Consider the following 57,671-nt stretch of genomic DNA (forward strand, 5'->3'; position numbering starts at 1 on the left):
AGCGGGTTACCCACAAACTCCACAGGTTCGGCGGCGACTGTTTTGCTATGCTATGCTACAAAAATAAGAGGATGAATTTCGTTCCTTAAGCAGATTGTTGGGCTTTGATGTATTCTTGGGACATTTTAATGAGTGTAACCCACCTGGCAGGCATATTAGGCCGGTCTTTGAGCTCTTCTAAGACCACCGGCACCCTGCCTTCCAGAGAGGAATGAGGCCTTAGGAAGTTGAAGTAGGCTACAAACAGTGTAAGGAAGGATACTGAACCTGCATAGTTGTTAAAACCGTTGGTGGGTCTGTAGTTTCCCTTGAAGGTGCGGTTTAACCTTTCGATGATCTGCTTTAAAGGCCTGTATTCTTCGGAGATAGGGTCGTCGTTGGTAAGACCGATTACCTGCTTTATGTCAAAGTGGATGCCGTACTGGGCGAAATAGTGTTGAGCAAGCATGTAAATAGGGTTCCCGTCAAAGATCAGGGTAAGATCCTCAGGAAGCTTATCGAACTTGGACAATGCTTCGTCAAGAGCATAAATTGCAGCTTTAACATCACGGTTGGCAGAGACGGGGTATGAGAGGATAATCTTCTTTACTGCGTCGAATATAAAGAATACGTAATGCCATTTGCCCAGAACCTTTATGTACGTCTCATCCCCGCAGATGGAATCTGAGAGATCATACTTGTAGTTGTCAATGAAGGGTTTAATGTTTGTGGCAACAGCATCGGCATAATTTGATACCGACTGATGAGAAACACTTACACCATGTACTTCACGCATAAGGGCAGCTGTCATCCGGGTAGAAAGGCCAAAATTGACATGGTATGTAAGTATCAGCCCCAGGACGTGAGGAGAGACATAAAGCCTTGATATATCTACACTCGGAGGCTGGGAAGGCTTTCTTACCAAAGGCTCAAAGTCAATATCAAACTCCCTGTAGATGTAATGGAGCTTGAAATCATGTGGAGAAGACTTGTAGCGCTGCTTGTCTTCCTCGGACATGGAATTGAGCCTGTCAAGGTAATAGGGGCACTTGGAGTTGGTGCACTTATGTACGTTGAAGTCCTTACGCTCTTTCTTAAGTTCCAGTGTCCTTCCACAGTGGGGGCAGAGGAAGATGAGATTTTTTAGGTAACGGTTTTTCTTGTTGAAAGTGCACTTGCAGACTTTGCATAAGTACTGGCCTTTACCACCGGTATTGTCGTAAAGGTATTCATGAGGAGCTCCACATCTTGGGCAGGCCATAGTATCAGGGACTGTAGAAGCTTTTCTCCTTGTAATAGGGGTTATAAGCTTACCGGTTTCCTTGAGATGATTTGAAATAAGCTGCTTATAATCAAGCTTCTCAAGTGTCTCAATAATCGGCATGGTATCCACCACAAGCTTGCGGTAAGGCTTCCTAACAGGCTCATCGTAGTACTTGCGGACGGATCCTTTACTAAAGAGTGCACACATGAGGTAAATGATAATTTTAGCTTGTATTTGAATGTATAGTAGTAAAACTGTTATAATGTTGTTCAAAGGTACTTAACTCCTTTCTTTGGGGGTTGTCCAGCAACAACATTATACCAAAAAAAGGGCAAGTACCTTTGCCTTTCTATACATTCTTAATTTCCAGTTAAATGAGGGTAAAACCCTTAATAATATAAAAGCAAGTAAAACCAAGGGTTAGAGGTCAAAAGCATATCAAAACTTTTGACACTACCAAGCAGGAAAGAAGGGGGATTTTATGAAATGGAAATATCATAAAGCTGACCTGTGCGTAATCGGTGGAGGCCTGGCAGGAATGTGTACAGCCATTGCAGCAGCCAGGCATGGAGCTAAAGTAGTACTCATGCATGACAGACCGGTTTTAGGCGGAAACGCTTCTTCCGAAATACGAATGTGGATATGCGGTGCCCATGGAGAGAACAACCGTGAAACGGGAATCATAGAAGAAATTGAACTGGAAAACATGTATCGCAATCCAACTCGTAATTATTCAATTTGGGACAGTATATTGTATGAGAAGGTAAGATTTGAGGAGAATATAACATTGCTTTTGAATTGCAGCTGTAATAGTCTTGAAATGAACGGAAGTCGCATTAAATCCGTAAAAGGCTGGCAACTGACTACGGAAACATGGCATACTGTAGAAGCCGGTTTATTTGCTGATTGTTCCGGGGACAGCATCCTTGCACCTTTATGCGCAGCAGAGCACCGTATAGGAAGAGAAGCTGCTGCAGAATTCGGCGAAGATATAGAGCCGGAGCAGGCTGACAAGAAAACAATGGGAATGAGCTGCCTTATTCAGGCTCGCGAGACAGACAGACCCCAGAAATTTAATCCTCCCAGCTGGGCTTATAAGTATTTGTCGGATGACGATCTGCCCTATAGAGACCATGATGTCAGAACCAGTAACTTCTGGTGGATAGAGCTTGGAGGAGATCAGGATTCTATTCATGATACGGAGGAAATACGGGATGAATTGCTTAAGATAGCCTTCGGAGTATGGGATCATATCAAAAATCATGGAGATCATGGGGCTGATAACTGGGTATTGGATTGGGTAGGCTTTTTGCCGGGAAAACGGGAAAGCCGGCGCTATATTGGAGATTACATTATGACTCAGAATGATGTAAGAGCAGAGGGAAGATTTGAGGATGTAGTGGCATATGGAGGATGGACTATGGACGATCATCATCCTGCAGGATTTAAGTATCCGGGACATCCTACTATCTGGCATCCTGCACCGTCCCCATTTGGAATCCCATATAGGTGTTTATACTCCAGAAATATTGATAATTTATTTTTTGCAGGCAGGAACATCAGTGTCACTCATGCAGCCATGAGTGCAACCCGTGTAATGGCTACTTGTGCTATTTTGGGGCAAGCTGTAGGAACGGCGGCAGCCATTGCAATAAGAAACGCATTAAAACCCAGGGGTGTTTATGAAAATAAGATTGATGAGCTTCAGCAGGCATTGATGGAAGACGACTGCTACCTTCCATGGAAAAGGAGAGATATACCGGAGCTGATTAAGAAAGCAGGATTAATTGCATCGGAAGGAGATCCTGAACCTTTAAGAAACGGACTGGATCGTCCTATTGGGGAAGAGGACAATGGCTGGACAGGGAGTATTGGCTCATGGGTGCAATATACTTTTAAACAGTCGGAAAAAATTAGAGAGATACGCTTTGTATTTGACAGTGACCTGAATCGCACTGAGAAAGTTTATAATAAAGTGCAAAAAGCCCACAATATGCCTTGTAATTATCCGCTGGATAGTGAACCTCTTAAAGTACCCGAGAGCATGACCCGAGCTTTTAGAATTGAAGCTAAAGATAAAAATGGCCAATGGAAAACGGTACTTAAAGTTGATAACAACTATCAGCGGCTGGTTAAACTAAAAGTGAATATAGAAACTACTGCTATTCGTTTTATCCCGGAAGCCACCTGGGGTGCAGAAAGGGTACATGTATTTTCATGGGATGTACGTTAGTTTACATAAATTTGCATTACAAAATACTGCTCCTATTTATTAGGAGCAGTATTTTTTGTGATAAACCATTTTTGAGAAACTATATAAATATATTAGTGCTGTTGTATTGAAAGGCACTAAAACAAGTGTCAGAGAATTCTCAACCTTATTAGGGATAGCTGCATAAACATTTACGATTTACTGCACGACACTAATAATTAAGATAATACAGGCATTTTGGAATATGATATTCAAAAATTAATATTTTACCGAAAGAGTTGATTTTGTATACTTAGCCTGATATATAATGAAATCATCCGCACCTGCATTTTGAATGACTTACCTTTTATATGGCCGCATGGATTTTGGGCGGTCCTGTTCATTCTGCGGGGGACAGAGCATTTTATAGAGCGGTTAATAAATAAATGGTTTGGATGTGATATAAAATGAGGGAAAAAAGAGCAGGCAGTTTAAGGATGTTCTATGAAAAGCCGGGTGAAAAATGGCTCGATGCCCTTCCCCTTGGCAACGGACGGATAGGAGCCATGGTATACGGGAGAGCCAATGATGAAATAATCCAGCTGAATGAAACCACCTTTTGGTCCGGAGAAGCTTCGAAGGGAAACGTGGTGGAAGAAAGCCCGGAGCTTGTAAAAGAGATAAGAAAATACCTTTTCAATAATGATTATGAAAAGGCCAGAGAGCTTTGCCACAAAATAACGGGCAGGAAGCTGAATTACGGCACAAATTTGCCGGTAGGGGACATGAAACTGGACTTCGGCTCCCGCACCGGCAATTATACAAACTTTTACCGAGAGCTGGACTTGAGCGCCGGAATTGTAAAAGTGACGTATAATCACGATGATAATGAATATAAAGAAGAGGTGTTTGTTTCAAATCCTCACCAGGTGGCGGTTGTGAAGGTAATCTCAAAGCTTCCCGGCAAGCTTGGTTTCAGAATAAGCTTTCAGGGAATGAACAGCACAATGGCAGTACATGCGGATAGCCGAGGAGATCTTGTCATTTCAGGCAATGCTTTTGAGAATATACATAGCGATGGGAAAACCGGAGTTGCAATCCATGGAAGAATACGCGTCCTGACGGATAACGGACATATATGCCAGGAGGCTCACGCTCTCAATGTAGAAGGCGCGGATTCGGCTGTGGTGCTGGTGGCCCTGAGGACAAACTTTGAGTGTTCGGAGCCTTTCCAGGATTGCCTTGACAAAATAGAGAAGGCGGCCATGTTATCCTATGAAGAATTAAAGGAAGAACACATAAAAGAACACAGCAGTCTGATGAACCGCATGTTGCTGAGCCTTGGGCATGGCTGCCATGATGATGTTCCGACGGACCAGCGTATTGAAAGGGTAAGGAACGGAGAGGCCGATCCCGGATTGGATGCGCTGTTGTTCAATTACGGCCGTTATCTGATCATTGGAAGCTCCAGAGAGAATTCTCCCCTGCCCAATCATCTGCAGGGTATCTGGAATGACGGCCTTGCATGCCAGATGGAATGGACCTGCGATATGCACCTCGATATAAACACCCAGATGAACTACTGGCCGACGGAAGCTGCAAACCTCAGCGAATGCAATATGCCGTTATTCAAGTGGATTTCAGAAAGGCTTGTACCATCAGGTGCCCATACTGCAAAGGTGCATTATGGATGCAGGGGATGGACTGCCCACACTGTTTCCAACGCCTGGGGATATTCTGCACCAGGATGGGGCGAATCCTGGGGAATATGGCCCATGGGGGGAGTGTGGATTGCAACCCACTTGTGGGAGCATTATCTATATACCGGGGACAAGGAGTTCCTGGAAAAGGCCGCATATCCGGTTTTAAAGGGGGCTGCGGAATTTGTTCTGGATTACCTGGTGCAGGACCTGGAAAAGGGATATCTTTTGAGCGGTCCTTCCTTCTCGCCGGAAAACAGCTTCCTTATAAACGGGCAATCCTACTCCAATACGATGGGACCTACGTTTGATACGGTACTGAGCCGCGAGATTTTCAATATTTGCATTGAAGCAGCAAAGATATTAGACTGTGATGCTGATTTTTCCGACCGGTTAAAGGATGCTTGCGGAAAGCTTCCGGATTTTGCCGTGGGAAAGGAAGGACAGCTGCAGGAATGGCTTCAGGATTTTGAAGCTTCCGATCCTCATCACAGGCATATTTCGCACCTTTTGGCACTTTATCCTTTCAGCCAGATTACGGTGGACAAAACCCCTGAACTCAGTGCTGCAGCCAGAAGAAGCATAGACTTGAGGGTGAGTCCGGAGGGCTCCTATGAGGAATCAAATTGGGGTTATGCCCTTTTGGAGGCTTACTTTGCCCGGTTGAAGGATGGGAATGAGGCATATAAATATATACAAGGTGCAATCCGGGGATTGACATATGATAATCTCTTTATCTGCCATCCTGTTTTTGAGGGATATGAAGTGGGCATTTATGAGCTGGATGGAAATACAGGCATGAGTGCGGCCGTGCTTGAGATGCTCCTTCAAAGCCATGAAGGCATAATTGAACTGCTGCCGGCGTTGCCAAATGCCTGGGATGCGGGATATGTCAAGGGTATTTGTGCAAGGGGCGGCTTTGTGATCGACATGGAATGGGAAAATCACAGTCTTAAAAAGTTTCCATAACCTCAAAGCTTGGTAATCCATGCACTATCAAGTATAAGGATAGAATAGAGAAGCTTAATTTGGCTGCCGGTGAAACCAAGGTGTATGATTTTAATCAGATTTAGGGAGCCGGGAGCATAAAACCGGGGCAGCACGATTTATATAAAATTGGTTTGAATTCAGCCAATAATGGATGCACTGATTGTTATGTGCTTTGAACCCTTTCGGAGCGACAATCATCCATTTCAATTAGCTGAATTCATTCCCAAACTATATAGAGCTGTATTGCATTTATCTTTGAAAGGACGTCGAATATGAGTATAAGTTATTGCAAAGAAAAGAAACTGTGGATACTTGAAACAAAGAACACTTCCTATGTCATCGGAGTGGATGAAGAAAACAATTTGCAAAATGTCTACTGGGGCAGCAAGTTGCCCTATATTGGTGATTACAGCCCTGCAGACATCAGTAAGGGACATTCTTCCTTTGATTTCAGGGAAGGCTTTGCGAACCTTGAATTTCCGGCATGGGGCGGGCTGCTTTATTCAGAGCCATGCCTCAAGGCAACCTTTTCGGACAATGTGAGAAATCTGTCCCTTAAATATGATGACTATGAAATTGTCAGAAATTCAGAGAATGTGTCCGATGAATCCATGTCGGAGCTGAGGATTGATTTAAAAGACAGCCTGTCCTATCGGCTTCGTGTCAGATTATATTTCAGGATATATGAGGAATTCGATATAATTGAAAAATATGCCGAAGTCATTAATGAAGGTGAGCAGCCTGTTACGTTGGAGAGCATACAATCCGGTGCCTGGTATCTGCCTGAAGGCATGGATTACCGGCTGACCCATCTGATCGGCCGCTGGAGTGGGGAAACGCAGCTAAGGCAGACCTTTCTTACGGAAGGGAAGAAGGTTATGGAGAGCAGAAGGGGCACTACCAGCCCCCATGCCAATCCATGGTTTGCAATAGATAACGGAAAGGCGGATGAAGACTATGGCAGCGTTTGGTTTGGTGCCCTGGCCTGGAGCGGAAACTGGAAGATGGTTTTTGAGCTGAGCTCCTTCGGACAGCTTAAGATAACGGGGGGCATCAACGATTTTGATTTTTCCTGGCATTTAAAACCCAATTGCACATTTACAACCCCTGTTTTCACTGCCGGATATACGGAAAATGGCTTTGGAAGCGCCAGCAGACTTATGCATTCATACCAGCTGAAACATATACTCCCTAAAGAGCATGCATCTGAATTCAGAAAAGTTATATATAATTCCTGGGAAGCGACTTACTTCAATGTAAATGCGGAAAACCAGAGATCCCTCGCCGAAAAGGCGGCTTCAATAGGAGTGGAGGTTTTTGTTATTGATGACGGCTGGTTTGGAGAGCGTAACAGCGACAGGGCAGGATTGGGAGACTGGTTTGTGAACAGGAATAAATTCCCGGACGGCCTAGCACCACTAATTAAAACCGTGAATGAGCTGGGGATGGATTTTGGAATATGGGTTGAGCCGGAAATGGTAAATCCCGACAGCAAGCTTTACCGGGAGCATCCTGACTGGGTATACCATTTTCCCGGCCTGCCGAGGACCGAGGCCAGAAACCAGCTGGTTCTGAATCTGGCAAGGGATGATGTCAAGCAGTATATCTATAATTTTATGGATAAACTCCTGGGGGAAAACAATATTAAGTTTATCAAATGGGACATGAACAGGCACTTTACCGAGCCGGGATGGCCGGAGGCTGCAGCAGAGGAGCAGAAGGAAATCTGGGTAAGGCATACCTTAAGCATTTATGAAATAGTAGAAAGACTAAAAGCCAAGTATCCGTCTGTGGTGTTTGAATCCTGCTCCGGCGGAGGAGGCCGTGTGGATCTTGGTATTTTGAGGCGTATGGATGAATTCTGGCCCAGTGATAATACGGATGCTTTTGACCGCCTTAAGATACAGGAGGGATTTGCCTATGCATATCTTCCCAAGGCCATGGTGGCATGGGTGACCGATTCACCAAACTGGCTGAACGGAAGGAAGCTGCCGCTTACTTACAGATTCCACAGCGCCATGATGGGTACCCTCGGTATAGGAGGCAACCTGAACCATTGGTCGGAGGAAGAACTCAAGACGGCCAAAGAAATGATCTCTCTCTACAAGGAAATAAGGCCGATTGTGCAGGAAGGAAATCTGTACAGGCTTCTCTCGCCCAGGACGAATGAGGTGGCAGCAGTGGAGTACACTGCAAAAGACGGGTCGGAAGCTCTGGTATTTGCCTTTTTGCATTCGTCCCAGTTTGGAGTAGGTTCAAAGACACTTTATCTTAAGGGACTTGAAAGCAAAGCTTTATATAAGGTAGAGGGTTCCGATGGATTGACAAGCGGCGCCGCATTGATGAAAAAAGGCCTGGAGGTCAATCTTAAGGGGGATTTTGACAGCAAGCTGATAAGAATTAAAAAGGTGGATTATATATAGCTCATATCTGTTTTTTGGACCATGCCCGTCATCCTTGTTTATCGCTTCAATAATAGACCTAAAAGGCCTGTCTTTTAAGAAATAGCATCCCCGTAGAGCGGATATCTTTTTGTCTCCTCTGCGGGGATGTTATGATTGTATGCAAGTATCTTGATTTATATACAGATAAGCAAATCAAAAAGGTATCTTTCTGAATTCACCGGGGGTGAGGCTGGTGTGGTTCTTAAAAGCGATAATAAAATTCGTTTCACTGTTAAAGCCGCATTCAAAGGCTATCTCTTTAATGGATAAGTCTGTAGTTTTTAAAAGGGTCTTGGCATGATTCAGCCTTAAAATGCTTACATATTCGTAAGGGGAGTACCCGGTCTCTCTTTTGAAAATCCTGCTGAAGTGATAAGGACTCATGCACACATTGGCAGAAATATCCTCGAGGGAAATCTTGTTTTTGTAATTGTTCCTGATAAAAGCAATCGACTCATCAATATAGTTGGAATTTGTAGAATTCCCCAGCGTGTTTTCCGCAGACAATATCAGCAATTCGGCAAGCATTCTTTGTATGGTACAGGACAGGATGGCTTCGTTTATCATCCTGTTTTTTCTGAAATCATCTATCATGGATAATAAATAGTCCTGAACCAAGGTAGAATTCCTAGAATTGATTACATTGCCGGACCTCTCGTTTATAAGATTGAAATAATCATTGCTGACATTTCCGTCAAAATGCATCCAGAGGGTTTCCATGGAGCTGCTGGTTTCATATATGTGGGGCTTGTAGCAGTTTATCAGTATTATGTCGTTCGCTTTTATAGTCTGGGCTCTGTTGTTGATGGTGATCAGGCCTTCCCCGGCTACGACGTACATTAAAAGATAGCTGTCAAATTTGTCCCTTTTGACTCTGTAATTATGATCGCAATAGAAGTGTCCCAGGGAGCTTATATAAAAGAATAATGACTTTGCCACATTGCTAGGAGAATTGAAAAAAGCACACGAACCTTCCAAAACACCAGACTCAATTGTATACATGATATTCCCCTCCATGTAACACTATCAGATAGCAATATTTTTAAATTCATCAGCAATTAGCATTAATGTAATTCCTATAAATTAATTATAAAATTAAAGCGAGAACAAAGCAATAAAAATAAGTAAACGCTGAAATTTAGTATCCAATATAAAAGAGGAGGGGTGCTGTGGTTCTGCAGGAGAGGGTTTCACGCGTTAATGAAGATTACATTATTCAGTACACTTTGGTCAACAGGAATGGAATAAAAGTCAGCTTTTTAAATTACGGAGGAGTCATCACCAGGATTATTGCCCCTGATAGATTCGGTCAATTCGAAAACATCGTTTTAAGCCATGAACGCATAGAAGATTATTTCTCAAATGAACCTTACTACGGAGCCTTGGTAGGAAGGGTGGCAGGAAGGATAAGCAATGCGGAGTTTGTGATGGACGGTGTAAGGTACCATTTAACCAAAAATGATGGCAATAACAGCATACATGGAGGTTTGAAGAATTTCAGCCACGTCCTGTGGGCCTGTAGAGTCAAAAGGGAAAATGCGGTGGAGCTGTCATATGAAAGCCCCGACGGTGAGGAAGGATATCCTGGGAATTTAAAGGTAAAGGTTACTTATGAGCTAAATGACGAGGATGAATTCATTATAAGTTATTCAGGCGTTTCCGACAGGAAAACACCCTTTAATCCCACAAGCCATAGTTATTTCAACTTAAGCGGTGATGATAAAAGGGATATACTGGACCATCACTTGATCATAAGCAGCAGCAGATTTCTGGAATTGGCGAAGGACTATTTGCCCACAGGCAAAATAATGCCCGTAGAGGGAAGTGTTTTCGATTTCAGAAGAGGCAGGACGATCAGAGATGCGGTAATGTCCGATGATGAGCAAACAGTGCTGGCTAAGAAGGGATTAAACCATCCGTTTTTGTTGGACAAGGAGGGGAATTACGATGTGATTTTAAGCGATAGCGCCAGCGGCAGAGAGATGGCTGTTAAGACAGATGCGGTGGGGGTGGTAATATATACGGGCAGCGAGTTACCTCCTGAAAAAAGATATCATGGCATCTGTATTGAAACGCAGGGACTGCCGGATGCGGTAAATAATTCTTCCTTTCCATCAATCGTAATACGGGAAGGTGAAAAGTTCAACACATCAACAATATTTAAATTTGGAGTAAAGTCTGACAATAGCATAGCTTTAAAAAAGGAGAGGATATAAATGAGTTGGGAGAAAAGAGTAAAAGTGTGGGAAGAGGTTGTCAAAATACCGACCTATCCGGTAGGGAAACCGGACAAGAATCCCATGTTCCTGGAAAAGAGGGTGTATCAGGGAAGTTCCGGCAAAGTATATCCGCTGCCGGTCATAGATAAAATTTATGACCATAAGGAAGAAAAGGAATACAAGGCAGTATTTTTAGAGAATAAATACATTAAAGTAATGATACTGCCGGAGCTTGGAGGAAGAATCCAAAGAGCCCTGGACAAGACAAACAATTATGATTTTGTATATTACAACCGGGTGATAAAACCGGCCCTGGTAGGCCTGGCAGGTCCCTGGATATCCGGAGGAATTGAATTCAACTGGCCCCAGCACCACAGGCCCAATACCTTCGGCCCTGTTGACTATAAGCTGGAAGAGAATGATGACGGAAGCTGCACCTTATGGGTAAGCGAAATCGACAGGATGTATGGGACAAAAGGAATGGCAGGTTTCACCCTGTACCCTGATAAGGCTTATATTGAAATTAGGGGGCAGTTATACAACAGGACTGCAGAAAATCAAACCTTTTTATGGTGGGCAAACCCTGCGGTGGCAGTAAATGATCATACCCAATCCGTATTTCCGCCGGATGTTCACGCTGTATTTGATCACGGCAAAAGGGATGTTTCCAAGTTCCCCATTGCAACGGGTGTATACTACAAGGTGGACTATTCTGCAGGAGTTGATATTTCAAGATACAAGAACATTCCTGTGCCTACATCCTATATGGCATATCACTCCGATTACGACTTTGTGGGCGGATATGACCACAGTGTTAATGCCGGAATTCTTCATGTGGCCAACCACCACATATCTCCAGGAAAGAAGCAATGGACATGGGGCTGCGGAGATTTCGGAAAAGCTTGGGACAGAAATCTCACTGACGAGGACGGCCCATATATCGAGCTGATGACCGGAGTCTTTACTGACAACCAGCCGGATTTCAGCTGGCTGAAGCCATATGAGGAAAAGACCTTTAAGCAGTATTTTATGCCCTACAAAAATATCGGCATGGTTAGCAATGCCAATATTAATGCAGCAGTGAACCTTGCTATGGAGGGCAATATTGTAAAAATAGGAGCATATGCAACTTCCGAATATGAAAATGTGACTGTGACCCTCAAGGGAAAGTATGGAGAATATGTAAAAGAAAAAATCAGCATTTCTCCGGAAAACACCTATCATAAAGAAATAGCAGTCGATGCCGGGGAACAGGAGCATTATTTAAAGGTGGCTTTGGTAAAGGAAGATGGTAAGGAGCTTATTTCATACCAACCAAAAGAAAAGAGCATTGAAAAAATTCCCGATCCGGCCAAGGCGATTGGGCAGCCCAAGGATTTGAAGAATAATGAGGCTTTGTACCTGGCGGGTATCCATATTGAGCAGTACAGGCATGCCACCTATGAGCCGGACCCGTATTACCTGGAAGGCCTGGTCAGAGATCCTGAAGATATTAGAATCAACAATGCTTATGGAGCCTTATTGTTAAGAAGGGGCAATTTCAGTGAAGCGGAAAAATATCTGAGGCAGGCTGTTAAAACTTCCACCCGGCATAGTCCCAATCCTTATGACGGAGAACCTCTGTATAATCTTGGTTTGGCACTGTTATACCAAGGTAAGCTGGACGAAGCTTATGCCAAGTTTTATAAAGCTACCTGGAATGCCGCATGGCAGGACAGCGGTTTCTTTTCCGTTGCACAGATCGACTGCAAGAGAGGGGATTATGAACTTGCTTTGGAGCATGTAACCCAATCCATAATAAAAAACTATCATAATGTCAAGAGCAGAAATCTCAAAACGGCCGTTCTCAGGACTCTCGGCAAATTACCTGATGCTGAAAGATTAGCTTTGGAAACTGCAGAAATAGACAAATTGGATTTTGGGGCTAAAAATGAGCTGTATAAGATAGCTTTGGCTCAAGGCAAATTTGCGGAAGCAGACGGAATTTTGGAGGAGCTTACCAAGCTGATGAGAGGTGACGTCCACAATTATATTGCATTGGCTCAGGAATATGGAAATGCAGGCTTTTATACGGATGCTGTGGAAATACTGGACAGATATATCATACAGAGCTCCAATGTATATCCGATGGCATACTACTATAAGGCATATTATTTGGCAAAGGGTGGACATGAGGAAGAATCAGAAAAGTACTATATGCTTGGGGACAATGCCGACTCGGATTACTGCTTCCCCAACAGCCTCTGTGATCTGCTTGTGCTGGAAGCCGCCACAGCAAGGAAAAACTGCGGCAGCAAAGCGTTTTATTACCTGGGCAACCTCCTGTATGATAAAAAGCAATATGACAGAGCGGTGCTGTGCTGGGAGAGGTCTGCAGAAATTGATGATACCTTCCCAACAGTCTACAGGAATCTGGCCCTCGCTTATTACAACAAGAAAAAAAGCCCTGAAAAGGCAAGAATGTGTCTGGAAAAAGCCTTTGAGCTTAATAAGAAGGATGCCAGAGTGCTGCTTGAATTGAACCAGCTTTACAAGAAGATCAATATACCTTATGAGGAGAGATTTGAGCTCCTTAACAAGCATCTGGAAATTGTTGAAACAAGAGATGACCTGTATATCGAATATCTTACTTTGCTGAATTTGAGGGAAGAATACGAGAAGGCTCTGGAGCTCATGCTTAAAAGAAAATTCCATCCCTGGGAAGGCGGAGAAGGAAAGGTTACAAGGCAGTATGTTTATGCCAATATGGAAATCGCCAAAAAATTAATGAACCAAGGCAAAAATGCTGAAGCCTTGAGCTATTTGTTCAATGCCTTGAAATATCCGGAAAACCTGGGAGAGGGAAAACTTGCCGGAGCCCAGGACAACGATATACATTACTACATCGGCTGTGCTTATGAAAAACTGGGTGAAACGGAGAAGGCTACAGAATTCTTTGAGAAGGCTTCAAAGGGTCTGGATGTACCGGCCAGCGCCATGTACTACAATGACCAACCGCCGGAGACCATATTCTATCAAGGATTGGCATTGTTAAAGCTCAATAACGAGGAGGCTGCCAGGGGAAGATTCAATAAGCTCATAGACTATGGCGAGCAGCACCTGTTTGATGATGTCAGGATAGACTACTTTGCCGTTTCGCTGCCCGACTTTTTAATCTTCGACGAGGACTTAAACAAGAAAAATCAAATTCACTGCTATTATCTCATGGGCTTGGGCAATTTGGGCCTAAAAAAAGCTGACAAAGCCAAAGAATATTTTGACAAGGCTTTGCAGTTGGATGTAAACAACCAGGGTGTGATAATCCACTCAAAGATCAAAATATGAAGGTGAACTCAGAACAGGCATTTTGGTATATAAAAATCATATATTGATATTTCCTTTTCACTTCTTTTATTTAACAATGGTGTTATAAGGGGAATTAGCACCGTTTGAAATGGGAGGTATCAATAATATGAAAAAAAGGCGGAAGACAGCAATTGGTTTGTCTGTTGGAGTTTTAGCCGCAGTTATTGTCCTGGCCGCAGTCTTTGCGTTTCTGACGAGGGGGATAAATGTAAAAAGCGGCCAGGCCAATGTCGTACTGAAGGAAGATAAGTTACTCATAGGCAATGATGTACTGTCAATAAATTATGATATTTCCAAAGGAACGTATGATTTTAATTACAGAGGAAAGCAGATCATCGGATATTTGGAGGCATCTGTGGTTGTGGACGGCAGGACGTATATCACAGGTGCTGCAAAAAAGCGCAGTGTCGTAAAAGAGAAAACCAAAGCCGTGGAAGACGCATTCGGAAATGGTGTGACAGTCGCTGTAGACAATGATTTTGATGATGTGCATATCCTTCAATATTTTACGGTTTATGAGGATAAACCCTATGCAATTCTTCAAACGGAAGTTGAAGGCAAGAAAGGGGATGTTTCCACAAACCATATTTCACCGGCGACATTTAAGATGCCGGAAGGAGCCTGCCAAAATATTGATATAGGCAAAGCCGAAGATATGCGGGTGCTTTTCGTCCCGTTTGACAATGATAAATGGGTTAGGTACGAATCCAATACCTATTCCATGGCACACAAGAGTTATGAAGTCACTGCCGTATATAACGCGGTAGAAAGGCAGGGGCTGGTCATCGGTTCGGTGGACCATGATACCTGGAAAACAGCGATTGACATCCAGGGAGAAAAGGAAGGAATCACATATCTCGAGGTATACGGAGGAGCGGCCGATGATCAGACCCGGGATACACAGCCCCATGGTTTTGTTTCAGGCAGGACGGTAAAGTCCCCACGGATATTTATGGGAATGTTTGAGGATTACTGCAAAGGGCTGGAGGAATACGGCAAAGCCAATGCCGCACTGGTAAAGCCGCTTGAGTGGAGCGAAGGTGCAATTTTCGGCTGGAATAGCTGGTATGCGGCTTCAAACCATATTGATGCCGATACCTTTCTTAACGCTGCGGATTTCATAAAGCAAAAGCTGCAGCCGGAAGGCTTTGGCAGTGATGATGGCGCCGTATACATCAACTTTGATTCTTTCTGGGACAATTTGAGTGAGCGAGAGCTCATTGATGCTGTGGAGCATGTGCATGCCCAGGGCCAGAAGGCGGGAATCTACTGGACGCCCTTTGTCTATTGGGGCAATGACCCTCTTTGGCCTGTAGAAGGAGGAGAGGGTGCGACCTATGGAGAAATCCTGCTTAAGGATAAAGACGGAAATACGCTCCCTGCCATAGCCGGGGGCCTGCCGATAGATCCCACCCATCCGGCTCAGATCAAGCGTATGGAATACCAGCTGGGCAAATTTGTTGAGTGGGGCTTCGATTATATCAAATTGGACTTCCTGACCCATGGGGCGTTAGAAGGGGAGCATTATGACAAGAGCATAACAACAGGCATACAAGCTTATAACTATGGCATGCAAAAGCTCAATGAGCTGCTGTCGGAAGAAAAAGCCGGCCGGCCGATATTCATCTCGGAATCCATAGCCCCTTTGTTTCCTTACCAATATGCCCATGCCCGACGCATAAGCTGCGATGTATTCAATGAATTGAAGGACAGCGAATATATGCTTAATGCCATGACTTACGGGTGGTGGCAGAAGGAATTGTACCCCTTTCTTGACGGCGATATGATGTGCCTGCACAAAAGGGATGGAGGGGTGTTTGCAAAATATGAGGAAGCCCTGATGCGTGTCAATTCCAATGCGGTTACAGGGGGGTTATTCCTGTCGGGAGACAATTTCAACTATGCGGCAGCATACAAAGCGGCACCGGAAAACCTTCCCGGGACGCCTGAGGCGGTGGAACGGTCTTTGGAGTTGCTGACAAACAAATATATAGTTGACATAATTAATAACAAGAAGGCCTTTTTGCCGGTGGAGGGCAATAAGAGGAATGGAGCGTCGGATATCTTTGTTTTGCAGGAAGGAGACAGGGCTTATATTGCCGTATTTAATTACTCCATAGATAAGAGCAAAACAATGGATGTGGATCTGGGCCGGGCAGGTTTGGACGCAAAAAGGGAATATGAGGTACTGGATATATGGAGCGGAAGTAAAACAAAAGCATCCGGGAGCTTGAATGCTGAGCTTGCACCGGGGGGATCCACAATTTTCATCTTGCAATAAAACTTGGTTTGACAGATAATACATCTGAATAGAATCGTCGCCTGTTGATATGACAGCTGGGTAAAAAAGGTGAACCACCTTAGCATATGCAGTTAGTTTCGCATCCACTTTTATATCTATGATCTATGGGGGAATTTAAATGTATAAGCTTTTGCTGGTAGAGGATGAAAAGATACTGCTTGAGGACTTGCGAGACAGCGTTGACTGGATATCTATGGGAGTTGAAGTGGTTGGCACCGCCTGGAACGGAAGCGATGCATTGAAGAAGGCGGAGCAGCTTCAGCCGGACATCGTCATTACGGATATTAAAATGCCTGTCATGGATGGCCTGGAGCTGGCAAAGCGACTCAAAGAAAGGGACAACGGAATACAGATCATCTTTATCACCGGATATGATGAGCTGCAATATGTGAAAACCGCGCTGGAAGTGGAGGCGGTGGGATATCTGCTAAAGCCTTTTAATTTCTCCGAGATCAGATACGTTCTAGACAAAGCAAAGCTGCACCTTGCGACCCAGAAAGATGCCGAGTACGGAAGGCGAGCACAGGAGGAAGCAAAAATACGGAATTTGCTTCTTGCTCCAAAGGATGGCGATTTCAAGCCGGGTGAAGATTTTATTGTCATGGTGGCTTCAATAGATAATTACCAGATTGTGCTGAAAGAAAAGGGTAACACTGCAATGCAGGAGTTGGTGAACGGTGTGCAGCTGCTCCTGGAAGAAGCGCTAAAAAGGTGTGGCCACCAATACAAGCTTTTATCGCTGGAGGAAGGGCGGTACTTTATTGCCGTATCCCCCAAGCATGAATTTGTGGATTTAAGCATAACAAAGTGGAAAATTCTGAATGACCTTATCAAAAAAGAGCACAATGTCACACTTTCCATCGGACAGTGCGACAGACAGGTGAAATTAAATAAGTTCTCAGAGGCATATCATCAAGCGTTATCAGCACTGGGCAACCGATTCTTTTTGGGTCATGGTCAGATAATGATATCTTCGGCATCAAGTGTGCGTACCACAAGTAATTTACGCGAGATTCCTGAAATTGAGGAGGAAATTATTGATGCTGTTTGCCATAACCAACGTGCTGAAGCGATAAGCTACCTGGAAAACTATTTTGAACTGTTTCGTACCGAAAAGACCCAACGGGATATTGTAGTTGTTGGCGTATATAATCTTATAAACCGTCTATATGAGTATTTTTACAAGCTGGACAAAAACCCGGATGCGGTATTGCGGGAAAAAGGGGAGATTTTGAGCACCATAGAATGTTATGATAACATAATATGCATGCACAATTATGTAAAAGGTAAGCTGAATTCCATATTTGACCGGTTCTGTACCGATATGGATGCGGATCACTCCCACAGTGTCGTTGCCCGAGTAAAGCAATACCTGGAAGAGCATTATGCAGAGCCTATTACTATTGAAAACATATCCCAGGAGATGTATTTGACGCCCAGCAGATTGCGCAGCGTGTTCAAGAATTATACCGGAAAAACCATCCATGATTATCTGACGGATTTGAGGATGAGAAAATCCCTGGAGCTGATCGGGGATCCCGCAATCCGCATCAAGGATGTGGCATATGGTGTGGGATACGAAAATGTTTCATATTTCTGCATACTCTTTTCCAAATATTACGGCATGTCTCCCGGTCAATACAGGGATAGGCTGCTGGAGAGGCAAGTATAGGTACTAAGGTCAGGAAATGAAAGGCGGTACATGGGGAATGTATAATAAAATAGTGCTTCCCGTACGTAACTTTTTTCAGAAGGTCAGCTATCAGCACAAGCTGTTCCTTATTATGTGCATCACAGTACTATTTATTTCCATATTCAATTATGGCTATTTGTACTCTGTCATAAAAAACAGGCTTTACGCTTCCGCCTATGACAATCTGGCCGTATCTACAGATCAGCTGGCAAACAATATAACTGCAAAGCTTGAGTATTTTTCCGGCCTTAGCAATACCATATACTCCGATTATCAGGTTATGCAGCTTCTGACCAATGAATATGTTGATCCTGGGCAATATGTGGACTTCTATCAATTTATAGGAAAGTATATACAGCGCTTTATGGCGGCCGACCCGTATATACTTTCCATTACTTTTTATATAGACAGTAATAAAATTCCGCCTGACATGAAATACATCAAGCCTATTGAGCAGCTTGAAGGCTCCGCGCTTTTCGATGATGTGAACGAGGCACGGGGAGGGATAGTCTATGGTCCGGCAAGCCGGTGGGAAGAAACGACGGTGGGAGAATCAAGCTCCGGAACGGGATCGGGCATGAGTTATTCCTTCAAGCTTGTGCGGCTTCTTAATTATTATACCTATGGTTCCAACTATGGCATCTTGTCCATTGATATTGACACCCGGGACCTGCGGAGAATGTTTGAAAATGAGTTGAATAACAAAGATATTTTTATAGTTGATGCCGAAGGTGCTATTATTGTATCAGGAAACTCATCACATACGTCCAGAAAGCTGGTGGATGTTGTGGATATGGAAATGACGGGACTTAAAGACAGAAGTTATACCACCATATTTTTTAATGGTGAGCAAAAGCTGACTACATGCAGGCAGTTGAAAAACGGGTGGAGGGTTGTTGCATTGACCTCCTACACAGATGTGGTGCGCAATATAAACCAGTCCCTCCTGAGGATGTTTGTTGTAAGTTTGGTTATACTGGGATTATCCTTTTTTGCCTTCTACGTGATATCTTATTTTTTTACGCGGAAGGTAAAATATCTGATCCGTCTGATTAAAAACGTGGAGTCGGGGGATTTTGACATAAAGGTGATAAATGCCGGAGATGATGAACTGGGAAAGGTCATATCGGCTTTCAGCAGAATGGCGAAAAAGGTGAACCATCTGATGAAGGAGGTTTACGAAAAGGAGATAATAGGAAAATCCACGGAGCTGGAACTTCTACAGGCACAGATAAATCCCCACTTTCTGTACAATACTCTTTCGTCGATGGCAGCGCTGGCCAGACGCTATCATGATGAAAGACTGACGGGTATGGTTATATCCCTTTCGGACTTTTACAGGATTTCATTGAACAAGGGAAGAAAAATCATCACCGTGCGGGAAGAGATTGACCTTACGCGCAGCTATCTGCGCATAATGATGTATCGTTTTGAAGGATTAATCCATTCGGAAATTCACTGTGAGCCTCAGGTGATGAATTATGTTACCCCGAAGTTCATTTTGCAGCCCTTTGTGGAAAACAGCATCAATCACGGCATTTCCGGTGACGAAGGCATACGTATTTTTATATCGGCCGAAGAGAAGGAGGATAAGCTGATCTTTACCATAACGGATGATGGATGCGGCATGACGCCCGATGTAATTGAGAAGTGTTTGAACGGGCCTTCATCGGGAAGGGGATATGGGATACGGAATGTGCAGCAGAGAATAGCCATGCTGTATGGAGACAGTTATGGCATCGATATTGATAGTTCCCCTGGTAAAGGGGCTAAAGTAACTATATACCTTCCTCTGATTCGTCAGTAACAGCGATTATGGACAAGGGGCGGCTAACACCGGTATTTGGCGTTAGCCTGGCCTTTTTTAGCCCATCGGAAAAGGTCTTTTCTTTTTCGCATATCAAATCAAGTCATTTTGGGATATAATGTGCAAAAATTAATATTTAACTGCCTTCGCAGGGTTTATATAATAAAGTTGCAAATCAAAGAAAGCTGTTCTTTCTTCTGATTGAAGTATACTTTTATTTAGCGAAAGGAGAACAGTATGTCTGTCGAACTGGGAAACACAGTAAGCTTAAACAGGACGAAAATCCATAAGAATTCACTAAAAAGCAGAATCCTGAAACACAAATATCTTTACATTCTCATACTTCCGGGTATCATATGGGCGCTGGTTTTCTGCTATGCTCCGATTTACGGCCTTTATATGGCGTTTATAAATTACATTCCTGAATCTAATTTCTTCCAGTCTTTTATAAGAAGCGAATTTGTAGGATTGGACTGGTTCAAGTTTTTCTTCCAGACCGGTGACTTTTTAAGGATATTGCGCAATACGCTTGCCACAAGTGTTTTGACATTGGTAATAAGCTTTCCTGCACCTATAATCCTGGCTCTGGTGCTGAATGAATGCCGTGCGCTGATTTTTAAGAGGATGGTTCAGACAGTATCTTATCTTCCCCACTTCATTTCGTGGGTCATAACAGCTAACATATTTCTCACCATGATGTCTTCCGGAGGAGTTATAAATCAGCTTTTGATGTCAATGGGGCTAACGAAAGAACCAATAATGTTTTTCCAGGACGGCAAACTGTTTTGGCTCCTTCTTGCCATAGCTAATACATGGAAGGGCATGGGCTACTCATCAATAATTTATCTGGCGGCTATAACTTCCATTAATGATGAATTATATGCTGCTGCCAGTATAGATGGTGCTAATCGTTGGCAAAGGATGATATATATAACATTGCCTTCAATAATGCCCACAGCGGCAGTTATGTTGGTATTGTCCGTGGGAGGACTGCTCAATGCCGGATTTGAACAGCAGCTGCTAATGGGAAATCCTACGATTCTGGAATACTCGGATGTTATTGACACCTATTCTTACCGGTATGGGTTTGGTAGCGGAATGTACTCCTACGGAGCAGCAGTTGGATTGTTTAAGTCGCTGGTAAACTTCATTCTGCTGATGATAACCAATTTTATTGTAACTAAGATACGTGGAAGAACATTGCTATAAAAAATGCAAAAGGAGATGTTATAATGAGTGGCTTTACTGATTCAATTGCTGGGAAAAAAAGAAAATCCTCTATTCAAATCGGTTCGTTGATATATGACGGTGTTATTTGCTTCATCCTTCTGTTGGTTCTTATTGCGTGCTTTTATCCGTTTTGGTATATATTAATACTATCTTTGAACGACGCGACCGACAGCCTAAAAGGCGGACTGTTCCTGTTTCCTAGGGTATTTACCATAGACAGTTACATTTCTGTGGTCAACAATGGTGAGTTTTTGCATGCGGCATGGATCTCCCTGGCAAGAACGGTAATAGGTACATTGTACTCCCTGTTTTTTACCACGCTGCTTGCTTATGGGATGAGCAAAAAAGATCTGGTTGGAGCTAAAGCCATTTCCGTATTTTTTATCATAACCATGTATTTTGGCGGCGGTCTGATACCTTATTATATGGTCCTAAAGGCCATAGGCCTGATTGATACCTTTTGGGTATACATTATTCCTGGGGCTATAAGTGTTTATAATATGATACTGATCAGGATTTATATAGAATCGCTGCCGGCAGAGATGGAGGAGTCGGCAAAGCTGGACGGGGCAAACGAGATAACCATCCTGTTTAGGATAATAATCCCCCTGTGCATGCCTGTATTGGCAACAGTATGCCTGTTTTTTGCCGTAGGTCAGTGGAATTCCTGGTTTGATACCAATTTGTATACTTACAGCAAGAAGCTTAAAACCTTGCAGTTTCTGTTGGTGCAGATATTAAACAACTATGACCTTGGCAGCATGCAATCCCAGGCGGAATTGCTGGCGAAGGCTACAGAACGAAAAACTACTTCGAGCGATTCTGTCAGAATGGCAACGACTATGGTGGCTACCCTGCCTATAATCCTTGTTTATCCGTTTCTCCAGAAGTATTTTGTTAAAGGTATAATGATTGGTGCTGTAAAAAGCTAGAACTGAAGCGGTTTGACCGTTCAGAATAAATATGAACAAAAAAAAGAGGAGGAGAGTTCTATGAAAACCAAAGTTCTGAAGTTGGTGGCTTTATTTGCTGCTCTCATCATGGCGCTTAATATTATGGCCGGATGTGGAAGTACCTCCGGTGACAAGACATCGGATGCCGAGACGAGCAGTAAAGCTACAACACCGGCAGAAGAGACCAAAGATGCTAAAGATCCTGCTGAGGATACTACTCCAATAACACTCAAAGTATTTCTGAAAAATGAATTGAACTGGGATACTCCGGTGGGGCGTGAAATAACTAAGAAGACCGGTATTACCTTGGATTTTGTACCCATCGCCGGAGATGCTCAGGAAAAGCTCAATCTGATGTTGGCATCCAATGATATGCCTGACATAGTGAGCATTGACCGATGGTCTGACGCAAACAGCAAATATATCAAATCTAAAGCTGTAATTCCTCTGGATGATTTGATGGAGAAATATGGTCCCAACGTGAAATCCCAGCTGGGGGACACCTTGAAAAAAGTGCTGAATGAGGATGGACATCTTTACGGCATACCTTCTTGGTTCAGCAGTGAAGTTCAGCCTAGTCCGGTTTTTGGTTTCCTTATCCGCATGAATTATGTGAAGGAATTAGGCTATTATGAGAAGTATACAAGCAAAGGATATTTCACTAAAGACGAGTTCCTGAGCTTGTTGAAAGACTGGAAAGCTAAATATCCCAATATCAACGGTAAGGATACTTTGCCTGTGACCATCAATCAGGACAACTACAGCGGCGCTCGCTACACGTTTATGGGCATGTATGCCATAGGCTCTTATTATGAGCAGGACGGCAAGCTGAGAGACAATGTTTATAATCCGGCATATAAAGAAATGTTTATGTTTATGAATCAGCTGTATCGGGAAGGCCTGCTTGATAAGGACTGGCCGGTGAACAAGACGGCTCTGTGGAATGAGAAGATGTCCAACGGCTATGTTCTGTGTGCTCCTGATGCTTACTGGAATGCCGGGGCTAACAGCGTTCTGGCAAAAGATGCAAACGGAAACGAAACTCCAGACAATATGTTCTATCCCTTTAAGGTTGTCGCAGACGGCGTAGATCCTCAGAAGACGACCTATGGACCTACCAGCGTCCTCGGATGGCTGTTTACTTACATCACTTCAGCCAACAAATATCCTGAGCGCACCATGAAGTTCCTTGACTATCTCATCAGCGAAGAAGGCCAGTATATTACTCAGTGGGGTCCTGAAGGGCTTTTCTGGGAAATGAAGGATAACCAGCGCACCATAAAAGAAGATAGCCTGGAAGAGCTTAAAAAGGATTTCTGGACCGCCATCGGAGACAATGGAATACGCAAATATGAAATCGTATTCAAGTCCGGAATAGCACAAGATGGCAAGCCTTATGATTTATGGGCCGAATATTCACAGAACTACGGTACAAAGGATCCTGTTGCCGAATTTGCAAAGCAATACCTTGGAGACTCCGCATGGGATACTACGTTGTATGACAACCTGGGGCCTGCTGCCGGTACTCCTGAAGCGCTCATATCCACTAAGATAAGCGATATCGGAAAGAATATGGAGCCGAAGATAATCCTGGCGAAAACCCAGGAGGAAGCCAGCCAGCTGTACGATCAGATGGTTGCGGATATGGAAAAGGCAGGCTTGGCAAAGGTTGAAGAGATTGTAAACGCTAATTTTGCCAAAAAGAGAGAGCTCTGGGGCAACTAACAGCTAAGAGACATAGAAGTGATCTTTTATGACATGTAATATGCAGAAAAATAATATGCAATAAAAAATAGAGATTTTCTAACTGACTGTGCCGAATCATAAAGAATCGCTTATGTGAAACTGAATGATTCGGCCAGTTTGGTTATATAGGTGATAATACTTGCTATTCTATATAAAGATATAAAATGGTTCAGCTCAGGCAATTGAAATGGGTTGGGTTGCTGTTCCTGAAAGAATCAAAGTACATGAAGTATTACTTGAAATGCTGAATTTGCCTGTACCATTGAAAGCCCTGTCTTATGAATCACTAATTTACTATAAATCTATTGTCTGTAAATGATACTGACCTCTTTAACTCGAAACTTACGCTCAAAAAATGCTATCACAACCACTCATGCTTGCAATGCGCAACCAATATGAAAATTGACATTCATATTTTCAATGTTAGTGAGTTAAAACATGTAAGCAGCGCATAAGGCTGGCAATGCCTGGGTCAGGAGAAAAACATGTAAATAGGAGGTAGGAACTTGGTTAATCAGCTATATGAAAGAGGGAGCATTCTGCTTAAGCAGGAAAACGACAGACTCATACTTTCCGGCAGGCTTCTGAGAATAGAGTATGACCTTTCCAGCGGGTTCTCGGAATTTTGGCAGGAAGGCAGGAAAATAGCTTCAAAGGCTTTTTCCAGAGCAAAAGTGTCCGATGGATTACTATTAAATAATATCGAATATGCCACCAGGAAGCTGGCGGAGGATGGAATAAGGAAGCTGGATGACAGGATTGGCAGAGGGATCAGGGTATCAATTGAGAACCTATGCAATAACAAGCCCTCTATGGTACAAACTTTCTATATTTATGAAGATAAACCCTACTTTTTCATGGAAATCGAATTAAAAAGCCAACAGGAGATATCCTCCAACTATGTCGCACCTTTGGCGCTTGAGGCGGATTCAGAGAAAGAAAGTGTGATGGATATAAGCAATTATGCTGATGCGAGGGTGCTTTTCGTACCCTTTGACAATGATAAATGGATCCGCTTTGAATCAAATCCGGTACAGCATGCAAAAGAAAGCTATGAGGTAACAGCGGTATTTGATAATCAAAGCAGAAATGGTCTTATTGTCGGTTCAGTTACCCATGATACCTGGAAGACCGGCATCAGGGTTTCAGGAGATTCGGATAAAATAAAGGAACTGATTGTGTATGGCGGTGCAGCCGGAGAAATCACCAGGGACAGCCTTCCCCATGGCATGGTAAAGGGAGAAGCTATTACCTCCCAGAGGATTTTCATCGGATTGTTTGATGATTATAGATCCGGGCTGGAGGAATACGGGGCAGCAAACTGTGCTATAGAGCCGATGTTGAACTGGGAAGAAGGTGTTCCTTTCGGCTGGAACAGCTGGGCCGCAGTGGAGAACAAGCTGGACTGCGAGGTTTACTTAAAAGCCTCGGAATTCTTAAAAGATCACCTGCAGGATAAGGGATTTCAGAGCAATGGAACTGTTTATATCAACTTTGACTCCTTCTGGACAAACTTAAGTGAAGAGGAAATGAAAGCAGCGGTTGACCAGGTTCATGCCCGGGGACAGAAAGCCGGTATCTATTATACTCCCTTTACTTTTTGGGGACGGGATTACGATAGGATTGTGGAAGATACCAGAGGCGCTTATACATACAGGGACCTGGTATTGAAGGATGAGCACGGCAACATATTGCCTGAACTGGACGGAGGGATTCCTATTGATCCTACACATCCTGGAAACCTCATGCGGTTGAAGCCATGCTAAACAGATTTATCGAGGGAGGATTCGATTATATCAAGCTGGATTTCATGGCTCACGGGGCCATCGAGGGAGTCCACTATGATAAGAGAATATCCACCGGGATACAGGCTTATAATTATGGAATGGCACATATAAGAAGCCTGCTCAGTCCTGAAAGGGTAGGCAGACCGTTTTTCATCAATCTTTCCATAGCGCCCGTGTTTCCTTACCAGTATGCCCATGCCCGCCGCATATCCTGCGATGCCTTCGGCTCTATCCAGGATACCGAGTATATGTTGAACTCTCTGACCTATGGCTGGTGGATGAACAATAGCCTCTACAGGTACAATGATCCGGATCATACGGTCTTGTATAAAAGCCTCAAGAAGCCGCCCACTACAGAAAATGAAGCCGTCAGCAGATTGAATGCTTCGGTAATAGCGGGTACTGTGCTCCTTTTAAGCGATGACTACCGTATGGAGGAAGCCAGAGCCAGAACTGAAAAGCTGCTGTCAAATAGCAATATAACCAGGCTTGCGCGAAAAGGCATGAGCTTTAGACCGGTGGAGGGCAATACCGGAAGCGCTGCTTCAGAATTTTTCACTTTGCAGGATGGTGATGAATTCTATCTTGCAGCATTCAACTACTCGGACAGAGAAGCGGAAAAAATCATCAACCTGAGCAGGATTGGACTGGATGAAAGGGTGGAACATGTGGCGACAGACCTATGGACTGGTGAGAGAATGACTGTCTCCAAGGTTTTAAACATAAGGCTGGATGCAGCCCAGTCCAGGATATTCAGCATAGACAGGGCTTGATGAAACGTTTGTATATATACTATAGGTTAACTCGTTATGCTGGCATTTCTAAGCATGTGCTCCGAGTTAAAGAGATAGTAGAGTTAACTATCTCTATTAGCTCTTCACATTAAGTTATCTATTCTAACAATTCTAATAAAACATACCTGTAGCAGACATCATAAATCAACTAAATGACAGATATGCCCGCACCTAAGTGAAAGCAAAAGCAAAGAAAACTAGGAGGGTTTTATTATGTTAAAGCGTATGTTTACATTTATTTTAATACTGGCGCTCATTTTTACCCAGATACTTATAGCCGTACCCGCTACCGAGGCATATGCTGAAGGCGTTATCCAGACCTTTGAAGCGGAGAACGCTGATATTAATACCGGCGGGGTTGGGGATTCATCAAACGCATCCGGCAGGAAGGTCGTCAACGGCCTGGGAAAGGATTCGGGCTCAGGGTACGATGGGTACATACAATTCAATCATATTAATGTACCATCCGATGGCAAATACTTATTGCACATCTATTATCAGACAGCCCAGTTCAGACCGCTGGATATAACGTTAAACGGAGGACCCGATACAGTCCGGGTTTACTGTGACTTTGAAACTGCCAATGACTGGAACACCATATACTGTAAAACGGTCAAGGTGGATTTGAACAGTGGTGAAAACACGCTCAGGCTTGGTGCTGTAACGGATGTATGGTGTCCAAACCTGGACAGGATTGAGATTGAACCGGATACGGTATTTAGCTGTGAAGCCGAAAATCCGGATACCGATGCGGTTGAACTGGGTGGAGGAGCTTCCCCTGCCACCGGTCTGGCTACCTTTTCAGGAAATGCAGGGGTGCAAGGATTGGGAGGCAACGACGGATATGTCCTGTTTAAAAATATAGAAGCTACGAGAGATGGTTACTATGAGGTTAAAGTTTACTACTCCACAGCCCAGGACAGGGCTTTTGATATTCTTGTCAATGATAGCCTCCAATACAGGCTGAACTGCCCGAAAACCGACAGCAGCGACTGGTACATACAGGGAAGCGCTTCAATTATCGTAAGGCTTAACCGGGGAAGCAACACCTTGAAATTCTATGACAGGGCTTCCAACGGCTGGTGCCCTGTGCTGGACAAGATAGAGGTGGAATACAGCCTTAACCAAAAGCCGGATATCATTTCCATAGAATCGGATGATCCGGCCAATATGATAGGACCTGGGGTAACTTTCGGTGACTGGGCTCTGTGCTCCGGCGGAAAGACTACTTCCTCCGGGCTGGGAAGTGAGACAGAAGGCTACATCGAGTTTAGAGAAATCCAAATTCCAAGGACAGGATATTATAGGCTTAGTGTTTTTTCCGGATATTACGGAAACAGCAGTTTTGACGTGAAGGTGAATAACCTTGTGAATTCACAATTTGTGAGCACTGATGAATACAACATACCGACAGTTGACACGGGAAGCTGGTGGACCTCAAACAAATCCTTCAAGAATATTTATCTTACAGAAGGCGAAAAAAGCATCAGATTCTTCAAAAAGGAAGGCTCAGCACCAACACTGGACAAAATTGAACTGCAATTGATCCAGCCCCTTTCCTTTGAAGCCGAATCAGCAGAAAACAGATTTGCAGGCAGTGCCAGATTTACCGAGTCTGCGGACTGCTCAGGAGGATTGGAGGTGGAAGGCCTGGGTGGAGGAATCAGCGGTGGATCGGTAGAATTTGATGGAATCCAGGTAGATAAGGCCGGAACTTACATTATGAATGTTCACTATTCTACCGGAGAGCAAAGATCCTTTGATATTCTGGTAAATGATACGGAGGAATATTCTCTTACCTGCGAACCTTCAGCCGGTTGGTGGACGCCTGCTTTCAAGCCTGTCACGATAACCTTGAAACAGGGCTTGAATAAAATTAAATTCTATAACAAGCTGGACAACGGCTGGTGCCCGGGACTGGATAAAATCGACCTGATGTTTGTGGAAAATGCTCCGGCAAATGCAATCGTACTGGAGGCTGAGGATGCTCTGGGTGCCAGCGCAGAAGGATTGACAGTAGATAATGCCCCCAACTGCTCCGGCGGGAAAAGCGTTTCCGGAATTGACGGCAAATATGTGCTCTTTGATGATGTAAGCATTCCATTTACAGGCCTGTATGAGCTCAAAGTTTCCTATGTTAATGGAGATGAAAGCGGCTTAAGAAAGTTTGATATACAAATTAATGACACTGATACTTATACTGCCGATTGTCCTCCCAATACGACATGGGGGGAATGGACGCCGGGGGATATGACTCTACAGGTATATCTGGTCAAAGGAAGGAATGATGTCAAATTTTTAAAAGCTGCAGATGCATGGTGCCCGGCACTGGACAAAATTGAACTGAAACTGGCCAAAAAAATGGAGTATGAAGCTGAGAGTGATATAAATACATTTTCCGGCAGTACTCTCTTTGCATGGGAAGCATGCTCGGGAGGCATGACTGTGCAAAGCATGGGCAACGGGCCAAATGGAGGCTCCCTGACGTTTAACGGAGTCAATGTGGATGCTGACGGCATATACACACTTAAGGTTTTTTACGGAACTGAGACCCTCAGATGGTTTGATATTCTCGTCAATGATACTGATGCCTATGAGTTGGAATGTACCCCCACCTCGGACTGGTGGACGCCGGATAACCCGAAAACAATTGCCATAAGACTGAAAGCAGGGGATAATACATTGAAGTTTTACAATAAAAATGTCGGAGAGTGGTGTCCGAGCCTCGATAAAATTGAGATAAAGCCTGGTGGGACACTGGATCCGGGGGATACCAGCAAAATGATCTTTGAAGCAGAGGACCCGAATAATGACAGAACGAGCGGTACAAGGCTGGCGCAATCATCCGACTTTTCAGGAGGATACAGCGTCGAGCTGATAGGTCATGGAGAAAATGGACAGAGCCTTACCTTTAAGAACATCCAAATCGCCGAAGGAAAAGGCGGAATATATACGCTGACTGTGGATTATGCCACTTTGGAGCCTAGAGTGTTCGATATTATAGTAAATGGTGATACCAGCAACAAAATCAGGCTGGAATGCCCATCCACAGGATGGTGGTGGACCCCTGGCTCGGTATCGACGCTTATAACGTTGCAGGAAGGAATAAACACCATCAAATTCTATGGAGAGGACCCGGACAAGGACTGTCCCGGACTGGACAGGATCATCCTTCAGGAAGGCAATGTCATAGATAATACACTTAGATTTACAATACCTGAAACAGGCTCTGTTTCGATAGAAGCGGAGGACTCTGAAAATATAAGGAACAGGAAGGCTTATGTGGCCAATAGCGCGGTGAGCTCCGGAGGTAAATATGTAGCAGGCCTGGGCTCAGGAGGATATGTACAGGTCAACGGAATCGAAGCTCCTGAAGACGGATATTACCTTGTTGATGTATATTACACCTCTCCTGAGGACCGTCCTCTGGATCTTTTAGTGAATGACAAGGAGATTTACCGGATATATTGTGAAAATTCCGGAAGAAACGACAAACTGGCTTCTCAGGCGGGAGTTGTCGTATTGAAAAAAGGTTACAACAAGATCAAGTTTTTCAGCAACGAGTACATCGCATGTCCAAACCTGGATAAAATTGAAATCAGCAAATACACAATACCTGATGCAGGATCGGCTAATGAATACCGGGCTGTATCGCCTAGTAATGAGCTTGGCGGAGGTGCACAAATCTGGCTGAACGGTCAGGAAGCCTTTGTTGCCAATCTCGGTGGTGGCCCAAACAAAGGATATGTTCAGTTCAATGATATAGACGTAGCGGAAGACGGCAAATATAATCTTGCCATTTACTACTCCTGTATCGAATTCAGAACCTTGGATGTAACCACTAATGGAGTTTCCAGCCAGAAGGTTTTCTGCTATCCCACCGGAGGGATTTATTTGATGCAGCCTTTGAACATGGCGGTTGACCTGAAAGCGGGAAGGAACATCATTAAGCTTGATAATGCCACAGGAGTCGCACCTAATATAGAAAAGATTGTAGTTTTGGGGAAAGCTGCTCCGGATGTGTCAAATGAGAGAAATATTGTGACTTTCGGTACCAACTCCGTACAGATAGAGTATGACCTTGCTTCAGGTACGGCAGATTACATCTTTAACGGCTCGAAAAAGGTTACAGGTGCATACAGTATGGTAAAGTCCGACAGGGTCATTACAAGTAAGGAATATACCCAACGTACCTATACGGAGGAGGATGTTAACGACAATTTCGGCATAGGCAAAAAGGTGACAGTGGTAAACAGCGCCCAGGGACTGCCGGACATGAAACAGATTTTCTATCTGTATGACGATAAGGGTTATTTTCTCATGGAAGTGAAGCTGGAAAGTGACGCAGAGTTAAGCTCAAACCTCATGGCGCCGATAGTTGCAGAAGGAACCGGAGTGGCAGACATAGGCACAGGAACTGATAACAGAATGCTGTACATGGCCTACGATAATGATATGTATCATGACATGCCGGTGGACAAATCCGTAAATAGGGAAGGGATTAGTTACGAAGTTTCTGCCTTGTATGATAATGCAAGCAGGAATGGTCTGGTGTTCGGTTCGGTAACCCATGATTTCTGGAAAACCGGAATTGCATATAAAGGCTCCGGGAACAAGATAGATATGCTGAGTATCTTTGGAGGCGTTATTTCACGACTGGATACGGATGATATTTGTCCTCATGGTTCACAAGTAGGTAAAATCCTCACTTCCCCAAGAATTTTCATGGGCTTCTTTGAAGATTGGCGGAAGGGTATGGAAGAGTTTGCAGAAGCTAATACCAATATTGTTCCTGCAAAGGAATGGTCCGGTGTGAAACCCATCGGATGGAACAGCTGGGGAGCCTTTCACACCGGTATGACCTTTGATGATGCCATGAAATCCTCCGATTATCTGAAAGCAAAACTGCAGGATAATAACTATCATGGTGAAAATGGAATAACATATATGAACCTGGATGCATGGTCCACAAACGTAGAGGTAAGGATGGATGAGTTTATTGCCAAGATAAAGGCAAACAACCAGAAACTTGGAATGTATCTGTCTCCTTTCTGCTATTGGGGTGACGATATGGAAGCGAAGGTACCCAATATAAAGTCGGATTACAAGTGGGGCGATCTGGTTCTGAAAACCTATGACGACAAATACTATCCAAAGCAGGAAGGTACGCTTTATCACCCGCTGGATCCAACTCATCCCGGCACTAAAGAGCTGGTCAAGTATTATTTTGACAAATACAAGGAGTGGGGAGTTGAGTATGTCAAGCTTGATTTTATGAACGGGGCCTCCTGTGAAGGCCAGCACTATGACCCAAATGTCAGGACGGGCGTACAGGCTTTTAATGAAGCTATGAAGCTTATCAATGAAAATGCCAAATATGATGATGGCAGGGAAATGTTCCTGCAGCTTGAGCTTTCGCCGTATTTCCCCTATCAGTATTCCCATGCCCATCTGCTGACATCCGACATACACCATGGCAGCATGTTTACTTCAAAATATGTGCTGTCCTCCACTACCTATGGCTGGTGGAGGGGGAAGCTTGTTCCCTGGATCGACGCTGGAATATTTACTTTAGAAGAGACGGACGATGTTCCGTTAAGCGATGAGGAGCTTGCCAGAACCAGGGTCAATTCTCTGGTGGTATCGGGATCACTGTTCCTGGTATGTGTCGATCCGGACAGGCCTGATCATACCATGCTGGCGGAAAAATATCTTACCAACAAGGAAATAATGGATCTGGCAAGGGTTAATGGACCGTTTTTGCCGGTAGAAGGCGCTACAGGCAGTGAGCCTGCAGACATCTTTGTTTATGAGGATGGGAACGCAAATTACATTGGTGTGTTCAACCTGGATGATACAGATGTTGTGAAAACGGTGTACCTGGATAGGGCAGGTCTGGATACTGGTGCCAATTATATAGCAAGGGATCTCTGGACAGGACAGGAACAGGAAGTAAAAAGCTCCTTTACTGTCAACCTGAAAAAGTATCAGTCCACAATTTTGAAGCTGACAAAAGAAGCGCCTTCAGATAATCCAGGTAATCCAAGTAACCCTAATAACCCAAACGACCCTGTTCCTTCAGACAACCCGAGCAATCCTAAGGATCCTATTCCTTCCGAGGATTCAAGCATTGCAGATGGTTCCGTGACGGTAACAGGCAGTTTGATTACGGTCGAAGCCGAGAAATCTGAAAATGGAGAGGTCAGCGTTGAAATTCAAGTTTCCGATTTGGAAAAATCAATATCCAATGCCCTTGCGGAAGGTAAAAACCAGGTTACTGTGAACATAGATGCTGCAAAAGATGCGACAGGATATAAGGTTATCTTTCCGGCAGAATTTATAGATGAAGCCAGGACCCCCATCGAAATAAGGGTTGAGACTCCGGTGGGAAATATCACAATACCGGTAGAAGCATTAAAGGATCAAGGACAACCTGGGGAGAAGATTGAAATATCTATGATTCCGATGGATAACGGAAAGGGCATCAGGATAGGAGTGAAATCCGGTGACCGTAATATCCGGCTTTCGAAGTCTGCCAGAGTTGAATTTGCCTATCAGCCGCCCAAGGAAGCTCTGGATAGTGAGCACATTGTCGTTTTGAGGCTTGATGAGGCATCTGGAGAAATGCTGCCGGTACCCAGCGGCAGGTATGACGAAAAGACGGGTATGGTCAGATTCAACACCAATGGCTCTTACCAGTATTTCGTATCATATGCGCAAAAGACATTTGACGATATCAAGGACATCAATTGGGCGCGAAGGATGATTGAGGTACTTGCATCGAAGGGAATTATAAAAGGTACCGGAAAAGGCAGCTTTAGCCCGAGAAGCGGAATGAAAAGAGCGGATTTTGTGCTGTTGCTTGTGAGAATGCTTGAGCTCGAAGCAGATACCGACACGAATTTTAAGGATGTAAGCAGGAATGCGTACTATCACGATGCCCTTGCAATTGCAAAGAAGCTTGGTCTTGTCAATGGAACCGGAAACGGGAACTTCAATCCTGAAGATCAAATCAGCAGGCAGGATGTGATGGTGTTGGCTGCAAAAGCACTTGAAATTGCAGGATTGAATTTAAAGAGCCGGGATTTTTCAGTGCTGGATAAGTTCGCTGATGCGGACAAGATCAAGGATTATGCAAAGGAGTATATTGCAGCCCTGGTAAAGGAAGGCATCATTTTGGGAGACGGGGAGCGCCTAAATCCGGATGATAATATCTCAAGGGCTGAAGCTGTAGCAATCATCTACAGGATATACAGTTTAATCTATTGATATTATTTCACTATATACTATCAAGATGTACTGTTTAAATGCGTCTTTGGCAGAAAGACTTGTGAAATGCAAAACAAGCCGCCTATTGTGCGGCTTGTTTTGCATAATGAATACTTTTCTCAACTTTTATAAAATCGGTTTGAATTCAGCTAATTGAAATGGATGATTGTTGTTCCGAAAGGATTCAAAGCACATAAAACAATCAATACATCCATTATTAGCTGAATTCATTCCTAAAAACTATATAGTACCGGCATCCATATAACCAAGGGCAAAGTATCTTACTATTAAATAATGGTGTTATGTGGATGTCAATTCAGTTTTTAAAATAGTCGGGAAAATACCTCATTATTGTATAATTTTTCATAATTAGGTTGCATTTATCAATACGACGTGTTATTATAATTATTGATATACTATTTATATTAAGAAGCTTCATAATATATTAGTATAAATCAATTTCGACAACAGGACATGCTGGATAAATTCTAATTTGAACCAATAAAAATAATTTTTTAGGAGGCATATAGGTATATGTTTATTGCAAAATCCAAAAGAATGATTTCAATTTTTATATCTATTATTTTTATTATTTCAGTAAATTGCACAGGAGTATTTGCTGCTGAAAATAATAATACTCCAGAACAAATGAACTTACAAAAGGCAATTCTTGAGGAAACCTCTGCGGTTAAAATAGCTTCTATTCCAGTATCTAGTGAAGAAGAAGCTGCTAAACTTATTGAGAAACTCGAAAAAACAGCAGAAACAATAGAGGTTGAAGTAACAAGAAATCTATCAAATACTGACAAGGTTGAGGCATCAGAAAATCAATCAAATAATAATCTAGAGGCACTATCGCAGTCTGGTAAGGTTAATTGCAGACCAACATATATATATACACCAGGATATGTAGAAGTGTATTTAGAAATATGGACTGAGATTCTTAGCTTAGATACATGGATAACTTCATGTGTTGGATATGTTGCAGCAGCTACTAATGTTGATGGGGTACGAATGGAGGTTAAGCAAACTAATTTCTTTCCTTCAAAAAGTATGTATGTTACAGTGCATTCTGACATAGGGTATGATCTTGACACTGATTTAGTACTTTATCAAGGTTATATAACGGTTTATTTAACTGGCGGTTGGACTCCCGCTGACATATATTTAGATCATGAGCTATATTTATAGAATTGATATTAGTGAGTTCAATAGCATGTGTAATGTCCCTGCAGTTACAGCCAGTGGTATTATAAAACGATACTATATTAAGAATAATAAAATTATGTGCAGTGGAATTACAAATAATGCTATTAATATTTCGGAGTTTTCCTTTGAACAACAGAATATATCAGATATCATAATACATAACATTGAAATACAATTTGCTCTTTATCAATTTTTTGTTATGTATAGTGACGTTGAAAATAAAGATGAATATGCAAATTACACAATACATTGTCAGATTTGCTATCCCAGCGAAGAAAACAGTTTGAGTAATTCTACTTTATCAGTTTTACTTTCGGTATTTGATTCTATAATTGTAGATTACCAAAAAAGCAAAACTATCGTTTTGGGGCAATTTTCTGACCTGGATTCAAAAATGAAAATATATGATATATACAAGGAGTTATATGAAAAATCTCTTCTAAATCCATTTATAATGTCTTTTTTGGATATAAAGAATGGACATAAAATTGGAAAAATCAATGACTGTATATATCAATATCAGCCTTGTGAAGATGATATGGAAAATATTGTTCTAAATAAGGAAGAACTGGCTTTTATTGAATTTATTAATCAGCAATTAACACTATCAGACAATCATATCATTTTCTATTGTTTAGGATGGAATGACTCTAATATTGAAGCAAGTATGACAATGAAGAAGCTAAAAAAGTATTTCAAAAAGATTTTTTTCTTATCAGCTCCTGATAGATTTTTTTCGTCATATCTAATTATAAATAACCAATAGTGGGAGCTGTGTTCTTAACAGTAAATTAGCTTATTAGCACGAAGCTATAACAGCCTGTATACAGTGACCGGACCGTATACAGGCTGTTATCGAGTAATATTTGAATGCTAATTTTCACACAGCAGATTAATCATCCCTGTATTTGAGTATTTACCTCATCAATTAAGCAGACATCATCTTTAAATACAGGCTTGATCCTTACTTTGAAGTTAATCTCCTTCTGTGATAGCCTGTACTGTGGCAGAAGTTCGGGACCGCAGCTGTTGGAACCTACTCCGCTGTTCATATAATCTATATGGACGATGGTTTCGTCCCGCCTCTTCAGTTCATGAGGATGCATGGCGTCTGTGAGATCTTCCGGTGTGTAGTGGGACGCATTGAAGGAGAAATCGTCCATACCTATGAAGAGAAGTCCCATACCCAGTTTATTGGTAACTACAGCCCATTCGGTAGCGTAATGGCTTCCGTTTTCCTGCGGCATCAGGTAATTTTCATGCATACCATCCACCGTAGATTCAAACCTGCTCTTCCATGTGCTCCTATGCTTGTCGATATAGCTTTCGTGAGGGCCATATCCGAAATATTCCACCAGCTCATTACCTTCGGGCATTACAATTTGCAAGCCGAATCTAGGTAGGTACGGAATGCCCTCCCTTACCTCCATTTGTGTATCCAGCAGGATGTCACCGCTTCCATATACAGTCCAGTAAGCTTTTCCACGGAGGACAGGCTTCTTGATATAACCTGCAAGAGAGAACTCCGAACATATGGTTATATGCTTGTCATCCTGGCTTGTGATCTGAATGCCGTATATCTTGCTGCCAAGCCTGTCATAGCCTTCTTCCCTCCACTTGTGCACGATGTTTCTGTCATTGTCGGTAGGAGCTCTCCAGACGTTGAATTTCGGGGCGCTGCTAATCAAAGGCACACCGTTATATTCCATGCGGGTGAAGGAACCTAGAACCTGGTCGAAGACATAACGGAAATCCGATCCTGAGATAATGATCTCTTTTTCAGTTTTTTCCACATTGATATCGGGCATAGCCGACTTGCTGATTACAGCTTTCTCCACCCTGCCTGTGGGAAGCTCAAACTGCTGGAAGGCCACTTCATAACCTTTTTCGGCCCATTCCGTGTCCACATTCTGGGTGTAGTAAACGGTAAGGAAGTAACGCCCGTCTGCTTTAGCCGGATACTCATAGGGAAGGGTTATGGTCATGGATTCCTGAGGAGCTATGTCCAGGTCTTCCACTTCACCCCGGTCTATTATCTCTCCGTCTTTTTCCACTTTCCAATTCAGCACGAGCTGCGAAAGATTTGTAAAATAGTAAAGGTTGGTGACTTTGATTTCACCCTTGCATAAATCTATTGCTTCCGTCCGGACCGGCGCAATGACATTCTTCAGCTCCAGCAGGCCGGTATGGGGTGTCCTGTCCGGATAAACCAGGCCATCCATACAGAAATTGCCGTCATTAGGCTTGTCGCCGAAATCGCCGCCGTAAGCATAGTATTCGATTCCGTCCGGTGTTTTGGTTTTTACCGCATGATCGGTCCATTCCCAGACAAAACCACCGGCGTATCTGGGATTGCTGTACATAAGATCCCAATAGTCTTTTAAATCCCCAGGGCCGTTCCCCATGGCATGGCAGTACTCGCAAAGAATATAGGGGCGTTTTTCGCTTTCCCTGTTTTCTACCAGATCTTTCATTTCGGAAATGGGAGGATACATCCTGCTGTATACATCTATGCAGGAGTTATCCAGATCGTTTTTGCCCCATTCGTTGGTGGCTCCTTCATAGTGGATTAAGCGGGATTTGTCCCTGCTTTTTGCCCATTGGGCCATCTTTATATGGTTTTCTCCAAAGCCGGATTCATTGCCCAGGGACCAGAAGCAAACGCAAGGGTGGTTTTTATCCCTTTCCACCATCCTTTGCATTCTGTCCAGATAGGCTTTTTCAAAGCGGGGATCTCGAGAAATCATATCGATATTTCCTGCAGAACCGGCACCGTGAGTCTCCAAATCCGCCTCATCGATCACATAAAAGCCCAGCTCGTCACAAAGCTCCAAAAACCTAGGATCATTAGGATAATGGGACGTTCTGATGGCATTTATGTTATGGCGCTTCATGATGAGAAGGTCATTTTTCATATGGTATAGCGGGGTGGTATGACCTAACTCAGGATGGGAATCATGACGGTTGACACCCTTAAATTTGATAGCTTTGCCGTTCAGCAGTATTGCCGAATCTTTCACTTTGATTTCTCTAAAACCTACCTTTTGGAGTATTACTTCATCCTCGAGATATAAGTAGAGCTCATATAAATTAGGTGCCTCTGCCGACCAGAGGTCAGGATTTTGAACCTTGATTTCTACAGATGTGGAACTGGCAAAGGGTGTTGCCTTATCATACAGGACATCGCCGTGGATGTCTTTCAGGACAACCCTGATATCGGAACTCGCACTTCCGGCCAATTCCAGCTCACATTTAAGGGTGCCTTCAGTATAAGTGCTGTTAAGTTCAGTTTTTACAAATATATCGGAAATATGAGCTTTATTCCGGGCTAAAAGGTATACCTCCCTAAAAATACCGGAAAGCCTCCACATGTCCTGATCCTCCAGGTAGCTTCCATCGCACCATTTAAGCACCATTACGGCCAGGCGGTTGTTTCCCGGCTTGACATACTCGGATATGTTAAATTCGGAAGTCATATGACTTACCTGGCTGTATCCGACAAACCTGCCGTTTACCCATACATAGAAGCAGGAATCCACACCTTCAAAAACCAGATACAAATCCTTATTATCTGCTTCTTTGATAATGAAATCACGAATATACAGACCTGCCGGATTGCTGTCCGGAACATAAGGTGGGTCGCAAGGGTAAGGGTAGTTTACATTGGTATAGTGTGGCTTGTCATAACCATGCATTTGCCAGTTGGAGGGGACTTTCAGATCATCCCAGCCGGAGGCATCAAAATTTTCCGCATAAAATCCATCCTCAACCATATGTACGGAATCATGATACTTGAATTTCCAGCTTCCATTCAGACTTTTGAAGTATTTGGAATTTCCGCGGATGCCTTTTTTTGCTTTTGCTTCGTTTTCATAGGGTATGAAATAGGCATGGGGTTTTTCGCAATTTACATGAAGTATATCGGGATTTTCCCAATACTTATCTACACAGAGCATGTATAGACCTCCTTATACAGTTTTAATATTCGATTTGATTGACAATATACTTATAGGCAATAAGTAGCTAATTAAATTATAATTTACCAAATAGAGTTATTCAATATAAGTATATTAGCAAGCTTTTATAGTAACAATGCCAATATATTAATATAAAAGCTGAAAAACCCGTGGTTTTCAGCTTTAATGTTACTGCTTTTTGTACTGAGGTTCCTGCTGCTGAATGTAATTCTGTCTGTCTTTTAAAGTGGCCAGTGCATTATCCAGGGTTTGAGCCAGCTGTTCAAAGGTTTGTTTTGCCTGCTGGTCCTGAGTTTCCAAAGCAAAGGTCTTCATGCTTGCGGCAGCGCTCTGTACTGTTGCAATAGCCTGCTGAAGCTGTGTTGCTACTGTCATCCTTTTCACCTCCCTTCGCAATATCCGATTTTGCTCTGTCATGCCTTCATGTGTTTTCGGCGCTGCCTCTCAGCAGGATTCACAGGTATAGATTCTTATTCCGGGGGCATTGATGTTTTCCTTTTAAAATGCAGCATATGTTCATTGCATAATATAAGCAGTGATTAGATTCTATCAATAATGTCGGCTTTAGCCTTTTGGTCTAAAGATTAAAGCAGCAAGGAATCCAAATATTATTGCGGAAGAAATACCCGCACTGGTTATATGGAATATTCCTGTCAGTACTCCTATAAGTCCGTTTTGTTCTGCTTCCTCCAGAGCACCTTTTACCAACTGGTTGCCGAAGCTGCTTATAGGGACGGAAGCTCCTGCTCCTGCGAATTTCACCAGTTGGTCATATAGGCCCAAACCTCCCAATATTGCACCAATTACAACCAATGTACACATGGTATGGGCAGGAGTCAGTTTCATTACATCCATCAGTAATTGGCCTATAACACAAATGGTTCCTCCTATGATAAAAGCCCAAAAAAATTTGTCCAATTTCAAACCTCCTTACTTTGCAAAGGGATACTCCTCAACTCAAGCACTTTGTTTCAAGCAGAGGAGTGTCCCCTTACATTTCTATTGATACCGCATGGGCAATGCAGGGTATGCTTTCCTTCTGCTGGTATGACATGGGGGAAAGCAATGCTCCTGTGGCCACAATAAGTATCTTTTTTAATTCTCCTCTTTTCATGCGGTTTATAAAATGTCCATAGGTGGCTGTCGCAGCACATGCGCATCCACTAGCTCCTGCAAAAACCGGCTGGTCGCTTCTATACATGAGGATGCCGCAGTCGGTGAACTTTTCTTCAGGAATGTCTATTCCGTGCTTTTTGAGAAGGTCTCCAGCAATCCTGTGCCCTATCCTGCCGAGGTCTCCGGTAGCAATAAGGTCATATTGGGAAGCATCAATGTTCAGATCCCTGAAGTGGGCTTCTATGGTATCCACAGCTGCAGGAGCCATAGCTGCACCCATATTGAAGGGGTCGCTAAGACCCATATCTACCACACGGCCAATGGTAGCAGATGTAACTTTTGGGCCTTCACCTTGCTGGGAAACTACAGCAGCTCCTGCTCCAGTGACAGTCCATTGTGCTGTGGGTGGTTTTTGCGCACCATATTCTGTAGGATATCTGTATTGCTTTTCCGCAGCTGCATTATGGCTGGATGTAGCAGCTAAGGCATTAACGGCGAATTTGCTGTCAACTATCAAGGACGCTAAAGCCAAGCCTTCCATTGAACTGGAGCACGCACCGTATAACCCCAAATATGGAATACCGAGAGTGCGGGCAGCGAAACTGCTGGCGATGATTTGGTTTATCAGATCCCCGCTTAAAAAAAACTGCACATCTTCTTTTTTTAGTCCAGCTTTTTTTATGGCTGTTTCACAGGCTTCCTCCAAGAGCTTTTTTTCAGCTTTTTCAAAGCTGTTCTCTCCCAGCCACAAGTCATCGTGAAACATATCAAAATCTGCAGCCAGGCCTCCCTGCGATTCAAAAGGGCCGCCTATGGCAGCTGTGCCTATGATAACCGGTTTGGATTCATAAACCCATGTTTGATGTCCTTGTAACATTTACATCCCACCTAATGCTTTAATGATTACGCTTATAATTGATACAACGAAAGCTGAAAAAACACCGTATACTATAACTGGTCCGGCAATTTTAAACATGTTTCCTCCTACACCCAGCACATATCCCTCGGTTTTATGCTCCAGGGCTGCCGAAGTGATAGTGTTGGCAAATCCGGTTACCGGAACTGCAGTTCCGGCTCCGCCCCATTGGGCAATATGGTCGTAAACGCCAAGGCTTGTGAGCAATGCAGATATGAAAATCAAGACTGCAACTGTAGGAGCTCCGGCTGTTTTCTCATTAAAGTTAAAGTAGGTGATAAAAACCCATTGTATTCCCTGTCCCAGGGTACAAATAATTCCACCGACTAGGAAAGCCCTGACGCAATTGGCCAAAACGGGGCGCTTAGGTTCCCTGGCATGAGCAAATTTTTGATACTCCTGCTGCTGAGGAGTGAGTTTTTTCTTTTTTTTGCTTGACATATCCTTCACCTTCGTTACATTAAATTTTGACTACCTTAATAAGTATGGCTCCAGCTTTTTCATGATCTGCTTTAGTTTTTCGGCATCTTCCGCGTACATTTGCCTTGCATTTTCGTCATGAGTTTCCATAGAATAAGTCAACAGATCTGCTTGGCATTTTTCGAGGTTTGCGTATACCATTTCCTTTACTCTGGGCTGGGGAAGAGCAATCGAATCATCGTAGAGGTCTATGTAAAGATCCCCGGAAGAATCCACCTGGCCCAGAAAAACGTTGTCTAGAGATACACCCATCTTTTCCAGCTGAATGCTCAGCCATTCCTTGTTCAACCCCAGCGAAAACAGAGGCTCGTTCAGTATTTTTCCCTCCAGTATCACTGTCTGAGGTTCAGCCTGGGGAGCCACCTTTTTACCCAAATCGTGGGCAGTAACAGGTTTTTTGTCAGATTTAAGATATACGTTAACTTCCCCTGTTGTTTCCATTACGGCAAACTCTACGTCCATCAGATTCATCGCATTCTTGGACCTAAGCTCTCTCAAAAGATCCTCTCCTGTGAGCCTTGCCTGAGACAGGTTTTCCTCCATTATCTTGCCATGCTTTATTAACACGGTTTCCCGCCCGTTAATCAAGTCATGAAACAGTTTGCTTTTTAATGACAGATAATCCAATCCAATGGACAAAAGAACCCATACTCCTAAGGAGATAATGCCCAAAACAGGGTTCGGTATCATGTTGGCCGATATCATGGCAGCCAGAACAGCCACGACAATATAATTAACAAAACTGAAAGCTGTCATCCGAGCTATGCTCTTTTTTCCCATGAGCCTCACAAGAAAGAAGATAAGGATGAATAACGAAATAGATTGAAGCAAAACCTGAAGCCAGATTTCCATTTTTGCAGCCTCCTGTCAATTTCCTTTATATTGGGGTTCTTCAAACTCCAGAGTCTGCACTCGCTGCTCCAGATCGTTGATGATCTTTTCAGTAACCGCCAGAGCTTCGTTATATACCGATCTGGTTTCTTCATTGCGGGCCTGGGATGAATAAATGCGTAAAGTGCCTTGTACGCCTTTTAATCCGGCCAATGTTTGTTTTATCTGTGAAGCTACTGTCATAAAATTACCTCCGTTTTCATGTATTATTTTTTCGAATGGGACTGATTTCATTCATAAATTCAGGTTGTAATATTTGGAGGTCGACATAAGAAGTTATAAAATCGTGTTTAAAGCCAAGCATAGGAGATTTCTTTCAGCTTTGAACATCTGATAAATCAAAATTTAACCTGCTGTGTCGGTATTTATGCTGCCGGAGTTTCAAAGTAAAGGTTTAGCACGCTTGCCTGTCTACATAAAGAGTAAATTACAGGAATGTTACAATTTTGCAAAACTGCGAACCTGCTGAAAAATATTCCAGTCTAATTAGTTGCAAAAGCAAATAACAGAAATATAAAGGGAGATGAAAGGTATGAAAAAAAGATTATTGATTTCAGTTGCTCTTACTCTTGTGTTAATGTTTACGGCTGTATTTTCCGCAGCTGCTTCCGCAAAAGTGAAGGCCACGGTGAAAGTGGACGGAGAAGTCATAACACTGGAGAAGGACTTGTTCGGTGAAAACGGAAGAATTCAGGTACCTTTGAACGGTGTATTTGAAAAGCTTAATGCGAAAGCAAGCTGGGATGAAAAAACAGACAAAATCATTATTGAAGATAATTATACGCAGATAGAGCTCGTTATAGGAGATAAAACCGCAACTATTCTGAGAAAATATGATTTTTCCGGAATTCCCGAAAAGGTAAATCTTGATGTTGCACCAATGAAAATTAACGGAACTGTTTATGTACCGGTCCGCTTCATTGCTGAAAGCCTTGGAGCAAAGGTAGGCTGGGAATCAAAAACTAAAACGGTTGTAATTGATACGGAGTATGATGTCATCCCCGTTGAAAAGCCAGCAGCTTATGAGGTGCTGACATATGAAGATATTAAGGACAGCAAGGAACTGACAAGCTGGTATGATGCAAACTTTGAAAAAGAGGGAATATATTTCAAAACCGTAGGTAATACAACCTATGTACTGGTAGCTTCCGGTGAAAAATCTACAGGAGGATACACCATTGAAGTTGACAGCGCCACTATTGTATCACCGGGTTATGCATACATTACGGCAAAGGTGAAAAGTCCGGCTCCCGACGCTGATGTTATTACGGTGATAACTTATCCCCATGTACTGCTTAAAATAGTTGATGAAGGCATAAAAAATGTGGATGGGGAAATTATTGATGATGCTAAGATGAAAAGAACAATAAAGGATATAGGTGAGGCAATCTCCGCAGAGGATGTAAAGAGGATAGCGCTTTATAATTTGGACGGTAAGGAAATCAAGACTTACGATGAAGAAGATTTTCAAAAGCTGACAGATTATTATAACAACAGTGAGATCAGCGAGGACTTCTATATCATGATGATTACGGGAAACAAAATGGTTATAACCCTTAAAGATGATACCACCATCTCATTCACAAGCTATGGTTCCAAAACCAATGTGGTGGCAAGTATCGTATCAAAAGGCCAGTATGGATCCTACCATCTCGTGTGTCCTGAAATTGCTGAGATTCTGCTGGGTGAATAATAGATAAAAAAGGAAAATCAGCAAAAGCTAAATTTGCGTTGAAAAAATTTCAAACATTTATAGCACTGATAAAGGACAAGATAAATATGTGATTATATTTTTAGGAGGTATAGAGATGAGTAGGAAGGATGACCGGCGCAGCAGGGAAAAGTCGATTGATAGCACGGATGAGTTAAAAATGGCTAACGATCGAAGGATTGATGTTCTTCTTGACATACAAAACAAATATGTGCGTACGGAACGGCATTTGGAGCAAAATGCAGACATCACCGACCCTGAAAACCTGGAGCATGCTTTAGAACTTCAAAGAGAAAGAGAAAAGCGCATGGAAAATCTTAAAAATATAATTGCATATGGAAAACACGAAGAAGTGGATGAAAAAGAAAATCTAAAAAGAAATCTTGAGTTTACCGATGGTTATCTGAGGAATCACTCCGACCATATGGAGGAAGAGACTTTAAGAAGAACCAAGGAAAAACAGGAACACAGGAGAGAGCAAATGGACTTTCTGGAATAAACATGGGATTTAAATTTAAAATTGCAGGAACAAACAGGCCCTTGAGCAATCATGGGCTTGTTTTGTGTTATTAACATTCGCTGGCTGCCGTAAATTGCTATTGTGCAGTTATAATATAAGGAATTTTACATATGCATATAATATCCGGCGAATATAAATATTATGGCAGGTAAATCAAACAGGAAAGGCCGTACAAGGTGATTTGGATGAAATACATATACATATCGGATGATGATATGGATTGGCGCAAGGTTGAGGGCAACATCCTTGAGATAGATGGAAAGCGATATAGGATAGTAGGCTTTGAGCAAAAAACCCATACCTGGGTTCTCGTGGAAGAGTGACGGCATAAAATGCCCGTCTCAGGTCTTAATCTTAATGTCTGTATAAAAAATGGACAACTCCAGAAATTTTCCATATTTTCATAAACTTCTGTTACTTTTTCTTTTCTTGTTGGTAGATATACATCGTTGATTAATTTACAAATCATTGATTGTATGGAGGTAGAGAGAATATATGAAGAAATTTGTTTGCTCGGTATGCGGATATGTACATGAAGGGGATGAACCACCAAAGAGCTGTCCACAGTGCAAGGCACCGGCTGAAAAGTTCTATGAGCAGAAGGCAGAAAGCCGTCAGTGGGCTGATGAGCACAGAATTGGCGTAGCTAAGGATATAGATGCTGAGGTTCTTGAAGGCTTGAGAGCTAATTTCATAGGAGAATGCACTGAGGTAGGAATGTACCTTGCAATGAGCCGTCAGGCGGACAGGGAAGGTTATCCTGAAGTTGCTGAGGCCTACAAGAGAATAGCCTTTGAAGAAGCAGAACATGCAGCAAAATTTGCAGAGCTTCTTGGAGAGGTAGTTTATCCTGACACCAAGAAAAACCTTGAACTCAGGGTGGAAGCAGAATTTGGAGCAACCCAGGGTAAAAAGGATCTGGCCACCAGAGCAAAGCAATTGAATTATGATGCTATCCACGATACAGTTCATGAAATGTGTAAGGACGAAGCAAGGCACGGAAAGGCTTTTGAGGGTCTCTTGAAGAGATATTTCGGAAAGTAATTACATATAAAATATAGCCCCTGGCAGTTGGTAAAACAGCTGTCAGGGGCTTTTTCACGTTCAAAAGTCTTAAGGAATGTTTTTTCATTTATATTGTGAGTTGGAAATTTTGTGTTAGAATTAAATTGGCTACTGTTGTCATATCTTATCAGATATTTATAATAATATAACCGTATGGACGCCATTTAGGTTAAAATATCCTGACGAATTAACAAAAGGATATGGAGGATTATATCATCATGAAAGTGGGAAAGTGGAAATAGAATTAGCGCTGAGAGAAGAAAATAAAAATGATTTTTGGATTCATCTTGAAAAAGCCAAAGCAATAAATTAAATGAAATTATTTTTGCTGAAGAAATAGAAAAACATAAAGAAGACATATTGTATAACTGGTATAAGGATAAAGAACATCAGGACATATCATCAAATAAATTAGTAACAATCGAGAGTACAATGAATTTTGTAGAAGATGCAACTAATTTTGTTGTTAGCAAATTAATCAATTGCGTATAATAAGCATTTTCAGAAATATCTATGTGATACGGGCTACCTAAAAGTGGTTACGATTAGCATGCAAAATCCATATCAAATATGCTGTAATATCGCTAATTACCAATGAAGACTATAGACCAAGCACGACGCGGAAGGGCTTTTGATAGTCTTTAAAGAGATGTTTCGGAAAGTGATTACATATAAGATATGCCCTATTACCTATTAAAAAATTTAGCGCTAGATGAAATGGAAAATTACATATACATTTGATATAATTGGGTACTATAATTTACATAAATAGGGGGAATATATGCAAAACATGATTACCATTCAACATACTCAATCGATACATCATACAAATGGCATGATTGGCTCATGGACAGACTGGGATTTATCCGAATGTTGCATATTGGTAGAATTATGTACAACAGAAATAATAATATACTAAAAGAAAGGTTTTGTTTAATGAAGATAATAGTTAGAGAAGCCACAGAAAAGGCTTCTAAAATAATTGCCTCGATAGGGGTTGCCTCATGGCAGGCTGCTTACCGGGGTATAGTTTCTGATGAATATCTTAACTCGCTTTCTGTAGAGGGAAGAGAAAAGCACATAATAAACAGTATTGCAAACCCAACCAATAGGTTTGCAATTGCGGAATTAGATGGAGAACCAGTAGGTATGATATGCTTTTATCCCCTAAGCAACGATGCACATGCAAAAAGAGAGTGGGAAATAAAAGCTCTTTATGTCCTTCCTCAGTATTGGAATAAGGGCATTGGAAGAACATTAATACAATATGCCTTTCAATATATGGTTGCAAACAAAGGGGAAGTTTGCAATTTGTGGGTATTGGCTGATAATCAAAATGCAAGAAAATTCTATGAAAGAATGGGCATGTCATTTACAGGCAAAGAAAAAACTATAACAATTGACGATAGATGTCTTATCGAAGTCAATTATCAGATTCATCTCTGAAATGATTACTTTATACTTTGTTGCGGCAATCTTTAGCTGCTTTTAATTTCATTCTGAAAGAAAAAATGATACAATAGAAATAGTTGTATTTAAGCTGAGCATTTTAGGGGGGATACTTTATGGGATGGATTAGAGAGAAAAAATGGGTGATAGGTTGTATAGCCATGGCTATTATTCTGTCTGTGTTTATAGTTAATAATATTGGAATATATAATCAAAACAACGCACTTAAGAAGGAAATAATAAGAAATATGAATGCTGAATGGTATCAACTATATCGTTTATCTGAAATTATAGATAAAAACTATATTAAGAATGATTTTCAGGATTCAGAAAAGTTTCAATTATATGTAAATCAAACATGCCACCATTTTTCATATGCAGGAGGATCAACTGAATTAACGGTAAATATGAGAAATTTTCTAGTACTGTCATACGACCCACTGTTTACTGACTTGTCTCTTGAGAAAGATCCTTTAAATAAGGAAAAGGCGATAGAATTGCTTAAAGGCATGAATGACGAATTGATGTCAATCAGTAAAGACATAATTGATATGAAGGATAATGAAAAAGAAAAACTGTTAAATCCTAAAACGTCAAAATTTATAGAAGTTAATGCTCGAGTAAAAGAATTTGCTGATAAATATGCAAAAGCGGTATATGATTATTTTAGGCAATATGGAAAATAGGCCTTGTCATGTTCTGCATGCTTAATTTTCATGTAAAAATTGCATGTAAAAAAAAGAAGCTCACTTTTCATATTATGCGAACCAAGAGGTTGATCTTAAAATTACCTCTTGGTTTGATTTATATTTATCAAGCTTTTGTTGATTTTAACAAAAGACAAATCTTCATGGAGCACCCTATGATTGTGCAGGCATCCGGATCCATTTCCTGATCCATTTTATGCTCAGGCCTCAGAGAATTTTTAAGTGCCTGCAAGTCTGGACATGGACTATAGCCTACAGGAGGCTTAAGAGGGCCATATACAAAGGTATGGATATAAGGCTGGCCATTGTGGTAACTGCCGTCATCACTGCAGCATATTTATAATCGGCATTGTAGTTTTCCGCAATTATAGAGGTCTGGGTCATGGCCGGCATGGCCGCCTGTATAACAAAAACCTTCTTCATGAGCAAAGGCATAGGAATCATAAAGGTCATGGCAAACACAAGCAGCGGAGCTACTATAAACCTTCCTGCCAATAAAACCACCATATCCTTGTCAACCTTTATTTCTTTTAGATTTACAGAATGAATTATTATACCGATAAACAGCATGGATAGGGGAGTAGTCAGGTTGCCCAGGTATTTGCATGTGTCCAGTATGCTTTTGGGAAGGTGGATCTCCAGCAGTATTAAAACTATGGCCAGGAGAAATCCTGTAAGCGGGGGAGAGAATATCCGCTTGATATTGCTGCCTGTGAGCACTTTGCCGCCACTGTTTCCTGCATCCCTGCTTATGCCGTATACGCCTACTGTCCAGAAAAGGGTGGTGTTGGCTATATAATATAAAAGCACATAGGGAATGCTTATGTCGCCGAAAAGGGCCAGATTGACCGGAAGTCCTACGAATATGGTGTTGGATAAAGCAAACATTGAGCAAAACGTGCCTTTTCTGCCGTCAGGAATTTTTATCAGTTTTGATGCAGCTACTGCAATTAAATAGCATAATATCATTGATGCAAAAGGGATCACCAGGCCGCTGCCGAGTTGAAGAAGTTCATCCTTGCTGTAATTGCTGACGAGGTTTGAAATCATGTATGCCGGCAGGGAGAGACTTACCACAAGCTTTGAAAGGAGTTTCGAGGACTTGTCGTCAAACCAGCCTTTATGGCTCAGAAAATATCCTGTTGATATCATAAATATTATACTGAGCACACCTTGTACCGCCTCTAGGAAAACCACCTCAAACTCCACCTTTCGAAAACATATTTTAAATAGTATAGCACACCAAGGCTAGGGGTGGTAGTCCCTGCTTTCTGATATCGGCAGCATATTGACGTTAAAGGGATTCATTACCGGGGTTATCGCCGCTTTGAAATCCAATCCAAATCTCTCAGGGTTCCGGAAATTTCCGAACAATGCTCTTGATATAGAAGCGATCCAGGGAAGAATCTGAGGGATGCAAAGGATTTTTATGTAGCTGCTGGGTGTCAGGGTCACCCGGCAGCTGTCGGAAATTGAAAATTTTAGATATGGACCGTTAACGCCTTGAATAGAACTCCAGAACTTTGGATTCTTTCACCTCAATGGGTATTTCTTCTCTGCGCGGCAGTCTGGTCAGCTTTCCTGTAAAGTTTTCGGTGTCCTTTTCCAGATAATCCAGATTTATCGTGGTGTTTTTGAAATTATCTGCAAACATTTCTATGTCTCTGGACTTTTCTCTCAATGATATGCTTTCACCAACCTTGACTCTGTATGACGGGCGATCCAGCTTTTCACCGTTAACCCGTATATGGCCGTGTATTACCATCTGTCTCGCCTGCTTTAAGGTTGAGGCAAACCCCAGCCTGTATACTATGTTGTCCAGCCTTCTTTCAAGATTTTGAAGCAGTATTTCCCCGGAATTTCCTTTGGAGCGCAGTGCCTCCTCTACATATCTTCTGAACTGCTTTTCCAAGACGCCGTAGTACGCCTTTAGTTTTTGCTTCTCAAGAAGCTGCTCACCGTACTCCGATAACTTTCTATGAACTTTTACCCCTCTTTTCAAGGCTTTTGGGTGGTTGAAAACATTTACACCAAGGTGCCGTGATAATTTAAATCGCGGAACTGTTGACCGGGCCAAATCAATTCCTCCTTAATGGTTTATATTCTCATAAACAAAACACAAATTTGTTCTGCTTTATTAATAGAGTTTGCCGATTGCTCCGTTGATATACTTCAATTTATTGTGTAATATAGCGCAAACTTTTAAGCAAAGAATATGTTATAAAAATAACTTTTTATACATTTCATTTAACCTGTGTAAATTCTTGCACATATGGGCAACCTAAATATTACACATAATTTATTGCTTAAGATGGCAAGGTATGAATTTATAATGTGTGCACTCTAAACAAATATTCAGGGAATGGTGATTTTTCTCAATGAATTTGATAGTAACTGTGACATACCTGATTTTAATAGGATTGATAGCATTACTGGCCATTTTGCTGCTAAGAAGGAATGGCTCTAAGGAAGACATGCACATAAACAGTGCGATACTAAGCCCTGCAGAAGTTGAAAAGCATGCGGTTGCCGTAGCCAGAAGCCATGTTACTAAAAAAGGTGCAAAGCACTCAGACTGGCTTGCATCTCGGGTTTCTAAGGATTACAGGTATATATATGATACATATAAGAGAATGAACCATGATATTTCGCAGGGATTCCCTGTGCCCCCTGCAGTGGAATGGCTTTTGGACAATTTCTATATTATTGAGGAGCAGGCCAAGGATATATACCGGAATCTGTTAAGACAGAACTGCTGCAGGCTGCCTGTTTTAAAGTCGGGATACCTGAAGGGTTATCCCAGAATATATGCCATTGCTTCTGAACTTGTTACTCATACTGATGGAAATATTGATGAAAAGACTCTGGTAAATTTCGTGAAATCCTATCAGACGCAAAGTCTGCTGTCTGTTGCCGAGTTATGGGCACTTCCGGTAATGCTGAGGGCCGCATTAATCAGAAACATAAGATATATTTGTGAAGCTGTAAATGAATCCCAGAATCAGCGCCATAAGGCCGATGAACTGGTGAATGTAATCAATAGTGACAAAGATAAAGACTACGATGAAATGTTAGCTGCATACAAGCAGAAATTTAAAGACCTTGATACCATAGACTCTACCTTTGCAGTGCACCTGCTTCGCAAGCTAAGGGATAGAGATAACGGAGCTTCGCTGCTTTTGCAATACCTGGAGGGTAAACTGATTGAACAGAATTCGTCGACGGAGGCAATCGCTTCTTCGGAGCATCAGGTTCAGGCGGCAAGAAAGGTATCTATAGGTAATTCAATAGTAAGCTTAAAATCTATATCTACCATGGACTGGATGGAAATATTCGAATCCTTGAGCCAGGTGGAACGCATACTGAGGCAGGACCCTTCAGGAGTTTATGGCCTTATGGACTTTGAATCCAGAGATTACTACAGGCGTGTTGTTGAAAAGATGGCAAAAAGATGCAGGGTATCGGAAACACTCATAGCGCTAAAGGCAGTTGAGTGCGCATCAGAAGCTCTAGAATCAGCAAATTCCAAACCAGAAGGAGCCAAGACCGAAAATCCTGAATGCCATGTGGGGTACTACCTTATTGGAAAAGGGAGAAAAAAACTGGAGCAAAAAATCGGTCGCAGGGACAGAAACCTGGACACATATGTAGTCGATACCAGAAAGAGAGCTTCATGCTTTTTCCTGGGGGCCATTGCTCTCATAACACTGCTGATTACCGTGCCTTTCGTATATTATGCTGCTGACAAAGAAAACTATATCGGTCTTGCGGTCATTTTGGCAGCTGTTGTAACACTTATACCTGCGAGCGACATCGCAATTGCCATTATAAATTTCATAGTAACACATATGTTTGAACCGGCTGTGCTGCCAAAGCTGGAGCTAAAAGATGGAGTTCCGGAAGAGTTTAGCACCATGGTAATCGTCCCCACGCTGCTTCCTAATGAAAAACGGGTTGCAGAGCTGCTTAGGCAGATGGAGACAAATTACCTGGCTAATAAGGAAAAAAACATCTATTTTGCTCTGGTAGGGGATTTCAAGGATGCTGAATCGGAGGAGCTGCCGGAGGATAGCAAAATTGTGAATGCAGCTCTTAGCGGCGTAAGGGAGCTGAATGAAAAATACGCTAAAGAAGGTAAAACTCTATTCTTCTTTTTCCACCGGCACAGGCAGCTAAACTCTGTCCAAGGCAGGTGGATGGGATGGGAGCGGAAGCGCGGAGCCATAATAGAGCTCAATGACCTGCTGAGAGGCTCAGAGAAAACCAGCTACAGCATTATGAGCTGTGATGTGAAAGAAATACCTCATGTGAAATATGTGATCACCCTTGACGCAGACACCTTGATGCCTATAGGCAGTGCGAAAAAACTCATAGGAGCTATTGCCCATCCTATGAACCGGGCAATAGTGGACAAGGAAACAGGAGTTGTCGTGGAAGGCTATGGCCTGCTGCAACCGAGGATTGATATCAACATAACAAGCGCAAACAGCACAATGTATTCAAAAATATTTGCAGGACAGGGAGGCATCGACCCATATACCACTGCTGTATCCGATGTATATCAGGACCTTTTCCGAGAAGGTATATTCACCGGCAAAGGTATATATGAGCTGGATGTTTTCCAGGGTATTCTAAAAGATGCAATACCGGAAAATGCCGTTCTGAGCCATGACCTGCTGGAAGGCTCTTATATAAGGGCAGGATTGGTGTCAGACATCTCCCTGGTGGATGGATATCCTGCAAGATACAATTCTTCTTCCATGAGACTTCACCGCTGGGTACGGGGAGACTGGCAGCTTTTGCCGTGGCTTGGGTCAAAAGTAAAGGACAGGCACGGCAACAGGAGGAAAAACCCTCTTTCTCTTATATCCAAGTGGAAGATATTGGATAACATGAGAAGAAGCCTTATTAATCCTTCATTGTTTCTTCTCATCATCCTCGGAGTTTCAATTTTTCCGGGCAATAGCCTTGTGTGGGTTGGCTTGGCTTTAATTACTGCAGTTTTTCCCACTATCATGTATTTGATAGGAAGGCTGTTTGCCGGCGGATACCAGGGCAGCACGGGAAGCGGAGATTCCACTGTAATACGGGGATTTAGAGCCAGCCTTTATCAATCAGTGCTGCAGATAGTATTTATAGCTTATCAAGCTTATCTTATGTGCGATGCTATATCGAGGACAATAATAAGAGTGCTTTTTACGAGAAAGAACATGCTGGAATGGGTGACAGCTGCAGATATGGAGGCTTCCCTTAAAAATGACCTCGGCAGCTATTGGAGAAGAATGTGTATATCACCCCTTGCAGGGATTGCAGTATTTATCCTGGCATTCATGCTTTCATCGGAGGCGGTATTGATTTCTGCGATTTTGCTCGTCCTGTGGGGAACAGCTCCCTATACGGCTTACATGATAAGTTTGAAACAGGAAAAAGGAATTGCAAAGCTTGACAGGCAGGATATCATGGAGCTCAGGCGGATCGCCCGGAAGACCTGGAGATATTTTGAGGATATGGTGAATGCCGAAAACAACTATCTGCCACCGGACAATTACCAGGAGGATCCTCCGAACGGAGTGGCGCACAGGACATCACCGACAAATATAGGGCTGATGCTTGCTTCAACTTTATGCGCATGGGATTTAGGGTATATTGGCCTTAAAGAAATGCTGAAAAGGCTGGATGATTCCGTTTCGGTCATTGAAAAGCTGGACAAGTGGCAAGGGCACCTTTATAACTGGTATGATACTTTAACTCTTGATGTGCTAAGGCCGGCATATGTTTCTACCGTGGACAGCGGAAACTTTGTCGGATATCTTATTGTACTGGCAGAAGGATTGAAGGATCTCTTAAGCCGGAACTTATTCGGTAATGAGACTCTTTTGGGCATCAGGGACACTGTGGCACTGTTTAATGAAGAGAACAAGGAAACAGGTATGGGAATTGATGTAGAAATGCTGGATAAGCTCATCATGAACCATAATTTTAGCATCAGGGAATTGAAGTCCCTGGTGGATAAATTGCTGTATGATCTGTCGGGAAATGATATCAGTCGCCATAAAGTCAAAAAAACCGTATGGGGTAAAAAGCTCCTTGCCATGCTGAAATCCTTCCAGGCCGACATGACAGAGCTTTTCCCTCTGCTGGAGATTGAGGAAGAGGAACTCGTGAATCTTGAACTTAATACTGGTAGTGCCGATGGAAGAAATTCTGACAATCTGTCCCTCACAGGCTTGCAGAAGGCATATGAGGAAATGCATAAGAAGCTCCTGGAGAAGGGCTCAGGCGCAGTTGGCGAAAGGAGAGGGTCAGCGGCTGATAGCGTAGAACAGAAGGTTGAAGTAGGGCAAAAAAACGGCAAGGCTATACAGCTGTTAGAATACGGAAAAGAAAGTGTTTTTAGAACGATAAATGATATTAATGATATGATACGTAGAGTATCGGAGCTAGCAGAGGCTACTAAATTTGGACCGCTATTTGATCATAAAAAGCAGCTCTTTTCCATTGGCTACAATATAGAAGAAAACAGGCTGACAAAAGCGTATTATGACCTATTTGCTTCGGAAGCAAGGCAGGCAAGTTATATTGCCGTTGCCCGGGGCGAGGTGGATAAAAAGCATTGGTTCAGGCTGGGCAGAAGGCTTACTATGGTAGACGGATATAAGGGATTGGTTTCCTGGACTGGTACAATGTTTGAGTACTTTATGCCTTTCCTGGTGATGAAAAATTATGAAAACACTCTGCTGGACGAAACATACAACTTTGCTGTAAAAGCCCAGAAGAAGTATGGTATGAGCAGGGGAATTCCATGGGGAACATCGGAGTCGGCCTATTATTCTTTCGACATGAAGCTGAATTACCAGTACAAGGCTTTTGGAGTACCGGAACTCGGCCTGAAGCGCGGTCTTGTAAACGATATGGTCGTAGCGCCTTATGCAACCCTGCTGGCCCTCAATATCGACCCTGTCGGGGTCATTAAGAATATCAGGGAACTGATTAAGGAAGGCATGGATGGGCCTTACGGGCTGTACGAAGCGATAGATTATACGCCATCCCGCCTGCGGCATGGTGAAAAATGCGCAATTGTAAGGAGCTTTATGGTGCATCATCTTGGGATGAGCCTGCTGGCTCTTGACAACTATCTGAACGATAATATCATACAGGAGAGATTCCACAGCAATCCTGTGATGAGGTCTGCTGAGCTGCTCCTGCAGGAAAGGATGCCGGAGAAGGCTTTAATAACGAAAGAATTCAAGGAGAAGCTTATTCCGGTCAAGAAGATAGTGCAGGAAGAAAAAGAGGTGATAAGAAAGTTCGGCATACCGGAGGGCGAACTTCCGCAAATGCATATTATGTCCAACGGGAGCTATTCCGTCATGGTCACCGATGGAGGATCGGGATACAGCAAAATAGGGGATATTGCCGTGTCAAGATGGAAGGGAAATATCCGGGGGGCCGCATCGGGTACATTTGTCTTTGTTCAGAACATAAATTCAAATACCGCATGGTCAACTACCTATGAGCCTTTTAATGTCGTTCCGGAGGAGTACCATGTTACCTTTTACCCGGATAAAGCGGTTTTTAGAAGAAAGGACGGAAATATAGAAACCCGGACGGATATAATTGTTTCAACCGAAGAGAATGCCGAAATAAGAAGGGTTACCTTGACTAACCACAGCCAGCACAACAGGATATTGGAGGTGACCAGCTATTTTGAGGTAGTTCTCACCCCGGCTGATGCGGATGCTGCCCATCCGGCTTTCAGCAACCTTTTTGTTACAACTGAGTTTGTCGCTGAACACAATTGCCTCTTGGCATATAGAAGGCCTAGAAGTGCAAGCCAGAAGCCTATAATGGCCATGCACTGCGTCACTGTTGAAGGAGAGGCAGTTGGCAATCTTCAGTATGAGACGGATCGCAGCAAATTTATCGGAAGAAACAGGGATATTTCAAACCCTGTTGCTATGGGAGTGGATCAACCGCTCAGCGATACCGCAGGGTCCGTGCTTGACCCTATCATGAGCCTGCGAAAGAGGGTGACCGTGCAGCCGGGGCAAAGCGTGAGGCTTTCATATATTATGGCTGTCGGGGACAAAAAGGAGCAACTGCTTGAGATTGCTGAAAAGTACAGCGACCCAAAAGTGGTGGACCGTGCTTTCGAACTGGCATGGAATCGAAGCCAGATTGAATTGAGATATCTGGGCTTTAAGGCTGAAGAAGTGCGGCTGTATCTGGAAATGATACCACTGATATTGCTGCCAGGCCCGGTCAGGAGAAAATGGGCTTGGGCCATTGAAAAGAACAGGGAAGGACAAGCGGGATTATGGAAATTTGGAATATCCGGAGATGTTCCGATAATCCTCATCACATTAAAGGATACGGAGGAAACCGATATGGTGGCCCGTATTCTCAAAGCCCATGAGTATTGGAGATTAAAGGGCTTGCTTGTGGACCTGGTTATACTTTTGCAGGATGAGTCCAGTTATGTGCAGCCGCTGTATAATGCAGTCAGAGATGCCATTTCCTATAGCCACGCTCGGGATATGATCGGGGCAAAGGGAGGAGTATTCATCCTGGATGCCAATACGATGGAAGAAAAGGATATTGTATTGCTCTACACCGTCGCGAGGATAGTATTGAGGGGTAGTGCAGCTTCAATCAGGGAAGAATTGAAAACGGATTTGGAAAAGCCTGTTGTGCCTCTTTTGGACATAAATGAAGTGCAGGAAGAAAGCATCGATTCATCGGAGGAAACCGTTCAACATCAGGATTTTGATACTTCCAGCCTTAAATATTTTAATGGCATCGGAGGCTTTGGCAGCGACGGACGGGAGTATGTGATATATTTGCGCGATGGGGTCCACACCTATGCTCCATGGATAAATGTAATATCCAATAATAAGTTTGGCTTTATAGTGTCGGAGTCGGGAGGAGGATATACCTGGTCGGAGAACAGCCGTGAAAACAAGCTTACTCCATGGTCGAACGATCCCGTTTCCGACATTCCGGGAGAAATATTCTATGTAAGGGATGAAAATACGGGCAGATACTGGAGCATAACCCCGATGCCCATTAGAGGAGCCGGTGATTATATCATACGCCATGGATGGGGATATTCTGTTTTTGAACACAGCTGCAATGGCTTGGAGCAGAGCCTGACGGAGTTTGTTCCGGTGGACGATCCAGTAAAGATATGCATGGTGCGATTGAAAAATACCACCGATGCCGTGAAAAACTTGAGTGTTACTTATTATATAAGACCTGTGCTGGGAGTCAACGAGAATACTACTGCCCAGTATATAACAACAGGAATTCACAAGGAATCCGGTATGATGCTATTAACCAATACTTTTAATCCGGATTTTCCTGATAGAATTGCTTTTATGGACGTATCGGAGCAGGTCCGTTCCATCACCGGGGACCGTACGGAATTTATTGGCCTGAGGGGAAGCCTTAGAAATCCTGAGGCTTTAAGAAGGACAGAGCTTTCCGGCAAAGTAGGAGCGGGCCTGGACCCTTGTGGGGCAGTTCAGGTAAAGGCCAGTCTTGAACCGGGTCAGGAGAGGACGATTGTCTTTCTGCTGGGACAGGCAGCCAGCATGGAAGAAGCGCTTCAGGTAGCGTCAAAATACAAGAATCCGGAAACTGCGGAAGATGCCCTGAACAAGGTTAAAAGTTACTGGCTGAATAAATTGGGAGCCATACAGGTCAAAACGCCGGATGACTCCATAAACATCATGCTAAACGGATGGCTGCAATACCAGGTGGTGGCATGCCGCCTCTGGGCACGGTCTGCCTTTTATCAGTCCGGTGGAGCGTACGGATACAGGGATCAATTGCAGGATGTTATGGCTGTAGTATACACCTGGCCGGAGCTCACAAGAAAACAGATACTTCTTCACGCCTCCCATCAGTTCCTGGAG

The 57,671-nt window shown here is 42.9% G+C and carries 35 protein-coding genes (1 of these 35 running past the window's edge); 23 read left to right on the forward strand and 12 right to left on the reverse strand.

Annotation, left to right across the window (positions count from 1 at the left end; all coding sequences use genetic code 11):
- Positions 1-85: 85 nt before the first annotated feature.
- Positions 86-1,450 carry a DDE-type integrase/transposase/recombinase gene (locus tag CDO33_RS20345; RefSeq protein ID WP_207655289.1) on the reverse strand — a complete coding sequence of 455 codons (1,365 nt, stop codon included), beginning with the start codon at positions 1,448-1,450 and terminating at the stop codon, positions 86-88.
- Between the two features lie 274 nt (positions 1,451-1,724).
- Here CDO33_RS20345 and CDO33_RS20350 point away from each other — a divergent pair, with 274 nt between their 5' ends.
- The 3 genes from CDO33_RS20350 to CDO33_RS20360 all read left to right on the forward strand — a co-directional run bounded on the left by CDO33_RS20350 (position 1,725) and on the right by CDO33_RS20360 (position 8,547).
- Positions 1,725-3,476 (forward strand): FAD-dependent oxidoreductase, encoded by a 1,752-nt coding sequence (locus CDO33_RS20350; RefSeq protein ID WP_103081825.1) that lies wholly within the window; start codon positions 1,725-1,727, stop codon positions 3,474-3,476.
- Positions 3,477-3,901: 425 nt separating this feature from the next.
- Positions 3,902-6,103 (forward strand): glycoside hydrolase family 95 protein, encoded by a 2,202-nt coding sequence (locus tag CDO33_RS20355; protein ID WP_103081826.1) that lies wholly within the window; start codon positions 3,902-3,904, stop codon positions 6,101-6,103.
- A gap of 293 nt (positions 6,104-6,396) precedes the next feature.
- A complete protein-coding gene (locus tag CDO33_RS20360) occupies positions 6,397-8,547 on the forward strand; it encodes an alpha-galactosidase (RefSeq protein ID WP_103081827.1) in 2,151 nt (716 codons plus the stop codon).
- Positions 8,548-8,721: 174 nt separating this feature from the next.
- Here the strand turns inward: CDO33_RS20360 and CDO33_RS20365 are convergent, their stop codons facing one another.
- Complete coding sequence (locus CDO33_RS20365) at positions 8,722-9,570, reverse strand: AraC family transcriptional regulator (protein WP_103081828.1); 849 nt, start codon at positions 9,568-9,570, stop codon at positions 8,722-8,724.
- A gap of 167 nt (positions 9,571-9,737) precedes the next feature.
- On the opposite strand from CDO33_RS20365, the gene CDO33_RS20370 reads away from it, so the two are divergent.
- From CDO33_RS20370 to CDO33_RS20430, 13 genes are all read left to right on the forward strand, one after another.
- Positions 9,738-10,784, forward strand: coding sequence for an aldose epimerase family protein (locus CDO33_RS20370; protein ID WP_103081829.1), 1,047 nt, complete (start codon positions 9,738-9,740; stop codon positions 10,782-10,784).
- On the forward strand, positions 10,785-14,111 hold the full coding sequence (locus CDO33_RS20375; protein ID WP_103081830.1) for a tetratricopeptide repeat protein: 3,327 nt from the start codon (positions 10,785-10,787) through the stop codon (positions 14,109-14,111).
- 127 nt (positions 14,112-14,238) lie between these two features.
- The gene (locus CDO33_RS20380; RefSeq protein ID WP_103081831.1) at positions 14,239-16,413 is read left to right on the forward strand and encodes an alpha-galactosidase; all 2,175 of its coding nucleotides are present in this window, start codon (positions 14,239-14,241) and stop codon (positions 16,411-16,413) included.
- 139 nt (positions 16,414-16,552) lie between these two features.
- Entirely contained in the window at positions 16,553-18,106 is a 1,554-nt protein-coding gene (locus tag CDO33_RS20385) for a response regulator transcription factor (protein ID WP_103081832.1), read from the forward strand.
- Positions 18,107-18,143: 37 nt separating this feature from the next.
- Positions 18,144-19,934 (forward strand): sensor histidine kinase, encoded by a 1,791-nt coding sequence (locus tag CDO33_RS20390; protein ID WP_161496536.1) that lies wholly within the window; start codon positions 18,144-18,146, stop codon positions 19,932-19,934.
- 237 nt (positions 19,935-20,171) lie between these two features.
- A complete protein-coding gene (locus tag CDO33_RS20395) occupies positions 20,172-21,143 on the forward strand; it encodes an ABC transporter permease (protein WP_103081834.1) in 972 nt (323 codons plus the stop codon).
- A 23-nt stretch (positions 21,144-21,166) separates the two neighbouring features.
- Positions 21,167-22,096, forward strand: a complete 930-nt coding sequence (locus CDO33_RS20400) for a carbohydrate ABC transporter permease (RefSeq protein WP_103081835.1) — start codon at positions 21,167-21,169, stop codon at positions 22,094-22,096.
- 60 nt (positions 22,097-22,156) lie between these two features.
- Positions 22,157-23,842, forward strand: coding sequence for a type 2 periplasmic-binding domain-containing protein (locus CDO33_RS20405; protein WP_103081836.1), 1,686 nt, complete (start codon positions 22,157-22,159; stop codon positions 23,840-23,842).
- A 527-nt stretch (positions 23,843-24,369) separates the two neighbouring features.
- The gene (locus CDO33_RS20410) at positions 24,370-25,629 is read left to right on the forward strand and encodes an alpha-amylase family protein (protein ID WP_103081837.1); all 1,260 of its coding nucleotides are present in this window, start codon (positions 24,370-24,372) and stop codon (positions 25,627-25,629) included.
- On the forward strand, positions 25,623-26,423 hold the full coding sequence (locus CDO33_RS20415; protein WP_103081838.1) for an alpha-galactosidase: 801 nt from the start codon (positions 25,623-25,625) through the stop codon (positions 26,421-26,423). Before CDO33_RS20410 ends, CDO33_RS20415 begins: the two co-directional genes overlap by 7 nt.
- A gap of 234 nt (positions 26,424-26,657) precedes the next feature.
- Positions 26,658-33,713, forward strand: coding sequence for a carbohydrate-binding protein (locus tag CDO33_RS20420; protein WP_103081839.1), 7,056 nt, complete (start codon positions 26,658-26,660; stop codon positions 33,711-33,713).
- 534 nt (positions 33,714-34,247) lie between these two features.
- Complete coding sequence (locus tag CDO33_RS20425) at positions 34,248-34,904, forward strand: hypothetical protein (RefSeq protein ID WP_103081840.1); 657 nt, start codon at positions 34,248-34,250, stop codon at positions 34,902-34,904.
- Complete coding sequence (locus CDO33_RS20430; protein ID WP_103090660.1) at positions 34,888-35,688, forward strand: hypothetical protein; 801 nt, start codon at positions 34,888-34,890, stop codon at positions 35,686-35,688. Before CDO33_RS20425 ends, CDO33_RS20430 begins: the two co-directional genes overlap by 17 nt.
- Before the next feature lie 130 nt (positions 35,689-35,818).
- Here the strand turns inward: CDO33_RS20430 and lacZ are convergent, their stop codons facing one another.
- The 7 genes from lacZ to CDO33_RS20465 all read right to left on the reverse strand — a co-directional run bounded on the left by lacZ (position 35,819) and on the right by CDO33_RS20465 (position 42,485).
- Positions 35,819-38,878: a beta-galactosidase, LacZ type gene (gene lacZ / locus CDO33_RS20435; RefSeq protein WP_103081842.1), complete on the reverse strand. Its 3,060-nt coding sequence runs from the start codon at positions 38,876-38,878 to the stop codon at positions 35,819-35,821.
- A gap of 189 nt (positions 38,879-39,067) precedes the next feature.
- Positions 39,068-39,274, reverse strand: a complete 207-nt coding sequence (locus tag CDO33_RS20440; protein WP_103081843.1) for a DUF1657 domain-containing protein — start codon at positions 39,272-39,274, stop codon at positions 39,068-39,070.
- Positions 39,275-39,463: 189 nt separating this feature from the next.
- Complete coding sequence (gene spoVAE / locus CDO33_RS20445) at positions 39,464-39,817, reverse strand: stage V sporulation protein AE (protein WP_103081844.1); 354 nt, start codon at positions 39,815-39,817, stop codon at positions 39,464-39,466.
- A gap of 73 nt (positions 39,818-39,890) precedes the next feature.
- A complete protein-coding gene (gene spoVAD / locus CDO33_RS20450; protein WP_103081845.1) occupies positions 39,891-40,892 on the reverse strand; it encodes a stage V sporulation protein AD in 1,002 nt (333 codons plus the stop codon).
- Positions 40,893-41,372, reverse strand: coding sequence for a stage V sporulation protein AC (gene spoVAC / locus CDO33_RS20455; RefSeq protein WP_103081846.1), 480 nt, complete (start codon positions 41,370-41,372; stop codon positions 40,893-40,895). It lies immediately after the preceding gene.
- 30 nt (positions 41,373-41,402) lie between these two features.
- Complete coding sequence (locus CDO33_RS20460; RefSeq protein ID WP_103081847.1) at positions 41,403-42,263, reverse strand: DUF421 domain-containing protein; 861 nt, start codon at positions 42,261-42,263, stop codon at positions 41,403-41,405.
- Between the two features lie 15 nt (positions 42,264-42,278).
- Entirely contained in the window at positions 42,279-42,485 is a 207-nt protein-coding gene (locus CDO33_RS20465; protein WP_103081848.1) for a DUF1657 domain-containing protein, read from the reverse strand.
- Between the two features lie 349 nt (positions 42,486-42,834).
- On the opposite strand from CDO33_RS20465, the gene CDO33_RS20470 reads away from it, so the two are divergent.
- The 6 genes from CDO33_RS20470 to CDO33_RS20500 all read left to right on the forward strand — a co-directional run bounded on the left by CDO33_RS20470 (position 42,835) and on the right by CDO33_RS20500 (position 47,733).
- A complete protein-coding gene (locus tag CDO33_RS20470; RefSeq protein ID WP_161496537.1) occupies positions 42,835-43,995 on the forward strand; it encodes a stalk domain-containing protein in 1,161 nt (386 codons plus the stop codon).
- Between the two features lie 115 nt (positions 43,996-44,110).
- Positions 44,111-44,512: a hypothetical protein gene (locus tag CDO33_RS20475; RefSeq protein WP_103081850.1), complete on the forward strand. Its 402-nt coding sequence runs from the start codon at positions 44,111-44,113 to the stop codon at positions 44,510-44,512.
- A gap of 206 nt (positions 44,513-44,718) precedes the next feature.
- On the forward strand, positions 44,719-44,856 hold the full coding sequence (locus CDO33_RS21010; protein ID WP_161496538.1) for a hypothetical protein: 138 nt from the start codon (positions 44,719-44,721) through the stop codon (positions 44,854-44,856).
- Positions 44,857-45,028: 172 nt separating this feature from the next.
- Positions 45,029-45,577, forward strand: a complete 549-nt coding sequence (locus CDO33_RS20480; RefSeq protein ID WP_103081851.1) for an NADH peroxidase — start codon at positions 45,029-45,031, stop codon at positions 45,575-45,577.
- A 912-nt stretch (positions 45,578-46,489) separates the two neighbouring features.
- Positions 46,490-47,044: a GNAT family N-acetyltransferase gene (locus CDO33_RS20495; protein WP_161496733.1), complete on the forward strand. Its 555-nt coding sequence runs from the start codon at positions 46,490-46,492 to the stop codon at positions 47,042-47,044.
- A gap of 119 nt (positions 47,045-47,163) precedes the next feature.
- Complete coding sequence (locus CDO33_RS20500; protein ID WP_103081853.1) at positions 47,164-47,733, forward strand: hypothetical protein; 570 nt, start codon at positions 47,164-47,166, stop codon at positions 47,731-47,733.
- A 273-nt stretch (positions 47,734-48,006) separates the two neighbouring features.
- Here CDO33_RS20500 and CDO33_RS20510 read toward each other — a convergent pair whose 3' ends face one another.
- The 3 genes from CDO33_RS20510 to rpsD are packed head-to-tail and all read right to left on the reverse strand — an operon-like array spanning position 48,007 to position 49,831.
- The gene (locus CDO33_RS20510; protein WP_103081855.1) at positions 48,007-48,951 is read right to left on the reverse strand and encodes an AEC family transporter; all 945 of its coding nucleotides are present in this window, start codon (positions 48,949-48,951) and stop codon (positions 48,007-48,009) included.
- 51 nt (positions 48,952-49,002) lie between these two features.
- Entirely contained in the window at positions 49,003-49,209 is a 207-nt protein-coding gene (locus tag CDO33_RS20640; protein WP_133158800.1) for a hypothetical protein, read from the reverse strand.
- A 40-nt stretch (positions 49,210-49,249) separates the two neighbouring features.
- Positions 49,250-49,831, reverse strand: a complete 582-nt coding sequence (rpsD, locus tag CDO33_RS20515) for a 30S ribosomal protein S4 (RefSeq protein ID WP_103081856.1) — start codon at positions 49,829-49,831, stop codon at positions 49,250-49,252.
- 301 nt (positions 49,832-50,132) lie between these two features.
- On the opposite strand from rpsD, the gene CDO33_RS20520 reads away from it, so the two are divergent.
- Positions 50,133-57,671, forward strand: partial view of a glycoside hydrolase family 94 protein gene (locus CDO33_RS20520; protein ID WP_202849506.1) — the 5' portion only. It continues 1,263 nt past the right edge of the window; 7,539 of the gene's 8,802 nt are visible here — the first part of the coding sequence; its start codon is at positions 50,133-50,135; its stop codon lies off the right edge, out of view.

Origin of the sequence: Clostridium thermosuccinogenes (genome assembly GCF_002896855.1) — a bacterium.
Taxonomy (GTDB): Bacteria; Bacillota; Clostridia; order Acetivibrionales; family DSM-5807; genus Pseudoclostridium; species Pseudoclostridium thermosuccinogenes.

Bases quoted from the DNA above. Each gene is read 5' to 3' on its own strand.
- CDO33_RS20385 (WP_103081832.1), top strand. From the start codon at position 16,553: ATGTATAAGCTTTTGCTGGTAGAGGATGAAAAGATACTGCTTGAGGAC.
- CDO33_RS20495 (WP_161496733.1), top strand. From the start codon at position 46,490: ATGTACAACAGAAATAATAATATACTAAAAGAAAGGTTTTGTTTAATG.
- CDO33_RS20375 (WP_103081830.1), top strand. From the start codon at position 10,785: ATGAGTTGGGAGAAAAGAGTAAAAGTGTGGGAAGAGGTTGTCAAAATA.
- CDO33_RS20400 (WP_103081835.1), top strand. From the start codon at position 21,167: ATGAGTGGCTTTACTGATTCAATTGCTGGGAAAAAAAGAAAATCCTCT.
- CDO33_RS20465 (WP_103081848.1), bottom strand. From the start codon at position 42,485: ATGACAGTAGCTTCACAGATAAAACAAACATTGGCCGGATTAAAAGGC.
- CDO33_RS20440 (WP_103081843.1), bottom strand. From the start codon at position 39,274: ATGACAGTAGCAACACAGCTTCAGCAGGCTATTGCAACAGTACAGAGC.
- CDO33_RS20405 (WP_103081836.1), top strand. From the start codon at position 22,157: ATGAAAACCAAAGTTCTGAAGTTGGTGGCTTTATTTGCTGCTCTCATC.
- CDO33_RS20380 (WP_103081831.1), top strand. From the start codon at position 14,239: ATGAAAAAAAGGCGGAAGACAGCAATTGGTTTGTCTGTTGGAGTTTTA.
- lacZ (WP_103081842.1), bottom strand. From the start codon at position 38,878: ATGCTCTGTGTAGATAAGTATTGGGAAAATCCCGATATACTTCATGTA.
- CDO33_RS21010 (WP_161496538.1), top strand. From the start codon at position 44,719: ATGAAATACATATACATATCGGATGATGATATGGATTGGCGCAAGGTT.
- CDO33_RS20365 (WP_103081828.1), bottom strand. From the start codon at position 9,570: ATGTATACAATTGAGTCTGGTGTTTTGGAAGGTTCGTGTGCTTTTTTC.
- CDO33_RS20345 (WP_207655289.1), bottom strand. From the start codon at position 1,450: ATGTGTGCACTCTTTAGTAAAGGATCCGTCCGCAAGTACTACGATGAG.
- CDO33_RS20415 (WP_103081838.1), top strand. From the start codon at position 25,623: ATGCTAAACAGATTTATCGAGGGAGGATTCGATTATATCAAGCTGGAT.
- CDO33_RS20475 (WP_103081850.1), top strand. From the start codon at position 44,111: ATGAGTAGGAAGGATGACCGGCGCAGCAGGGAAAAGTCGATTGATAGC.
- CDO33_RS20480 (WP_103081851.1), top strand. From the start codon at position 45,029: ATGAAGAAATTTGTTTGCTCGGTATGCGGATATGTACATGAAGGGGAT.
- CDO33_RS20420 (WP_103081839.1), top strand. From the start codon at position 26,658: ATGTTAAAGCGTATGTTTACATTTATTTTAATACTGGCGCTCATTTTT.
- CDO33_RS20355 (WP_103081826.1), top strand. From the start codon at position 3,902: ATGAGGGAAAAAAGAGCAGGCAGTTTAAGGATGTTCTATGAAAAGCCG.
- CDO33_RS20395 (WP_103081834.1), top strand. From the start codon at position 20,172: ATGTCTGTCGAACTGGGAAACACAGTAAGCTTAAACAGGACGAAAATC.
- CDO33_RS20390 (WP_161496536.1), top strand. From the start codon at position 18,144: ATGTATAATAAAATAGTGCTTCCCGTACGTAACTTTTTTCAGAAGGTC.
- CDO33_RS20460 (WP_103081847.1), bottom strand. From the start codon at position 42,263: ATGGAAATCTGGCTTCAGGTTTTGCTTCAATCTATTTCGTTATTCATC.
- CDO33_RS20425 (WP_103081840.1), top strand. From the start codon at position 34,248: ATGTTTATTGCAAAATCCAAAAGAATGATTTCAATTTTTATATCTATT.
- CDO33_RS20350 (WP_103081825.1), top strand. From the start codon at position 1,725: ATGAAATGGAAATATCATAAAGCTGACCTGTGCGTAATCGGTGGAGGC.
- CDO33_RS20360 (WP_103081827.1), top strand. From the start codon at position 6,397: ATGAGTATAAGTTATTGCAAAGAAAAGAAACTGTGGATACTTGAAACA.
- CDO33_RS20430 (WP_103090660.1), top strand. From the start codon at position 34,888: ATGAGCTATATTTATAGAATTGATATTAGTGAGTTCAATAGCATGTGT.
- CDO33_RS20470 (WP_161496537.1), top strand. From the start codon at position 42,835: ATGAAAAAAAGATTATTGATTTCAGTTGCTCTTACTCTTGTGTTAATG.
- spoVAC (WP_103081846.1), bottom strand. From the start codon at position 41,372: ATGTCAAGCAAAAAAAAGAAAAAACTCACTCCTCAGCAGCAGGAGTAT.
- spoVAD (WP_103081845.1), bottom strand. From the start codon at position 40,892: ATGTTACAAGGACATCAAACATGGGTTTATGAATCCAAACCGGTTATC.
- CDO33_RS20500 (WP_103081853.1), top strand. From the start codon at position 47,164: ATGGGATGGATTAGAGAGAAAAAATGGGTGATAGGTTGTATAGCCATG.